The organism is Aerococcus sp. HMSC10H05 (assembly GCF_001806975.1).
Classification (GTDB): domain Bacteria; phylum Bacillota; class Bacilli; order Lactobacillales; family Aerococcaceae; genus Aerococcus; species Aerococcus viridans_B.
In genome coordinates this window covers 1-57,671 of sequence record NZ_KV786992.1, presented here as the reverse complement: position 1 = coordinate 57,671, position 57,671 = coordinate 1, and the positions used below count along the sequence as shown (strand labels likewise).

The 57,671-nt window shown below is 37.8% G+C and carries 49 protein-coding genes, 3 tRNA genes, 1 pseudogene and 1 other annotated feature (1 of these 54 running past the window's edge); of the genes and pseudogenes, 45 read left to right on the top strand and 8 right to left on the bottom strand.

Annotation, left to right across the window (positions count from 1 at the left end; genetic code table 11):
- The 23 genes from HMPREF3116_RS06435 to secE all read left to right on the top strand — a co-directional run.
- Nucleotides 1-867, top strand: partial view of an alpha-amylase gene (locus HMPREF3116_RS06435; RefSeq protein ID WP_371440307.1) — the 3' portion only. It extends 690 nt beyond the left edge of the window; 867 of the gene's 1,557 nt are visible here — the last part of the coding sequence; its start codon lies off the left edge, out of view; its stop codon occupies nt 865-867.
- Nucleotides 868-969: 102 nt separating this feature from the next.
- The gene (locus HMPREF3116_RS06430; protein WP_070468504.1) at nt 970-1,509 is read left to right on the top strand and encodes a dCTP deaminase/dUTPase family protein; all 540 of its coding nucleotides are present in this window, start codon (nt 970-972) and stop codon (nt 1,507-1,509) included.
- A 46-nt stretch (nt 1,510-1,555) separates the two neighbouring features.
- Nucleotides 1,556-2,938 (top strand): DNA repair protein RadA, encoded by a 1,383-nt coding sequence (radA, locus tag HMPREF3116_RS06425; RefSeq protein ID WP_070468502.1) that lies wholly within the window; start codon nt 1,556-1,558, stop codon nt 2,936-2,938.
- Between the two features lie 205 nt (nt 2,939-3,143).
- A complete protein-coding gene (locus HMPREF3116_RS06420) occupies nt 3,144-4,337 on the top strand; it encodes a PIN/TRAM domain-containing protein (RefSeq protein WP_070468500.1) in 1,194 nt (397 codons plus the stop codon).
- Nucleotides 4,338-4,424: 87 nt separating this feature from the next.
- Nucleotides 4,425-5,900, top strand: a complete 1,476-nt coding sequence (gene gltX / locus HMPREF3116_RS06415) for a glutamate--tRNA ligase (protein WP_070468499.1) — start codon at nt 4,425-4,427, stop codon at nt 5,898-5,900.
- 377 nt (nt 5,901-6,277) lie between these two features.
- Nucleotides 6,278-6,517, top strand: a complete 240-nt coding sequence (locus HMPREF3116_RS06410; protein ID WP_070468497.1) for a glutaredoxin domain-containing protein — start codon at nt 6,278-6,280, stop codon at nt 6,515-6,517.
- Nucleotides 6,505-6,909, top strand: a complete 405-nt coding sequence (locus HMPREF3116_RS06405) for a class Ib ribonucleoside-diphosphate reductase assembly flavoprotein NrdI (RefSeq protein ID WP_070468495.1) — start codon at nt 6,505-6,507, stop codon at nt 6,907-6,909. The genes HMPREF3116_RS06410 and HMPREF3116_RS06405 overlap by 13 nt, the downstream gene beginning before the upstream one ends.
- Nucleotides 6,881-9,079: a class 1b ribonucleoside-diphosphate reductase subunit alpha gene (gene nrdE, locus HMPREF3116_RS06400; protein ID WP_070468493.1), complete on the top strand. Its 2,199-nt coding sequence runs from the start codon at nt 6,881-6,883 to the stop codon at nt 9,077-9,079. The genes HMPREF3116_RS06405 and nrdE overlap by 29 nt, the downstream gene beginning before the upstream one ends.
- Nucleotides 9,080-9,104: 25 nt before the next feature.
- Nucleotides 9,105-10,121 (top strand): class 1b ribonucleoside-diphosphate reductase subunit beta, encoded by a 1,017-nt coding sequence (nrdF, locus tag HMPREF3116_RS06395; protein WP_070468491.1) that lies wholly within the window; start codon nt 9,105-9,107, stop codon nt 10,119-10,121.
- A gap of 175 nt (nt 10,122-10,296) precedes the next feature.
- On the top strand, nt 10,297-10,893 hold the full coding sequence (locus HMPREF3116_RS06390; protein WP_070468489.1) for a xanthine phosphoribosyltransferase: 597 nt from the start codon (nt 10,297-10,299) through the stop codon (nt 10,891-10,893).
- Between the two features lie 22 nt (nt 10,894-10,915).
- Entirely contained in the window at nt 10,916-12,190 is a 1,275-nt protein-coding gene (locus HMPREF3116_RS06385; protein ID WP_070468597.1) for a nucleobase:cation symporter-2 family protein, read from the top strand.
- A 220-nt stretch (nt 12,191-12,410) separates the two neighbouring features.
- Nucleotides 12,411-13,367, top strand: a complete 957-nt coding sequence (locus HMPREF3116_RS06380) for a 2-keto-3-deoxygluconate permease (protein ID WP_070468487.1) — start codon at nt 12,411-12,413, stop codon at nt 13,365-13,367.
- 260 nt (nt 13,368-13,627) lie between these two features.
- A complete protein-coding gene (locus HMPREF3116_RS06375; RefSeq protein WP_070468485.1) occupies nt 13,628-15,166 on the top strand; it encodes an ABC transporter permease/substrate-binding protein in 1,539 nt (512 codons plus the stop codon).
- Nucleotides 15,166-16,104, top strand: a complete 939-nt coding sequence (locus HMPREF3116_RS06370; protein WP_070468484.1) for an ABC transporter ATP-binding protein — start codon at nt 15,166-15,168, stop codon at nt 16,102-16,104. Before HMPREF3116_RS06375 ends, HMPREF3116_RS06370 begins: the two co-directional genes overlap by 1 nt.
- A 39-nt stretch (nt 16,105-16,143) precedes the next feature.
- Nucleotides 16,144-16,710 carry a GNAT family N-acetyltransferase gene (locus tag HMPREF3116_RS06365; RefSeq protein ID WP_070468482.1) on the top strand — a complete coding sequence of 189 codons (567 nt, stop codon included), beginning with the start codon at nt 16,144-16,146 and terminating at the stop codon, nt 16,708-16,710.
- Nucleotides 16,711-16,838: 128 nt separating this feature from the next.
- Nucleotides 16,839-17,672, top strand: a complete 834-nt coding sequence (locus HMPREF3116_RS06360) for a MetQ/NlpA family ABC transporter substrate-binding protein (protein ID WP_070468480.1) — start codon at nt 16,839-16,841, stop codon at nt 17,670-17,672.
- Between the two features lie 646 nt (nt 17,673-18,318).
- The gene (cysS, locus tag HMPREF3116_RS06355; RefSeq protein WP_070468479.1) at nt 18,319-19,734 is read left to right on the top strand and encodes a cysteine--tRNA ligase; all 1,416 of its coding nucleotides are present in this window, start codon (nt 18,319-18,321) and stop codon (nt 19,732-19,734) included.
- Between the two features lie 52 nt (nt 19,735-19,786).
- Nucleotides 19,787-20,212, top strand: a complete 426-nt coding sequence (locus tag HMPREF3116_RS06350) for a Mini-ribonuclease 3 (RefSeq protein WP_070468477.1) — start codon at nt 19,787-19,789, stop codon at nt 20,210-20,212.
- A gap of 4 nt (nt 20,213-20,216) precedes the next feature.
- Nucleotides 20,217-21,032 (top strand): 23S rRNA (guanosine(2251)-2'-O)-methyltransferase RlmB, encoded by an 816-nt coding sequence (gene rlmB, locus HMPREF3116_RS06345; RefSeq protein ID WP_070468476.1) that lies wholly within the window; start codon nt 20,217-20,219, stop codon nt 21,030-21,032.
- Between the two features lie 47 nt (nt 21,033-21,079).
- A complete protein-coding gene (locus tag HMPREF3116_RS06340) occupies nt 21,080-21,619 on the top strand; it encodes an NYN domain-containing protein (RefSeq protein WP_070468474.1) in 540 nt (179 codons plus the stop codon).
- Between the two features lie 63 nt (nt 21,620-21,682).
- The gene (locus HMPREF3116_RS06335) at nt 21,683-22,306 is read left to right on the top strand and encodes a sigma factor (protein WP_070468472.1); all 624 of its coding nucleotides are present in this window, start codon (nt 21,683-21,685) and stop codon (nt 22,304-22,306) included.
- 200 nt (nt 22,307-22,506) lie between these two features.
- Nucleotides 22,507-22,659 carry a 50S ribosomal protein L33 gene (gene rpmG / locus HMPREF3116_RS08780; RefSeq protein ID WP_083272790.1) on the top strand — a complete coding sequence of 51 codons (153 nt, stop codon included), beginning with the start codon at nt 22,507-22,509 and terminating at the stop codon, nt 22,657-22,659.
- A gap of 40 nt (nt 22,660-22,699) precedes the next feature.
- Nucleotides 22,700-22,873, top strand: coding sequence for a preprotein translocase subunit SecE (gene secE / locus HMPREF3116_RS06330; protein ID WP_070468471.1), 174 nt, complete (start codon nt 22,700-22,702; stop codon nt 22,871-22,873).
- Between the two features lie 135 nt (nt 22,874-23,008).
- Here secE and HMPREF3116_RS06325 read toward each other — a convergent pair whose 3' ends face one another.
- Genes HMPREF3116_RS06325 through HMPREF3116_RS06315 form a run of 3 tightly spaced genes read right to left on the bottom strand, consistent with a single transcriptional unit; the run spans nt 23,009 to nt 27,420 of the window.
- A complete protein-coding gene (locus HMPREF3116_RS06325; RefSeq protein ID WP_070468469.1) occupies nt 23,009-24,346 on the bottom strand; it encodes a GntP family permease in 1,338 nt (445 codons plus the stop codon).
- Nucleotides 24,347-24,358: 12 nt separating this feature from the next.
- Nucleotides 24,359-26,791 (bottom strand): flavocytochrome c, encoded by a 2,433-nt coding sequence (locus HMPREF3116_RS06320; protein ID WP_070468468.1) that lies wholly within the window; start codon nt 26,789-26,791, stop codon nt 24,359-24,361.
- A gap of 17 nt (nt 26,792-26,808) precedes the next feature.
- Nucleotides 26,809-27,420, bottom strand: a complete 612-nt coding sequence (locus HMPREF3116_RS06315; RefSeq protein WP_070468466.1) for an NADPH-dependent FMN reductase — start codon at nt 27,418-27,420, stop codon at nt 26,809-26,811.
- A 661-nt stretch (nt 27,421-28,081) separates the two neighbouring features.
- Between HMPREF3116_RS06315 and nusG the strand changes: the two genes are divergently transcribed.
- Nucleotides 28,082-28,636 carry a transcription termination/antitermination protein NusG gene (nusG, locus tag HMPREF3116_RS06310; RefSeq protein ID WP_070468464.1) on the top strand — a complete coding sequence of 185 codons (555 nt, stop codon included), beginning with the start codon at nt 28,082-28,084 and terminating at the stop codon, nt 28,634-28,636.
- Between the two features lie 135 nt (nt 28,637-28,771).
- On the opposite strand, the gene phoU is transcribed toward nusG, so the two are convergent.
- Nucleotides 28,772-29,440, bottom strand: a complete 669-nt coding sequence (gene phoU / locus HMPREF3116_RS06305; protein ID WP_070468462.1) for a phosphate signaling complex protein PhoU — start codon at nt 29,438-29,440, stop codon at nt 28,772-28,774.
- 266 nt (nt 29,441-29,706) lie between these two features.
- On the opposite strand from phoU, the gene rplK reads away from it, so the two are divergent.
- The 12 genes and pseudogenes from rplK (at nt 29,707) to HMPREF3116_RS06240 (ending at nt 40,914) form a co-directional block, all read left to right on the top strand.
- Nucleotides 29,707-30,132: a 50S ribosomal protein L11 gene (rplK, locus tag HMPREF3116_RS06300; protein ID WP_070468460.1), complete on the top strand. Its 426-nt coding sequence runs from the start codon at nt 29,707-29,709 to the stop codon at nt 30,130-30,132.
- 99 nt (nt 30,133-30,231) lie between these two features.
- Complete coding sequence (gene rplA, locus HMPREF3116_RS06295) at nt 30,232-30,921, top strand: 50S ribosomal protein L1 (protein ID WP_070468458.1); 690 nt, start codon at nt 30,232-30,234, stop codon at nt 30,919-30,921.
- Between the two features lie 54 nt (nt 30,922-30,975).
- Nucleotides 30,976-31,113, top strand: a sequence feature (ribosomal protein L10 leader region).
- Between the two features lie 31 nt (nt 31,114-31,144).
- Entirely contained in the window at nt 31,145-31,648 is a 504-nt protein-coding gene (gene rplJ / locus HMPREF3116_RS06290) for a 50S ribosomal protein L10 (RefSeq protein ID WP_070468456.1), read from the top strand.
- Nucleotides 31,649-31,704: 56 nt separating this feature from the next.
- On the top strand, nt 31,705-32,073 hold the full coding sequence (gene rplL / locus HMPREF3116_RS06285; protein WP_070468454.1) for a 50S ribosomal protein L7/L12: 369 nt from the start codon (nt 31,705-31,707) through the stop codon (nt 32,071-32,073).
- A 239-nt stretch (nt 32,074-32,312) separates the two neighbouring features.
- Nucleotides 32,313-33,248 carry a metal ABC transporter solute-binding protein, Zn/Mn family gene (locus tag HMPREF3116_RS06280; protein ID WP_070468452.1) on the top strand — a complete coding sequence of 312 codons (936 nt, stop codon included), beginning with the start codon at nt 32,313-32,315 and terminating at the stop codon, nt 33,246-33,248.
- 43 nt (nt 33,249-33,291) lie between these two features.
- Entirely contained in the window at nt 33,292-34,029 is a 738-nt protein-coding gene (locus HMPREF3116_RS06275; RefSeq protein WP_102199115.1) for a metal ABC transporter ATP-binding protein, read from the top strand.
- Nucleotides 33,965-34,927, top strand: a complete 963-nt coding sequence (locus HMPREF3116_RS06270; RefSeq protein WP_246819059.1) for a metal ABC transporter permease — start codon at nt 33,965-33,967, stop codon at nt 34,925-34,927. Before HMPREF3116_RS06275 ends, HMPREF3116_RS06270 begins: the two co-directional genes overlap by 65 nt.
- On the top strand, nt 34,927-35,784 hold the full coding sequence (locus HMPREF3116_RS06265) for a metal ABC transporter permease (RefSeq protein ID WP_070468446.1): 858 nt from the start codon (nt 34,927-34,929) through the stop codon (nt 35,782-35,784). The genes HMPREF3116_RS06270 and HMPREF3116_RS06265 overlap by 1 nt, the downstream gene beginning before the upstream one ends.
- Nucleotides 35,785-35,939: 155 nt before the next feature.
- Nucleotides 35,940-36,560 (top strand): class I SAM-dependent methyltransferase, encoded by a 621-nt coding sequence (locus HMPREF3116_RS06260; RefSeq protein ID WP_070468444.1) that lies wholly within the window; start codon nt 35,940-35,942, stop codon nt 36,558-36,560.
- A 286-nt stretch (nt 36,561-36,846) separates the two neighbouring features.
- Nucleotides 36,847-38,112, top strand: coding sequence for a quaternary amine ABC transporter ATP-binding protein (locus tag HMPREF3116_RS06255; protein ID WP_070468442.1), 1,266 nt, complete (start codon nt 36,847-36,849; stop codon nt 38,110-38,112).
- A pseudogene (locus HMPREF3116_RS09190) lies at nt 38,105-39,881 on the top strand (ABC transporter permease/substrate binding protein). Before HMPREF3116_RS06255 ends, HMPREF3116_RS09190 begins: the two are co-directional and overlap by 8 nt.
- Before the next feature lie 163 nt (nt 39,882-40,044).
- A complete protein-coding gene (locus tag HMPREF3116_RS06240) occupies nt 40,045-40,914 on the top strand; it encodes a glycine betaine ABC transporter substrate-binding protein (RefSeq protein ID WP_070468436.1) in 870 nt (289 codons plus the stop codon).
- 62 nt (nt 40,915-40,976) lie between these two features.
- On the opposite strand, the gene HMPREF3116_RS06235 is transcribed toward HMPREF3116_RS06240, so the two are convergent.
- Nucleotides 40,977-42,074, bottom strand: a complete 1,098-nt coding sequence (locus HMPREF3116_RS06235) for a PfkB family carbohydrate kinase (RefSeq protein WP_070468434.1) — start codon at nt 42,072-42,074, stop codon at nt 40,977-40,979.
- A gap of 184 nt (nt 42,075-42,258) precedes the next feature.
- On the opposite strand from HMPREF3116_RS06235, the gene HMPREF3116_RS06230 reads away from it, so the two are divergent.
- Genes HMPREF3116_RS06230 through HMPREF3116_RS06215 form a run of 4 tightly spaced genes read left to right on the top strand, consistent with a single transcriptional unit; the run spans nt 42,259 to nt 46,342 of the window.
- Entirely contained in the window at nt 42,259-43,209 is a 951-nt protein-coding gene (locus HMPREF3116_RS06230) for a PfkB family carbohydrate kinase (protein WP_070468432.1), read from the top strand.
- A gap of 19 nt (nt 43,210-43,228) precedes the next feature.
- Complete coding sequence (locus HMPREF3116_RS06225) at nt 43,229-43,921, top strand: phosphoribosylanthranilate isomerase (protein ID WP_070468430.1); 693 nt, start codon at nt 43,229-43,231, stop codon at nt 43,919-43,921.
- A gap of 16 nt (nt 43,922-43,937) precedes the next feature.
- On the top strand, nt 43,938-45,095 hold the full coding sequence (locus HMPREF3116_RS06220) for an iron-containing alcohol dehydrogenase (protein ID WP_070468428.1): 1,158 nt from the start codon (nt 43,938-43,940) through the stop codon (nt 45,093-45,095).
- A gap of 2 nt (nt 45,096-45,097) precedes the next feature.
- On the top strand, nt 45,098-46,342 hold the full coding sequence (locus HMPREF3116_RS06215; protein ID WP_070468426.1) for a NupC/NupG family nucleoside CNT transporter: 1,245 nt from the start codon (nt 45,098-45,100) through the stop codon (nt 46,340-46,342).
- Between the two features lie 107 nt (nt 46,343-46,449).
- Here the strand turns inward: HMPREF3116_RS06215 and HMPREF3116_RS06210 are convergent, their stop codons facing one another.
- A complete protein-coding gene (locus tag HMPREF3116_RS06210) occupies nt 46,450-47,814 on the bottom strand; it encodes an FAD-dependent oxidoreductase (RefSeq protein ID WP_070468424.1) in 1,365 nt (454 codons plus the stop codon).
- A gap of 446 nt (nt 47,815-48,260) precedes the next feature.
- Here HMPREF3116_RS06210 and rpoB point away from each other — a divergent pair, with 446 nt between their 5' ends.
- Both rpoB and rpoC read left to right on the top strand, forming a co-directional pair.
- On the top strand, nt 48,261-51,842 hold the full coding sequence (gene rpoB, locus HMPREF3116_RS06205) for a DNA-directed RNA polymerase subunit beta (protein ID WP_070468422.1): 3,582 nt from the start codon (nt 48,261-48,263) through the stop codon (nt 51,840-51,842).
- A 32-nt stretch (nt 51,843-51,874) separates the two neighbouring features.
- Nucleotides 51,875-55,531 (top strand): DNA-directed RNA polymerase subunit beta', encoded by a 3,657-nt coding sequence (gene rpoC / locus HMPREF3116_RS06200; protein ID WP_070468420.1) that lies wholly within the window; start codon nt 51,875-51,877, stop codon nt 55,529-55,531.
- 102 nt (nt 55,532-55,633) lie between these two features.
- Here rpoC and HMPREF3116_RS06195 read toward each other — a convergent pair whose 3' ends face one another.
- Nucleotides 55,634-56,425: a hypothetical protein gene (locus HMPREF3116_RS06195; RefSeq protein WP_070468418.1), complete on the bottom strand. Its 792-nt coding sequence runs from the start codon at nt 56,423-56,425 to the stop codon at nt 55,634-55,636.
- Between the two features lie 31 nt (nt 56,426-56,456).
- A complete protein-coding gene (locus HMPREF3116_RS06190) occupies nt 56,457-57,173 on the bottom strand; it encodes a prepilin peptidase (RefSeq protein WP_070468416.1) in 717 nt (238 codons plus the stop codon).
- 144 nt (nt 57,174-57,317) lie between these two features.
- On the opposite strand from HMPREF3116_RS06190, the gene HMPREF3116_RS06185 reads away from it, so the two are divergent.
- The 3 genes from HMPREF3116_RS06185 to HMPREF3116_RS06175 all read left to right on the top strand — a co-directional run bounded on the left by HMPREF3116_RS06185 (nt 57,318) and on the right by HMPREF3116_RS06175 (nt 57,566).
- Nucleotides 57,318-57,393 (top strand) — tRNA-Val (locus HMPREF3116_RS06185).
- Between the two features lies 1 nt (nt 57,394).
- Nucleotides 57,395-57,467 (top strand) — tRNA-Lys (locus tag HMPREF3116_RS06180).
- A gap of 26 nt (nt 57,468-57,493) precedes the next feature.
- Nucleotides 57,494-57,566, top strand: a tRNA-Thr gene (locus tag HMPREF3116_RS06175).
- Nucleotides 57,567-57,671: the final 105 nt, after the last annotated feature.

Here is a 57,671-nt window from a genome sequence, read left to right as displayed (position 1 = left end):
TTTAGAATGGATGCCTTAAAACATATCGATTTTGCCTTTATTGACCAGTTAATATCTGCTTTACGAGAAAGTAATCCAGATATTTATGTTATAGGAGAGTACTGGCAAAGTAATACTGGTGTGCTTTTCGATTATTTAGCGGAAACGGATTATCAAATCGATCTATTTGATGTGGCCTTACATCAACGCTTTAAACAAGCAGCTACTTCTTTGGATCAATTTGATATGGGTTCACTTCTTGAGGGTTCACTCTTGAAAGATCGACCGGATTTAGCTGTCTCCTTTGTTGATAATCATGACTCTCAGCCAGGGCAAGCCCTTGAGTCTTGGGTAGATGAATGGTTTAAACCGATTGCTTATGGCTTGATTCTCTTGCATCAATCAGGTTTACCGACTATTTTCTACGGCGATTATTATGGTATCGAAAGTATCCAGTATAAAGGCTTCCAAGAGACCTTAGATAAGCTTTTAGCTTTGAGGCGGGAAAATGCTTATGGTGATCAACATGATTATTTTGACCATAAAAATTGTATCGGTTATACCCGGACTGGCGATGATGAACATCCAAACGGACTCGCTTTTATCGCAACCAATGGTGACCAAGCGAAGAAGCGTATGTATGTAGGAGAACTCCACGCAGGAGAAGAGTGGATAGACGCAATGGGTGAAGTTGAAGGATCGGTAACCATTGAAGCGGATGGTACGGGTGTATTTAAAGTACATGCTGGGTCAATGTCCGTTTGGGTCAACAAGTGTGACGGTGATCATATTGACGGTGAAGCAGATGAAGATTTTGAAGATACAAGCGCTCTTGAAGAAATAGTTGAACCAGATGCTGAAGTGGGTGCCATTAACCAAAGTGAGTAAATTACACTGGGTCTCCAGGGTCTTACGTTTAGAAATTTGCTAATCAATGGTACAATAAGTCAGTAAAACTCAAGTATGCGTAGTAAAGGATGGAATTTGTTTATGACAGTAGAAAATACACGAGGATTTGAGAAAATATCGGCCTATGCCAATGATGAGGCAATTACATTGCCAAGACGTTCAACAACCCTATCGGCTGGCTATGATATCGCAGCGGCTGAAGATATCATTGTACCGGCAATGTGGAAGACTGGTGTAAAGCATGTCCTAAAAGACTTCGCGCATTTAAATGTGGCAGGCGAAGTGGACGAAAGTGCTATCAAACCAGTATTAGTGCCGACTGGTTTAAAAGCTTATATGGGCGAGAATGAATACTTACAATTAACTTGCCGGTCTTCAAATCCGCTTAAACGAGGTCTTTCCTTACCTAATGGTGTAGGTATTGTTGACGCAGATTACTATAATAATGAAAATAATGAAGGCCATTTATTTGTGCAATTAGTAAACTTTGGTTTGCGTGACGTTCAAATTAAAAAAGGTGAGCGTATTGCGCAAGGGATTTTCCTTTCTTTCTTAACGACTGCTGATGACCAGCCAAGTGACCAAGTGCGTGCAGGTGGTTTTGGCTCTTCTGGTCAATAATAGCAATTGATATTTTTCAAATTAATAGAAAGGAGTGAAGTCCAAGATGGCTAAGAAACCGACAACGAGATATGTATGTCAGGCTTGTGGTTATGAGAGTGTTCAGTTCTATGGCAAGTGTCCGAATTGTGGGGCATGGAACCAAATGGAAGAGGAGCGCTTGTATGGTAAGACTATTGCTCATCCTGAAACACGTGCTGGACAAGCCAGCTCAATCCGGATGAAACCAAAAAAATTAGCGACGGTTAAAGGTGAAGAAACGCCGCGCATCCAAACCCAATTAGGTGAATTAAACCGCGTCTTAGGTGGCGGTGTGGTGCAAGGTTCCTTGGTTTTAATTGGTGGTGACCCAGGGATTGGGAAATCCACTTTAATGCTACAGGTATCAGCTGAACTGCATCAGAGCGCTGGGCCAGTTTTATATGTGTCGGGAGAGGAATCGATGCATCAAATTAAACTACGAGCGGACCGATTAGGATTTGAAGGGGCAGATTTCTACGTTTATGCAGAAACTGATATGGCAGCTATTCAAGATGCTATTTATGACTTACAACCACGCTTTGTAGTGATTGACTCTATTCAAACGATGACCCACGAAGATGCGACATCAACGGCAGGATCAGTTGGACAAGTCCGTCAAACGACAGCAGAGCTAATGAAATTAGCGAAGTCACAAAATATTGGTATTTTCATCGTTGGACATGTGACGAAAGAAGGAAATATTGCTGGACCGCGTATTTTAGAACACATGGTGGATACTGTACTGTATTTTGAAGGTGAGAAGCATGATACTTTCAGGATTTTACGAGCAGTGAAGAACCGGTTTGGGTCAACCAATGAAATAGGTGTCTTTGATATGCAGCAAGATGGTTTACATGAAGTCGCTAATCCTTCCGAACTCTTCTTAGAAGAAAGGTTAGCGGGTGCTAATGGATCGGCGGTTGTTGCTTCGATGGAGGGCACACGACCGATTTTAACGGAGATTCAAGCGCTACTTACACCGACCTCATTTGGGAATGCCCGTAGAACGGCTTCTGGATTAGATTATTCACGGGTATCACTCATTATGGCTGTGCTTGAGAAGAGAGCTGGTTTAATGCTTCAAAATCAAGATGCCTACCTCAAATCAACTGGTGGGGTCCGTTTAGACGAACCGGCTATTGACCTGGCCATTGCAGTAGCTGTGGCTTCTTCATACCGAGAAAAAGAAACGAAACCAACTGATTGCTTCGTTGGAGAAATTGGGTTGACTGGTGAAATTAGACGGGTAACAAGAATTGCGGAACGTGTTCAAGAAGCTGAAAAATTAGGCTTTGAACGCATTTTTATCCCTAAAAATGCGTTATCCGGTTTAACTGGTAAACAAAAAATACAAGTAGTTGGTGTAACGACTGTAAGAGAAGTATTAAATATGATTTTTACAAAATAAATACTAGAGAGTTTGGATTGAATGGTAGCCAAGCTCTCTTTTTATCTCAAATAAGCGCTATATGTAAATTTCAGGTTAAGATTATGCATACTAGACTAAATTTTAAGTAAGTTTATTGTGTAAATGTAAACAAAAAGATATACTATAAAAGCGGTAGTATAATAAAGAAACCGCTTTAATTTTTATAGAAAAGGAGGTGAATAATATGAATGAAAGATTTTGGAAAATATTATCTCACGTGCTCATAGTAATATTAGGATCTTCAATAGGTTATTATGTATTACCTTTACTTTGGGACATGGTCAATATCAATATTAGCTTTTTCTATCATCCATTGTTTAACATCGTACTTGGTGCAATTATTCTTTTTCTTATTTACGGATTAACACAGCCTTTATTGATGCGTTTTATTCGCGATATCGAACGTGACATGCGTCAGTTATCGATCGAAAAGGTTTTAGTTTCTGCAGTAGGTGTTATTATTGGACTAGTTTTAGCTTGGTTAATCAACATTCCTTTAGTGGCGATTGGTTGGCCATTCATTTCAAATATCTTACCCATTGTCTTAACGATTGTTTTAGGGGTGTTAGGTTTTTATCTTTTCTCTAATAAGAGTGCTGAGATTATGGAGATGCTTACCCGTATTCCGCAAGTGAGACGTAGTGAAGCAACGGATACGACTATTACTGAAGACACACAGTCAGATAAGGAAGTATATGAAAGTGACTTATCCACTCACTCAGAAGGCCATGATATGTATACGGATGCCTTACTATCACTTAGACAAGCTGCGGATGAGGCTTACCAGCCCTATAAGATTTTAGATACATCAGTGATTATTGATGGGCGGATTTTAGATGTCCTAAAAGCAGGCTTTATCGAAGGTGTGATCGTAGTCCCCAGTTTTGTCTTGAAAGAATTACAATACATTGCGGACCAAGCAGATTCATTAAAACGGGTTCGTGGTCGTCGTGGTTTGGATATTTTAAATCAAATTCAAGACTTAGATGATGTGGTTGTAGATTTCTATGCCGGAGACTTCGATGATGAATCAGAAGTAGACTTAAAATTATTGCGTCTAGCTAAGTTAGTCGATGGTGTTGTGGTAACAAATGATTATAACTTGAATAAAGTGAGTCAATTTCACAAGATTAAAGTATTAAACATTAATGAGTTAGCGAATGCATTGAAATCTGTTGTGATTCCTGGGGAGACGATTTCCGTACATATCGTAAAAGCTGGTACAGAGCGTCAACAAGGCGTAGCCTACATGGACGACGGTACAATGATTGTCGTTGAAGAAGGCAAACATCATATTGATGAGACCCTTTCAGTAGAGATTACTTCAGCGATTCAAACCAATGCAGGACGCATGGTCTTTGCCAAAATAGCTGACTAGATATATAATTATACTGATGGAAAATTAGGTTGGTATGTTTACCAGCCTATTTTGATTGAAAAGCTTAAGATAAAAGGAGAAATCAACATGTCAGATAAAGTACGCGTACGCTATGCGCCAAGTCCAACTGGCCATTTACATATTGGGAATGCTCGTACCGCCTTGTTTAATTATTTATTCGCTCGTCACAACGACGGGGAATTTATTATTCGTATTGAAGATACTGATACTAAACGAAATCTTGAAGATGGAGAAAGATCTCAACTTGAAAACCTACATTGGTTGGGTATTGAGTGGGATGAAGGACCAGATAAGCCAGGTGAATTTGGCCCTTACCGTCAATCTGAACGTAAAGATATCTATGACCGTTACCTAACAGAATTATTAGACAAGGGTTTAGCTTACTATGCATTTGATACACCTGAGGAAATCGAAGCAGAACATGAAGCGCAAGTCGCAAATGGTGAAACACCGCGTTACATTGGTAAATGGCGCGACAAATCACAGGAAGAAATCGATGCAGCACGTGCAGAAGGCCGCCCAGAAACCATCCGTTTCCGTGTACCTGACAACACAACATATACCTTTGATGACATGGTAAAAGGGGAAATCTCTTTCGAATCAGCAGCTATTTCAGGTGACTTTGTTATCCGTAAACAAGATGGTATGCCTACATATAACTTCGCCGTTGTAGTGGATGACCATTTGATGGAAATTACACATGTATTGCGTGGGGATGACCATATTGCGAATACACCAAAACAATTAATGATTTATGATGCCTTAGGATTCGACCGCCCGACATTCGGTCACATGACTTTAATCGTAAATGCTGAAACAGGTAAAAAATTATCTAAACGTGATGGGTCAATTTTACAATTTATTGAACAATACCGTGACTTGGGGAACCTACCTGACGCAATGTTTAATTTTATCACTTTATTAGGTTGGTCTCCAAAAGGCGAAGAAGAAATCTTCTCACAGGATGAATTGATTGAGATCTTTGATACAGACCGTCTAAGTAAGTCACCAGCAGCCTTTGACAACAAAAAGCTAGAATGGATCAATAACCGTTACATGAAAGCAGCAGATGCTGAAGACGTAGCGAAATTAGCGATTGATCACCTACAAAGAGCAGGACGTGTATCTGAAACATCAACAGCAGAAGAACGTGAATGGACTGAAAAATTGGTTTCATTATATAAAGATGAAATGTCATATGCAGCTGAAATCGTTGAATTATCAGATATGTTCTTCCAAGATGAATTACATATTGCAGATGATGCGAAAGCAGTATTAGCTGGTGAAGGTGTAGCGGATGTATTAAAAGCCTTCCAAGCGAAATTAGCTGAAATTCCAGCTGATGACTTCAAAGAAGAAAATATTATGGCAGCAATTAAAGCTGTTCAAAAAGAAACTGGCGTAAAAGGTAAAAACTTATATATGCCAATCCGTGTAGCCACTTCAGGTGAACAACACGGACCTTCAATTGGTTTAACAATTGAAGTGTTGGGTAAAGAAAAAGTAGCCCACCACTTAGACCAAGCTCTAGCAAGTCTATAATCAAATATTTAATCTTTCCTATCTAAGCGTAAGCTTGGATAGTTTTTTTTATTTTAACGGTATAAAAAGATATGCATAACTTAATAGTTAACAAAACGTTATCAGTAAATACAAAATTCGCTTACCTTTCATCTAAATTTATCAATGTATTTTTGTGCAAAAAATATAAAACGTTTAAAAGCTACTAATCTAATCATCTTCTATAAAAATAGGAAGATACAATTTGTTATTTCTTTTATGAAACTTGTAAGTAACGATTGATAATAGTTCATCTCCACCCCTATACTATGACTAGATTTAACACAATATATAGAGTAAAAAAATAAATTAACCACAATTTATTGTGTTGTTTTAATAAAAAGCGAGGAGTAATAACCATGACAATCACAGTTTATGCAAAGAGTGGCTGCCCACAATGTGTATTTGCCAAGAAATACCTTGAAGCTAAAGAGATTCCATTTGAAGAGAAACGCGTAGATCTAGAGTCTGTGTATCTAGATGAAGTAAAAGAATTAGGTTATTTGTCTTTACCAGTAATTGCAGACTCAAGAGGAAACCATTTCAATGGTTATGTAACTGAAAAGATGGAAGCTTTGGTGGCAGCATGGCAAGCATAGTTTATTATTCATTAACGGGTCAAACTAGACGTTTTATTCATAAGGTTCAAGGATTTGATACTTATGAGATTTCATCCGCAATAGCACCAGTGACAATGACTGAGCCGTTTATTATGGTGATCCCATCATATGAAAGTCATGTGTATGGTGACGTGATTGAAACAGCTGAAGAATTTTTAGAATGGGCAGATAATGCTAGTTTATGCAAGGGCTTTTTTGGTGGGGGCAACCGCAATTTTGCCCAATTATTCTGTGTAACAGTAAAGGAATTATCTGCTGAGTTCGATATTCCTGTCTTACATGGATTTGAATTCCAAGGGTCTGCTTATGACGTGGCTAAGTTAACAGAGGAGTTAGAGAAAATTGACAGATACCAAGAAATTAGAAATTGAAAATACGAAAGACATTACTTACTTTAAGCTTAATAATATGGTAAATATCCCAACTGCTGACAAAAAAATCCAGTTAAATAAAGACCGTGAAGCGGTTAGGGCTTATTTCTTAGAATATGTGAACCCAAATACGGTTTTCTTCCATACATTAGAAGAAAAATTACAGTATTTAGTAGACAACGATTATATTGAAGAAGGTTTCTTAAATAAGTATTCTTTCGGTTTCATCCAATCCTTGTTTGATCATTTGTATAGCCATAAATTCCGTTTCAAGAGCTTTATGGGTGCTTATAAGTTTTACACGCAATATGCCTTAAAAACCAATGACAACAAACGATTTTTAGAAAGATATGAAGACCGAATTGCTTTTACTGCTTTGTATTTAGCAGATGGCGATGAAGATTTAGCTTGGCATATTGCTGAAGAGCACATTGAACACCGTCTACAAATGGCTACACCTACCTTCTTAAACGCAGGTAAGAAGCGTCGCGGTGAGATGGTTTCTTGTTTCTTAATTGATGTCCAAGATAATATGGAGTCAATTGGACGAGCAGTGAATTCCTCTCTACAACTCTCTAAACGTGGTGGTGGTGTAGGTGTAAATTTGAGTAACCTTCGTGAGGCCGGCGCCGCAATTAAGGGTATTGAAAATGCTGGTTCAGGTGTTGTGCCAGTAATGAAACTGTTAGAAGATGCCTTTTCTTATGCTAACCAATTGGGTCAACGAAATGGTGCTGGGGTTGTTTATTTAAATGCCTTTCACCCGGATGTCTATGAATTCCTATCTACCAAAAAAGAAAATGCAGATGAGAAAATTCGTGTGAAGACCCTGTCTTTAGGACTGGTTGTGCCGGATAAATATTACGAACTATTGAAAACAAATGAACCCATGTACTTGTTTAGTCCATATGACGTGGAAAGAATCTACGGCGAGCCATTTGGTTACGTGGATATCACTGAACACTACGAGGATATGGTCGCCAACAAAGAAATCAAGAAATATAAAATCAATGCCCGGGAACTAGAACAAGAGATTTCTCGTCTACAACAAGAATCTGGCTATCCATATATCATGAATGTGGATACAGCGAATAAGGAAAACCCGGTTAACGGGAGAATTACTATGTCTAACTTATGTTCTGAAATCATGCAAGTACAAAAGCCATCTATTCTAAATGAAGACTTAACTTATAAAGAAGTTGGTATGGATATTTCTTGTAACTTAGCTTCAACCAATATCACTGAAATGTTAAAAGCGCATAACTTTGAGCAAGCTGTGGATACCGCCGTACGTGCTTTAACTGCTGTTTCTGATATGACATCAATCAAAGCTGTACCAAGTGTTGAACGTGGTAACGCAGCCTATAACGCTATCGGATTGGGCGCGATGGGATTACATACAGCGCTTGCTACCAATCAAATTCATTATGGGTCAGCTGAAGCACTAGAGTTAACGGATGCTTACTTTATGGCATTACGTTATTACGCTTTGAAAACCTCAAACCAAATGGCAAAAGAGCGTGGAGAAAGCTTCTTTGAATTTGACCAATCAGCTTATGCCGATGGTTCTTACATTCGTGAGCGTTACATTGACAACCAAAAACCGTTCGTCTTCAAATCTGAGAAGGTAGCTAAATTATTCGAACATATCCACATCCCAACACCGGATGATTGGGCGGCATTAAACCAAGCAATCATGGCGGATGGACTATATAATGCTTACCTATTAACAGTTGCACCAACAGGGTCGATTTCATACATCAATGAAGCATCGTCATCCATTCATCCAATTGTGCATTTAATTGAAAACCGTCAAGAAACAAATATTGGTTCAATGTTCTATCCAGCACCATACTTGGATAATGATACGATCGAATATTACAAATCTGCTTACGAAACGGATATGCGTCAAGTCATCGATACGTATGCAACAGCACAAAAACATATTGATCAAGGGATGTCCTTGACCTTGTTTATGCAATCCACTATCCCACAAGGTTTATATGAATGGAAGAATGGGAATACGGACAAGATGACTACCCGTGACCTTAACCGCTTGCGTAATTATGCTTGGTCACAAGGCATTAAATCGATTTACTATGTGCGGACTTATACAAATGACTTCGATAAAGAAATTGGCGTAAACCAATGTGAATCATGTGTGATTTAACACGTAAACGAGAGGAAAATGAGTAATGACACAAAAAGATAAAAAATACTTTAACCAAATTTTGGGTGGAGAACCAACAAATGATCATGTTTTATACTATAAATCAATTGATTGGAACCGCGTAGAAGATGCGATTGATAAGTCAACTTGGGAAAAATTGACCTCGCAATTTTGGTTGGATACACGTATTCCGGTATCTAATGACCGTGATGATTGGCGGATCTTAACGGACGAAGAGCGTGATGTAGTTAACAAAGCCTTTGCTGGTTTAACAGCTTTAGATACTTTACAGTCTGAAGAAGGGGCAAACGTGATGCGTGATGCTGTTCGGACACAGCACGAAGAAGCTGTATTGAATAATATCCTATTTATGGAGTCAGTGCATGCTAAATCTTATTCAACAATTTTTATATCATTGAATACGACTCGTGAAATTGATGAGATTTTCGAATGGGCTAACAATAACGAATATCTTCAATACAAGGCGCGCCGCATCAACGAAATTTACCAAAACGGAACTGGACTACAACAGAAAATCGCTAGCGTATTCCTAGAAACTTACTTATTCTACTCTGGATTTTATGCGCCACTTTGGTATTTAGGTAATAATAAACTAGAGAATGTTGCTGAAATTATCAAGTTGATTATTCGTGACGAATCTGTTCACGGTACTTACCTAGGTTATAAATTCCAATTAGGCTACAACCAACTTTCAACAGATGAACAAAATGAATTAAAAGACTGGATGTACGCACTGCTATTTGACCTAATGGAAAATGAAGAGAAATATACCGAGGAAATCTATACACAAGTAGGTTGGACGAAAGATGTCAAGACCTTTGTGCACTATAATGCCAATAAAGCTTTACAAAATTTAGGATTTGAACCTTTCTATCCAGATGGTACAGCAGAAAATGTTAACCCAATTGTGATGAATGGGATCTCAACAGATTCAAGTAACCATGACTTCTTCTCCCAAGTAGGCAATTCATACTTAATGGGTGAATCAGAAGCGATGGAAGAGGACGACTACGATTTCTAATATCATTTTCACTAAAAAACTGGCGCACAAGCCAGTTTTTTTTGGTGAAATAAAGTATTTATTCAGACAAACCGGCATCCATTAGAAATTGGTCGTAGGTTCACCGAACAATGCCTTGCAATTGAAATATATTGTTCGTACAATGGAAGTAACAAAAATAAAGGGGCTATTTATTATGAACTACTTACAAAAGCGTATTTTAAAAGACGGTCAAGTCATCGATGAAAAGATTTTAAAAATTGACTCATTCCTAAACCATCAAATTGATCCAAAAGTTATGCATGAAATCCAAAGCGATTTCTTTGATTACTTTAAATCACGTGAAATCACAAAAGTATTAACAATCGAAGCAAGTGGTATTGCACCTGCAATCATGGTAGCTGCACACTTCCAAGTACCGATGTTATTTGCGAAAAAATCTGAACCATCAACACTTGCTGGACAAGATAAATTCTCAACATTAGTACATTCATTTACGAAGAATAAAACAAGCGAAATTATCATCTCAAAAGAATACTTAAATGAACATGATAAAGTATTAATCATTGACGACTTCTTAGCGAATGGTGAAGCGAGTCTAGGATTAATTGATTTAGTGAAACAAGCTGGTGCTGAAGTTGTTGGTGTGGGTATTTGTGTAGAGAAATCATTCCAACCAGGACGTCAACGCTTAATTGATGCGGGAGTAGATGTTCACTCAGTATGCCGTATTGCTTCATTAGCAGGCAATAAAGTAGCCTTTGTAGATGAAAAAGATGAAAAGTTAGCATAAGCGGGTGGCCAATTTGAAGAATATGAATTTTAAAGATGTCTTCTCTGCTAAAACTACATTTCTCTCACTACAACATTTACTAGCTATGTATGCCGGTGCCATTGTGGTACCGTTAATTATCTCAAGTTCTCTAAACTTCACAACCCAACAGACCTTATACATTGTATCGGCAGATATTGTTATCTCAGGAATCGCCACATTCCTACAACTCTACCGGGGTAAATTTATCGGTATGGGCTTACCAGTTGTAATGGCTTGTTCTTTTACAGCTATTGGGCCAATGGTTCAAGTGGGGGGTCAATATGGTTTAGGCACCATGTTCGGTTCAGTACTAGTAGCTGGCTTAGTTATCTTATTACTAGCGCCGATCTTTGCTAAACTATCCCACCTATTTCCGCCGCTAGTGACAGGGACTATTGTGACCCTAATTGGTGCGACCTTGATTCCTGTTGCAATTAATAATCTAGCAGGTGGTGAGGGTAGTGCAGACTATGGGGATATCGATAATTTAATCTTGGGATTAATGACGTTCTTAATCATCCTTTTACTGTACCGTTTTACTAAAGGCTTTCTGCAATCTATCTCTATTTTAATTGGGTTAGTTGCTGGTATGGTGATTGCCATCTTTATGGGCAAAATGGACATGCAGCCCATTTTAGAGGCGTCTTGGGTACAACTACCGATGCCTTTTGCCATTGCGTCACCATCATTTAATCCAGCGGCGATTTTATCGCTAACAGTGGTTGGGATTATATCTATGATTGAAGTAACAGGTATCAACTATGCGCTAGCTGGGATGTACGATAAAGACATCGATGAAGCAGATCTTCGTCGATCATACTTATCAGTGGGTATTGGCTATTTACTTGCGGGTATCTTCAATACATCACCACAAACAGCCTTCTCACAAAATGTCGGCGTAGTACAAATGTCAGGAGAAAAAAGGAAATCTATTTTCGTTAACTTGATTATCTTAATGCTACTATGTGGTTTGATTCCCAAAATTGGCGCTATTGCGACTTCTGTACCGTCAGCTGTATTAGGTGGTGCAATGATTTTCTTATTTGGTAATGTCTTATCATATGGTATCAGCGTATTAGGTGCTCAAGACTTAGCAGATAATCGTAACCAATTAATTATTGGTGCTGCAATTACAATTGGATTAGGTGTAGCTATTGCACCTGAAGCCTTTGCACAGTTACCAGAATGGATTTCTTGGCTAACTTCTTCAGGAATCGTAGCTGGTGGTGTAACAGTTGTCTTATTAAACGCCTTCTTCCATGGTATAAAGAAATAAATCACTTTAACAATATCTCGTTTAAATAAATGAATCCCCCTTGCATATAGTTATGCTAGCTAAATGCAGGGGGATTTTTATGGTTTTCATGTTTGCAATTTTAGTCATAAAGATTGAATTATTGCGTAGAAAACGGACTAATACTATTGACTAAGCATTAAAAGCCATATATGATAGCCTAATTGTAGTGGTTCATAAATGATATAAGAGAGGTTTATCTATGTTTAAGAAAATAAATAAAGTACCAGCGGGGATGTTTTTGATTCCGATGGTAGTGTCATTAATATTAGTGTCTATCTTTCCTAATATGTATGATGTAATCGGTGGTACATCGCAACAAACATTTCAAATGGGTACCAACGTTGTGATTGGGTTATTGGTCTTTTCAGCAGGGACAAGTTTGGATTTAAAACAAATTGTGCCCTTACTAAAACGTCATTTACCAATGATTCTATTTAAGTTAGTGATTTCAACAATCTATATTTTAGTTTTTTACTGGTTATTTGGTTTAGATGGCATTTTTGGCATTAACCTATTGGCTTTTGCTTGTGTGATCTATTCTTTAAACCCAGCCGTAGCACTAGCTATCCATTCAAGTTATGGGGATAAACAATTTGGTGCGGTATACGGTATCATGGGCTTAATAGGGATGCCATTTGCGCCATTAATTTTACTAAGTATTTTAACAGCTGATGGTGGGGCAGCTGGGATCGACTGGCAACCTATTATCTCAATTTTTATTCCTTTATTAGTTGGTATTATTTTAGGTAACCTAGACAAAGATTTTACCGACTTCTTCGTTCCAATGATTGGGCGCTTACTACCTTTCTTAGGTTGGAACTTGGGTGCAGCGATGAACATTCAATCAGCTATTGCATCAGGTTTGCCAGGTATTTTGATGGCTGTAATCTTTATGGTTTTATTATTACCATTAATTCCATTTGACCGCTACATTATGAAACAAAATGCAGGGGTAGATGGTGCAGCTATTTGGAACGTGGCAGGTATGTCAGTAGCCAATCCCGCTAGTATCGCATCAGCCTTACCATTAGTCTTCGCGGACCAATCAACAAGCGCTACAGCGATTGTAATGATGGTATGTATCATTACTTCAATCATTTCACCGATTGTGGCACAAAAACTATATGTAAAAGCATACGGTGTAGAATCCATATAATACTTGTGAATACCTGTAGAAGAGTCATGCTTGCATGGCTCTTTTTTTGGTTTGTTGAAAGCATAAAATGTAAAAAGTCAACTTTAGATAAAACAGTCAGTTAAAGACAGGCTTATTGCAATGTATTTATGGGTTTTTATGCGATAATATAACATACGAGTGATCATTTTGCTGAAATCATCTATACCTATGATGACACAATATGATCTTGCGTACTTTTAAATGATCTACCTACATCTCATAACTTGGAAGGAGTTATCATGAACGATTTTTTATTAACGTTAATGGAACGTAAAGACCAATTATTCACTGCTACTTATGAACATATGGCTATTTCCTTACTTGCCTTGTTCATCGCCTGTGTGATTGCCATTCCTCTAGCTATTTGGTTGAATGACCACCGCAAATATGCAGAACCCGTATTACAGTTTGCTAGTATCTTACAAACGATTCCCTCATTGGCCTTGTTAGGTTTGTTAATTCCCTTAGTAGGGATAGGTTCAATACCAGCACTCATTGCCTTAGTTGTTTATGCCATTTTGCCTATCTTACAAAATACTTATACAGGTTTTGTAGAAATTGATCCAACTATTGAAGAAGCTGCGATTGCCTTTGGAATGCCTAGACGCCGTCGTCTCTTTAAGGTGGAATTACCGATTGCCATGCCGGTGGTGATATCAGGTATTCGGACCTCATTAGTATTAACTATCGGAACAGCGACCTTAGCGACTTTAATCGGTGCTGGTAGGCTTGGGTCTTTGATTATGTTAGGGATCGACCGAAATGATAGTAATTTAACGCTAATTGGTGCCATCGCATCATCTTTATTAGCGATTATCTTTGGGGCATTCATTAAATGGTTAGAAAATAAAAACATGAAAACCATTCTGATTAGCTTGTTGGTGCTATTTGTAGGGATTGGTGGACCTATCTTGGCAGAACGGTTGACTAGTCAAGTAACAAATGTCACCATCGCCGGTAAATTAGGGTCAGAACCAGAAATCCTCATTCATATGTATAAAGAAATCATTGAAGCAGATAATGACGATGTCAATGTGGATGTCAAAGCCAATTTTGGAAAAACAACCTTTCTCTTTTCTGCCTTAGATAATAATGAAATCGACATTTATCCAGAATTTTCAGGTACTGTTCTTGAAAGTCTAGTTGATGTAGATGAAGCTACTGATACAAGCGACTTTGACCAAGCAGACACCTATCAATTAGCGCGTGACTTATTAAAAGACCAGTATGATATGACTTTTCTAGAACCATTTTCATTTGAAAATACTTACGCATTAGCCGTGAAACGTGATTTTGCAGAGGAGAATGATCTAGAAACGATTTCAGATTTATTGAAAGTTGAAGATGATATCACAGCTGGCTTTACCTTAGAATTTATTGACCGTCAAGACGGCTATGCTGGTATTCAAGAATTATACGGGTTGACCTTCCCGTCAGTGAAAAGTCTTGAACCAGCGCTTAGATACAATGCAATCAATAACAATGAAGTCAATGTGATTGATGCCTATTCAACTGATAGCCAAATTTTAGAGTATGATTTGGTGACGCTTGAAGATGATTTAGGGCTATTCCCTGATTATCAAGGAGGTCCATTGATGAAAGCGGACTTTGCTGAAGACCATCCAGAAATTGTGGCATCATTAAACAAATTAAGTGGGTTAGTGACAGAAGATGAGATGATTCAAATGAACTATGCTGTAAACGTTGAAGGCAAAGAGCCTAGCCAAGTAGCCCATGATTTCTTAGTCGACAAAGGCTTAATAGGGGAGGATGCATAATGACCAGTATAATCGAATTTAAACATGTAGAGAAAGTTTATGGGGATAAACGCGTCATTGATGACTTGAACCTTACTATTCATGAAGGAGAATTTTTTGTCTTAGTGGGTCCTTCAGGTAGTGGGAAAACGACATCACTTAAAATGGTGAATGGCTTAACTAAACCAACAGGTGGAGATGTTTACTTTAAAGGACAAAAGATTAAAGATCATGATATTGAGAAAATGCGCTGGAATATGGGGTATGTCTTACAAAAGATTGCCCTTTTCCCAACAATGAATGTGAGTGAGAATATTGATGTTATTCCAGAAATGATTGGTTGGCCTAAAGAGAAACGTGCAGCTAGAATTGACGAACTACTTGATTTAGTTGGTTTAGATCCCGAAATTTACCGGAACCGACCAGTTGATGCTTTATCTGGTGGAGAGCAACAGCGGATTGGCATTCTACGTGCGATTGCTGCTGAACCAGATATTATTTTGATGGACGAACCCTTTTCAGCCTTAGATCCAATTTCCCGTAACCAGCTACAAGACCTTGTAGTCGATATTCATCAACGGTTGAAGACAACCATCTTATTTGTCACACATGATATGAATGAAGCCATTAAATTAGCTGACCGAATTGGGATTATGAACCAGGGTCGCTTAGTTCAAGTGGATACGGCTCAAGAAATTCTGACAAATCCAGAAAATCAGGTAGTGGCCTCCTTATTTAACCAAGAGAAAGAAGATGTCTTTGGCTTAAATATCTTCCGACCAGATATTCAACCACTTTTAGGAGACCATCCAGACTATCCTAAAATTGATATCGCCAGTCACCAAAAGGATTTATACGCCTTACTAGCAACTGATGAGGTGGTTGAAATCACGGAAAATGATAAGCGTTTAGGAACGCTGGATAGACAGGCTGTATTCGCTCGGCTAAAAAATCTATAAGGTGTTATGATATAAAGAAAATCAGAAAGGTGTGGTGGCATGTTTCAAACTCCAATTGATGACAAATTATCAATTAAAATTTTAGAAGAGCGTGATGCAGCAGCTTTGTACCAGTTAATTGACCATTCACGTGATTACCTAGGTGAATACTTACCTTGGGTGAAATTTATGAAAGCTGCGGAAGATGAATTACCTTTTATTAAAGAGGGGCTACAACAATTTGCCAATAAAGATGGTTTTCAATGTGGGATTTGGTATGAAGGCCAACTAGCTGGTGTACTTGGTTTGCATTATATTAAACACTTAAACAAGTCGACCTCAATAGGCTATTATTTAGGAGAAGAATTCCAAGGCTTAGGGATTATGACCAAGTCTGTAGCTTTTCTACTTGATTATCTCTTTAATGATTTAGCCTTAAACCGTGTAGAAATTCGAGCAGCGGTAACCAACCATAAAAGCCAAGCCATTCCAAAACGTCTAGGCTTTACTGAAGAAGGGATTCTTAGACAAGATGAACAACTAGATAGTGGACCATCAGACTCAGTGGTATTTTCTTTACTGAGAGATGAATACCTAGCGCAAAAAGAACCATCAATTAAATCATAAAAATACATAGCGATTGATAGTAATAACCTATCAAGGTTTATGGTAATCTAGTATCTCGATGAAATTGCAATTATGATTGGTTTTCCCTAAAATAAGTGAATGAGAATAATCATTTTGGAGGAATAACCATGAAGAAAATTTTACGTGCATTGAGCTTGGCACTAGTAGTTTTTGTATTAGCTGCTTGTGGTCAAAGTGAAGAAACAACAAAAGTGAAACTAGGTGTGGTTGGAGATAAAAACGACCAATGGGAATACCTACAAGAAGAATTGTTAGAAAAAGAAAATATTGAAATTGAATTGGTGAAATTTACCGACTACCGTCAACCAATCGTATCTCTAGATGATGGTTCGATTGATATGCACTCCGCTTTAACAGAAATCTATATGGATTCCATCAATGAAGAAGGTGGTTATTCAAATACCACGTTAGGTTATACCACTTTAAATCCAATGGGTGTCTTTTCTGAGAAAATCGATTCTCTAGATGAATTAAAAGACGGTGCTTTAGTGGCTATTCCGGATGATGTATCAAACGGATCACGTGCTTTATTACTACTACAAACAGCAGGTTTAATCGAACTAGATGAATCAAAAGGATTATTACCATCAACAAGTGACATTACTTCAAATCCCAAAAACTTACAATTTGAAGAAATGGCAGCCAACCAAACAGCGCGTGCTTTAACTGACGTGGATATCTCATTAATCAACAATGACATGGCAACAGACGCAGGTTATGTACCAACACAAGACGCTATTTACCTAGAACCAGTCGCAGAATCATCTAAACCATACTACAACGTCATCGCAGTCCAAGAAGACCAAACTGATAATGAAGTATACAAGACAATCCTTGAATACTATCAAACAGACGAAGTCGCAGCCATCATCGACGAAATGTCAGCAGGTTCATCCATTCCGGTATGGGAAGGCGCACCAGAACCAGGTAGTGCAAATTAATCTTGAAATAAAAAATAATTATTAAAATTAAAAACGTCTCCTAGGATAACTAGGAGGCGTTTTTCCATGTTTTAATATCGTCTGATAAAAACAACTATTGTATTATACTTACTTTTAGTGAAGTAAAAAGATCTTTTTTTACAAATAAGTTATGCATTATAATAAGAATTTGGACGAATTATAGTAGTATAAAATCATTTTTTTACTGATTTTTATTTATTTTTAAAAAGACAAAAAATAGGAATGTTATAATAGCAAGGTTTATAAAATTTTTTCATTAAAATATGATTAGATAAAAATGGCTTAATTTCCAATTAATAAACTTATAGGATATAAAAAGAACAAATTTGAAATGCAGCTAATAATTATTCAGGGTAAATATACATTATAAAGTATAATAAATTCTCATTTATTTCTATAATATTGTCAAATATGTTAGAATGATAAGGATTGAAGAGGAATAATTTCTCTCATTAAAATGCCATAATTCAAAAAATGGCGATTTGTATTTTTGAGCAAAATGTTTCTATAATGAGCCTATACGAAATAACTCGTGACTTGCATGCAAACGACTTATTCGTATCGCCTCGAATAGACCGTTTGCTTTATCGCTAAACAAACCAACGGACATAGGAAGGGCAAAATTATGTTAAAAATTTATAATACATTAACCAATCAGAAGGAAGAGTTTAAACCACTAGTGCCAGGAAATATTTCAATGTATGTATGTGGTCCTACTGTTTATAACTACATTCATATTGGGAATGCCCGGTCTACTGTTGCTTTTGATACGGTACGCCGCTATTTTGAGTATCGTGGCTTTGATGTGAAGTATGTGTCTAACTTTACAGATGTGGATGATAAGATTATTAACCGTGCGAATGAAGAAGGGTTAACCCCTGAACAAATTGCGGATAAGTATATTGAAGCATTCTATGAAGATACGGATGCTTTAAATGTGAAACGTGCTACTAAAAACCCACGTGTTGTGGAGAATATGGATGATATCATTCAATTTGTGGCGGATTTAGTGGATAAAGACTTTGCGTATGTAGTAGACGGTGATGTCTACTATAGAACGCGTAAATTTGAGAAATATGGTCAGCTATCTGATCAAAGTATCGATGATTTACGGGCAGGGGCATCTGAGCGATTGGAAGCAGATAGTCAATCGAAGAAAGAAGATGTTGTAGACTTTGCCTTATGGAAGGCGGCTAAACCTGGTGAGATCTCTTGGACTTCTCCTTGGGGTGAAGGTCGTCCGGGCTGGCATATTGAATGTTCTGTGATGGCAACGAAACTGTTAGGCGATACTTTAGATATCCATGCAGGTGGCCATGACTTAACTTTCCCGCACCATGAGAATGAGATTGCCCAATCTGAAGCACACACAGGTCATACCTTTGCTAATTATTGGATGCATAATGGGTTTGTGACAATGGGTGATGATGATGAGAAGATGTCTAAATCTTTAGGTAACTTTGTCTTAGCCCATGACTTAATCCAACAAGTCGATCCACAAGTGGTTCGCTTCTTCTTGGCATCAGCACATTACCGGTCGCCGTTAAGATTTAACGAAGAAAATATTCAAGATGCCACCAAAAACTTAAACAACTTGAAGACAGCTTATGCGAACTTAAACTACCGCTTTAAAGACGCTAAAGATAGCTTAGATAATGATGCGGACATCTTAGCGCAAATTAAGCATATAGAGAATGCATTTATTGAAGCGATGGATGATGATATTAATACGCCTAATGGTTTAACTGTGGTTTATCGTTTAATGCGTGATATGAATGTATATACAAACCAAAAAGAAGTATCAGTGCCAGTTCTTGAAGCTTTCAAAGAAACTTTTACAGCCCTGTTAACGATTTTTGGGGTCACTTTATCCGATGAACAAGAGTTGTTGGCGGATGATATTCAAGCTTTAATTGATGAACGTAATCAAGCGCGTGCTGATAAAAACTTTGCCCATGCGGATGAAATTCGTGATCAATTAAAAGCTGAGGGTATTATTCTTGATGATACTGCTCAAGGTACGCGCTGGAAGCGTGCGTAAGTTTAAGTGCAAACGAAAGTAATGAGAATCAATACAGAAATGAGTCAACTAAATGTCTGAAAAAGAGTCTTTATCAAAAAATGAAATCAAGCAACTAAGCGGCCTAACCTTGGCTTATTTGGGAGATGCTTCTTGGGAGGTTGTCGTGCGTGATCACTTGGTCAAAAGTGGCCTAACGAAACCAAAGGATTTACATAAAGCAGCTACTGAATTTGTCTCCGCAAGAGGACAAGCGCTATTAATAGAGGCGATGCAAGCTGAGGAAGGATTCCTTACTGAAGATGAAATCACCATCTTTAAACGAGGGCGTAACGCGAAAAGTCACTCAAGCGCTAAAAACGCAGATATTCATACTTATAGACTGGCAACTGGATTTGAAGCGTTGATGGGTTTTGCTTATTTAAATGATCAAGACCGCTTTAAAGACATTGCAACCTTCTGTATTCAACACATTCAACACGCACAAAAAGAGGAGTAAGCACATGGCTAGAAATAATCAAAGACAAAAAAACAGAGATAGACAACCCCGTAAAACCAATAATAAGGAAGCTTTAGAGCAATCTCCTGATTTTGTCTATGGCTTTCATGCCGCAATGGAAGTGCTAGAAAGCGATCATGACGTCAACAAAATCTTCTTACAAAATGGCTTAAATGAAAAGAATGCGCAAGCGATTTTAAAAGCTGCGAACAAACGAAATATCTTAGTGTCTAATGTACCAAAAGAAAAATTAGATACGCTTTCTGATGGCGGTAACCACCAAGGTGTTGTATTGGCTATTGCAGCATACAAATATGCAACATTAGAGGATATCTTTAAAAAAGCCGAAGCCGCTAACGAAGACCCTATTATTATGGTCCTAGATGGCATTGAAGATCCACATAACTTAGGTTCTATTTTAAGAACAGCTGATGCTTCAGGAGTTCATGGTGTCATTATTCAAAATCGCCGCGCTGTCGGGTTAACGCAAGTGGTTGCCAAGACTTCAACTGGTGCGATTGAACATGTGCCGGTTGTACGTGTAACCAATATTTCTAAAACCATTGATACTTTAAAAGAACGTGGCGTATGGGTATTTGGTACAGATATGAAAGGTCAATCCATGTGGCAAATGGATGCGACACTTCCAATTGCTGTTGTGATTGGTAATGAAGGGAAAGGCGTTTCACCAGGTGTGAAAAAACACCTTGACGGCATGATTACCATTCCAATGCGTGGTCACGTTCAAAGTTTAAATGCTAGTGTAGCAGCAGGATTATTAATGTATCAAATTTATCAAAGTCGTATGGGTAATAGCTAATTAGGGAATTGTTATCATAGTCAGTTAACGAAGAAAGGAGGGATGACATGGCACTAAAAAAAGAACGCTTAATCGTTGATGGGTACAACATGATTGGTTCATGGCCTTTACTTGTGAAATTGAAAAATCGAGATGAAATTGAGGCTGCAAGAGACTTATTGTTAGAGACCCTTTCTAACTATGTAGGCTATCACGATATCGAAACATGGGTAATTTTTGATGCCATGTTTGTTCCGGGTATTTCTAAAACTTATGATCAATTTAACCTACATGTCGTCTTTACTAGTGAAGGGCAAACTGCTGATTCATATATCGAAGAGATGATAGTAGATTTGGTGAGCCCCTTACATAATGTAACGGTTGCGACGAGTGATTTAGCTGAGCAGCGAATTGTTTTCCAAAAAGGTGCTTTAAGACAATCAGCACAAGAGTTATATAGAGATGTACAGAAAACCAATGTGGAAATTGCACATGGTAGTAATGATTATGAATACAATAAATATCAAAGATCCATACCATGGTCAGTCCATCAGCTAGATAAACTAAATGATTTTTATAAGCGTTTAATTGATAAGAAAAGTGAATAGCATGATTTGGTGTGTTTGGTCTTTTGGACTGCGCTTGGTTGATCTATATGGAGAGGATAAACTATGGCAAAGCGTAAACAAAGTAAAGACCAATCACAGGTATTGGACTTAGTGTTACAAGGCAAAAATAACCTTACTGAAGAAGTATTTGATGCATTATATCAAGAAGTTTTACCTACTTTATTTGCTAATCGTTGGCGTGTTCCAAAGTATATCTTGGAGAATGATGATTACTATCAAGAAGCTAGAATTTGTTTAGTTCAGGCGATTGAAACGTATCGATTAAATAGTAAAGCTACATTTACAACTTACTTTGCAAATGTTTTTAAGAATAGGTTATTGGATATTCGCCGGATGCATATGACAGATAAACGTATTGCGAATTTTAAGGTGGAACGTTCGCTGGACTTATTTGCAAATGAAGGTGAAGAAAATAGTATTGAAAACCGGTTACGGACGAAAGAGTTTCCACCCGAATATGTATATCTCTTCAATGAGACTATTACCAAGTATGAGGATAGTTTGTCTGCTATGGAGAAAACTGCCTATGATTATTTTAAACTAGGATTTTCTTATGAAGAGATGGAAAACTACACTGGTTATACTAGGAAACAGGTACATTCGTTAATTGCCAAGTGTAAGCGAAAATACCGCCAAATTTTATCTGAATATTTTGACGATTTATAATGTAGACGGTTCTTCTGCTTTTGAAAACCATGTATATTTTGATGATCAGGAAATGAATTGTTTTGAGGAGTTGGCTGATGACAGTGCAACTCCTTTTTGTTATTTATGGTATAATTAAAAGTGCAGGAAAAATAAATTGACATTGACCATCGACGTAAGTACTATGTACAATGAATCATAAATCGAGGAGCTTGTGAATTATGGCAACAAAGAAAGTAGCACTTGCTTGTACAGTATGTGGCTCTAGAAATTACACAACAAATAGTAATGCCAATAACCGTACAAAGCGTTTAGAAGTGAAGAAATTCTGTAGACACTGTAACCAACATACAATGCATAAAGAGACGAAATAGTCATACCTGACTAAAAGATGATAGAGGGCGAGGGAAGTAGATGCAATTTTTAAAAGATGTATGGCATGAAATGCGATTGACTACATGGCCAACTGGTGGCGAATTAGTACGTTACACTGGTATCGTACTATCAACAATTATCATGGTGGCCATTTTCCTGGGGATTATTGATACCTTATCGCAATGGGCCTTTGCGTGGTTTATCAACTTATAATAAAGCCATTAGAGCTATTAAAAAACTGCCGTTATAGTTAGGCAGTTTTTTGTTTGGATCAATTGAATGTGTGGATAAAAAAATAGGATTGATCACTTGAATTAAAAGGATCAATCCTATTGATTAAAATCAACATTAATATAGTAGTTGTGCTGCTAATATTACGGTAATTAAGCTGATGATAAAGCCTACGTTACTTAAAATGCAGGCATGAATAAAGCCGTGTTTGAAGTTCAAACCACTAACGGCATTAAAGGTAATCACAGCTCCTGATTGTGGGATAAAGGTTAAAGCACCACCGGCAATTACAGCGACTCTGTGCACAACCTCTGCTGGAATCCCCATTGAAACATAGGTTTCACCTAATTGTGTGATCACAGTACTAATAGCCCCAGTAGCCCCCATTACAGGTGATAATAATGCAGTAATAACCCCAAGACTCACAAGGGCTGGACCAGGCATACGTAGTAAAAAGTTTTTAACACTTTCAAACGCAGGCGCAGTTGTTAATACAGCACCGAAAGCTACAGCACTAGCGGCACCGAATGCTGAACCAACAGCCCCAGTAGCACCATCATTCAATACCCCAGTATGATCATCAATATAGCCATTAAATAACACGGCACATAGACAGATTGTCAGTGCTAGTGCAATTAAGATAATATTTTCCACTTTACTAAAGATGAAGATCACAGCAATTAGAATCACTAATGGCATGATGCTCAATGTAAAACCTGGTAGCTTTTTATGATCAGTCATTTCTTCTTCTTTAGCGGCTTGAATCTTAGATTCATCATTTTCAAGGTAAGAATAGAAGTTTTCATTTCGCTGAATACTACGATTAAGTACGAAGTGCATATACCAAGTACCGAAAATAAACATGGTTGCAAATCCTATGATACCTAATAAAGGCGCTGCCATTAGATTTGTTCCTAGAACAGTTGTTGGCACAGCGTTTTGTATAGAAGGTGTCCCAGGAAGCATAGACATGGTAAATGTACCAGCACCAAAGAATAGTGGTAAGGATACTAATGACCAGTTGATATCTAATTCTTTGAAGATAGGGCGTGCTAGTGGGATGAGTGTAAAGAAAACAACGAATAAACTAATACCACCGTAAGTTAGGATAGCACCAATAAGTGTTAACGCCATTAATACTTTAAAAGGGTTTTCAGTCCCAACACGCTTGAGTAAAGAGGCAGCAATTGATTTGGTTGCGCCACTTCGGTCCATATACTGTCCAAGGATAGCCCCAAGTAAAAAGATACCGAAATTTTTAATTAAGAAATTGGCTAGACCACTCATATATGAATTCTCGGGGCCAACTAAAGCCCCAAAGATATTCATTTGATTGGCTAAAATAATGATTAACGCACTCAGTGGTGCGGCAATAATCATCTTTAAACCTCTAAAGGATAAAGTAATCACTGCAATAATCGCAAGTAATAAACCTATTAAACCTAAAATATACATGCTTTCACCTCATTAATTTGCAGTTTCTGTAGCTGCTTGATGACCAGCTAAGCGTCCAAAAATAAAGATGTCAGCAAGTGCATTTCCGCCTAAACGATTTCCAGCGTGAATACCACCAGCCACTTCACCAGCAGCATATAACCCTTTTATCGTATGACCTTTAGTATCCATTACTTGGGTCTTACTGTTAATTTTTAATCCACCCATAGTGTGGTGAGTAGCAGGGCTACGTGGTGTAGCGTAGAATGGTGCAACCTCCACCTTATGGTTAAAGGATGATTTATGGAATTCTGGATCATAGCCTTCTTCAACGTATGAGTTGTATTTTTCAATAGTATCAACAAAAATTTCTGGATCGATATCTATTTGTTTCGCTAAATCTTCTAATGTATCTGCCTTAAAGCACGCTTTATTTTTAATATCATTTTCTAGTTTTTCATCTGTAGAATTGAAACGTGTTTTAGCAATTTCTGCATCAGAAATATTATAAATAACGCCACCTTGTTCAAATAAGGCATTCGCAAGTACGTCACGAGATGCGTATTCATCAACAAACCGTTTTCCTTCCTTGTTTACAAAAACAAAATCTGTTGGTGGGCAGTCGATACCGCTAAAGATATTTCCGGTGATTGGGTCTGCACTTGGCATTAATTGAACAAATTCCATACCTACTACGTCTGCATCAACCGATTGTCCCATTAAGATACCATCCCCAGTTAAGGCAGGAGAGTTTGTGGTTGGGATATTATCTGGTAGGCTTTTCCAGTAGTTGTCGTATTGTTTGATGAGTTTGATATTTGCACCGTAACCACCTGTTGCTAGTACAACACCTTTCTTCACACGAATACGAATAGGTTGTTTATCTTTACCCGTAGCATTGATGCCAATGATCTGACCATCTTCTATCATGAAAGAATCCGCCTTAGTTTCTGTGAGAACTTGACCATTATTCGCTTCTATATATTGTAGTAATGGATTAATAAATCCAAATCCTTCAGCTTCTTTCGGTTCACGTGCCCGTCGCCAAGTAGCTCCAACTGGTTCGGTTACATAAGATTCATCGAATTCGACACCTTTCTCTTTCAACCAGTTGATTGTTTCTACAGCGTGTTCGGCTAAATAATGAACAAGTTTAGCGTCTCCATAGATCTTGTTGCCATCTTTATCTTGGCGATAACCACCGAAGTAGGTTTGGATGGTATGCAAGTTTACAGAGTCAAATAAGTAGTTTTCACCTTTGTTCTCAATATCATCAAAGTATTGGTCAAGCTCAGCTTTCAATTCATTGAAATAACCCCGATACTCCTCAGGTAAATCGTTACTATCATATGCATATAGTTTTTTTAATGACTCTAATTCCCCTTTAATAGCTGGGAATTGTCGTTGCCATTCAGGGTCGGCTGCATTTATTTGTCCACCAGTACGGGTTGTATTACCACCAATAACTGGGAATTTTTCAAGTACTGCAACAGAAGCACCCTCATCTAAAGCTGCTGCTGCAGCTGCTAGACCAGCACCACCGGAACCAATAACAACTACATCCATATCCATCTCAATAGGTGATTTAGACTGATTTACTTGTGCGTTTTTAGGTCTTTTACGTAATAGGTTAGAATCAAAACCAGCTTGGTCAGCAGCATCTGCCACACCATCAATCACACCGTTAGATGTTAGGGATGCACCAGAGATAGTATCAACATTTAGTGTTTGTCCTTCGATAATTTCTTCTGGAATACGTTTAAACACTAAATCAGCAATACCTTCTGTTTCGCCACTTGAATCAATATCAATAGATTCAATTCTATTCTCTGAGAAACGAACAACCATTGGTAAATCACCGTTGTGTCCAACAGCAGTTACATGATATTCACCAGGCTTAAAGTTTAATTCTTCGGGAATACTTAAAATTGTGGCCACTTGTGTAAACCGCTTGAATTTTTTGAAGCAACTCTCTAAGAATTTAACAGTTCGTTCATCCTTAAGGTTATTATCTTCATCAAAAGCAGTGTGTGCTTGTCCTAATAAAAACTCACTACCAGGCATAACGATTGCATTTACACCGGGTGCATCAAGAATTTGACGTAGGTGCAGTTGTGAACGAGATGAACCTTGAACAGAATAAGATGCGCCCACAATCATGACGGGTTTATCTTCAAGTGGATGAATTTTAAAAGATAACCATTCGATAACACTTTTTAGTGCTGAAGGGATAGAGTGGTTATGTTCAGGTGTTCCAATAATGACCCCATCTGCATCTTGAATCTTTTGTGCTATATCTTGAATCGCAGGGTGATTTGTTTGGTCATCCGTTTCATTAAACATAGGTACTGTATCAATTTCGATTATTTCAATTTCATCTTCTGTAAAATGCTTTGCCATAAAATTTAAAAGTAAGCGATTGTAAGAAGTTTTAGCATTAGTACCAACAATACCGACAAATTTCATATATATAATTTCCTTTCTTAATCTATAATGTCCTTCCATGAAAATTCATGACGACGTAAAGTTTGATGGTCATGGGAAGCGATGAGTTGCTGATTAATTTTGACGAATTGTAAGAATTCAGTAAATAGTTCTTCTAATTCTGTCACTTTGTCTTCGTAAACGAGCTGTCCCTCTTCGTTGAAGGCATCACCAGAATGACTTAATAAGTACTCAGAACTTGGCATAATACGCGCTTTAATTTCTGGAGAGTCTAAAATTTGACGTAGATGTATTTGGGCTCTGGAAGAACCTAAGCTTCCTAATGAAGCACCAGTAATCATTACAGGCTTATTGATAAAAGGTTGGTATGAATAAGACATCCACTCTAATACAGATTTTAACTGTGCTGGAATAGAGTGGTCATATTCAGGCGTACTAATAATGACCCCATCAGATTCTTCAATCTTTTTAGCGAGTTGCGTTACAGCTTGCGGAGCCGGTGTATCTTTAGGCTCATTGAAAGCTGGTATATCAGCAATTTCTACTACTTCGATATTTGCTTGATCTGCAAAGTGTTTTGCTATAAATTGCAATAGTTTTCTATTTGTAGAACGGCTTGAATTGGTGCCTACAATAGCAATAAAATTCATCTAAATATGCCCCTTTATATTGATATAAATATTTTTTTTAGCTGCTAATATGCTGAAATATTAGGCGGGTCACTTTTATAAGCATCGCCAATCAATATCCATCATCTTAACAATAGTTTCATTATGTTCATCTAACTAATGAGAAATACAAAAGACCGTATCCCCCCTCAAGATAAAAACGTTTCCAACGAACGATTATAGGATAACGCTAAGTGACTTCATTCACAATATCAGTTTTTTGTTTAAAAAACATATTTATGAAATTAAATTTTATTAGGTAAAATTTGTATGCTTTATGATTGTTATATTGTAGGTAAAACGGCTATGTAATCGTGATAAATATTTTTTTAGACGTCATAGGAATTTGAAGTTTTATCATTTTTACTCATGTGATTTTAATCACTAAAACAAAATGTTAAGGATGGTTTAGGATAAAGAGGATCTTAAATTATGATTTTGCAATAAGAAAACTAGCGGATTATTATATATATGGATGGGTGGCTTATCTATTTTTAATGAAAAGTCGTTATGGCAGACGCTTACTTGTTGTGTTATAATGGGCCTCGAATAAAGCGAAGAGAAAACCTTTCATACGAGGAAGGTTTTTTAATTTGCCTTGAAGTTGATCAGTTATCAATGTATTAAGAAAAGGAGTATATCGATGGTACAAGAAATCGAAATTGGTAAAGAGTGGTATGTAATCCATACTTACGCAGGATATGAAAATAAAGTTAAACAAAACTTGGAAATGCGTATTACTTCAATGAACATGGAAGATTATATTTATCGCGTAATCGTACCTGAAGAAGAGCATGTGGAAAAAACCAAATCAGGTAAAGAGAAGATTGTTAAAGTTAAAAATTTCCCTGGCTATGTATTAGTTGAAATGATCATGTCAGATGAAGCATGGTTTGTTGTTCGTAATACGCCAGGTGTTACTGGTTTCTTAGGTTCTCATGGTCAAGGTTCAAAACCAACCCCTTTATTACCGGATGAAGTTCGTAACATCTTAGCTAGCCTTGGTGAAGGTGGCCGTAACCGTGATATTTCATTTGAAATTGATGAAGTAGTTAAGGTTATTGATGGTGCTTTTGATGGTATGGAAGGCCGCGTTCAAGAAATCGACGCAGAACACGGCAAGTTGAAACTTACTGTAGAAATGTTTGGACGTGAAACATTAGCAGAAGTAGACTACGACCAAGTAGATAAATTCTAAAACATTTAAAAAAGATGCGGATGACCATAGAAAATGATCAACCGCATCTTTTTATCTTGTATTCAATTCAAAATGATTCCTAGAGTCAAGAAGACGCATTTCTATTGTTGACTCTTTTCTATCATAACATACACATTAATCGTTTAAGTTTACTATGTTAGCATCTTCAGTATAGATAACACGTTCGCATAAGTTTGTGGCATAATCTGCGATACGTTCGATATCATGTAAGATTGCGATGATAGCTGAACCTGTTTTAACTGTTTCTGGTTGTTTCTCCATAATAACGAGCGCTTGGTCTACAAGTTCTCTAAAAGCTGAATCTACTTCGTCATCAATGTCAGCAATTTCTTTAGCGCGCTCAACGTTGTGTTGGCTAAAGGCGTCGATTGCTTGACCTAGCATATTTTTCGCTAGTTCACCGACCGCGAATAGGTCATCCATGATTGGATCGAATGGTGCTAGATTATCAATTTGTAGGATACCTTTAGCGATTGAAGTCGCATGGTCAGCGACGCGCTCTAGGTCGGAACTTGAAGCAAATACAGACAGAATCATTCGCAAGTCGGTCCCAATGGGTTGTTGACGAGCGATTATACGCATGACATAGCGTTCGATTTCTTTTTCTAGGTGGTTGATTTCAATATCGCTATCGATCACAGATTGTGCTTCAACGTGATTATTAGTCTTTAGCGCTTGATAAGCGCGTTCTAACATAGCTGCTGTACCAAATCCGAGCTTAGCGTGCATACCCTCCAAAGTCTTTAGCTGGTCATCGTAAAATTTTCTTACTGGACGTTCCATCATCATCACTCCTTTGCGATGTACTTTTCTTTACTAAGGAGTCAGTTTACCATATTTTACCAATCTTGTCATCTAGTAAATATTGTAAAATAGGCGATGTAACCCTTTACAAAGTGTTTGTATAATATATAACATATTTTCCAAAAAAACTCTTGCAATGATGAAGGATATATGGTTTAATAGATTACTGTGTGTAGACACATGTAGTGGGAGGAGAAATCTTAACTCCATTAAACCACAACGCGAAAAACAAGGAGGAATGTTTCGTGGCTAAAAAAGTACAACAAATCGTTAAATTACAAATTGAAGCTGGTAAAGCAAGTCCAGCTCCGCCAGTAGGTCCTGCATTAGGTCAAGCTGGTGTGAACATCATGGGATTCACTAAAGAATTCAATGCACGTACACAAGATCAAATGGGTATGATTATCCCTGTAGTGATCACTGTATTCGAAGATCGTTCATTTACATTTATTACTAAAACACCACCAGCTGCAGTATTATTGAAAAAAGCTGCCGGCGTTGATAAAGGTTCTGGCGAACCTAACAAAAATAAAGTCGCTACCGTAACTCGCGACCAAGTTCGTGAAATTGCAGAAACAAAAATGGAAGACTTGAACGCTGCAGATGTAGAAGCTGCTATGCGTATGGTTGAAGGTACTGCACGTTCAATGGGCTTTAAAGTAGAAGGCTAATTGTCAGGCTGTATTACAAGAAACTCATACGCCACAAATCACTAGTGATTTGTGAGTGGGAGGATTATCCGCTAAAACCACATAGGAGGAATATATATAATGGCTAAACAAACTAAAAACCAAAAAGCTATTTTCGAAAAAATTGAAAAAAATAAAAAATATGCTTTAACAGAAGCAATTGAATTATTAAAAGAAGTAGACTACGCTAAATTTGATGGATCAGTTGAAGTTGCATACCGTTTAGGTATCGATACTAAGAAAAATGACCAACAAATCCGTGGTGCTATGGTATTACCTAACGGTACTGGTAAAGACCAAACTGTATTGGTATTTGCTAAAGGTGAAAAAGCACAAGAAGCTAAAGATGCTGGTGCTGACTACGTTGGTGACGACGAGTTCATCCAAAAAATCCAAGGTGGCTGGTTTGACTTCGACGTGATCGTGGCAACTCCAGATATGATGGGTCAAATTGGTCGTTTAGGTCGTGTATTAGGTCCTAAAGGCTTAATGCCAAACCCTAAAACTGGTACTGTAACACAAGATGTTACTAAAGCAGTTCAAGACATCAAAGCTGGTCAAGTAGCTTACCGTGCTGATAGCGCTGGTAACTTACACTTACCTGTTGGTAAAGTATCATTTACTACAGATGCATTAGCTGAAAACGTAAAAGCTGTTCAAGAAATGGTTTTACGTGTTAAACCTGCATCTTCTAAAGGTACTTATATCAAGAACTTAGTGATTACATCTACAATGGGTCCTGGTATCCAAATTGATGTTTCATCAATCTAAGATTAAATAAAAATAATACTTGACCCACTTATACTATTTTGGTAGTATGAGTGAGGTTATTTATATAGCTTACCGAAGACAGTTGGTGGCCTTGCCTTAATTTTACCAACCGAGGAAGATACGTCGTTCACTACTAGATAGTGAGCTTTATCCTCTATGTCTTCAGTGACATAGAGTTTTTTTATTAAAAAACTCTAAGAAAATCAGTGGAGGTGAAATATAAGTGAGTGAACAAGCAATTGCTAAAAAACAACAAGAAGTAAACGAAGTCGTTGAGAAAATGAACGCTGCGAATTCTTTAGTTGTGGTTGACTACTTAGGATTATCAGTAGGAGAAGTGACTGAATTACGTAAACAATTACGTGAAGCAGGCGTTGAGTTTAAAGTTATCAAAAACACAATCATGCGTCGTGCTTTAGATTCTCAAGACTTTGACTATCATGAAGAAGTTTTCCAAGGCCCTACAGCTGTTGCGTTTGGTATGGAAGACGCAGTTGCCCCAGCTAAGATTCTTTCAGATTTTGCTAAAAAAGCAGAAGCATTAGAACTTAAAGGTGGTATCTTAGAAGGTAAAATACTTTCTAAAGAAGAAATTCAACAAATTGCGAAATTGCCAAACCGCGAAGGTCTACTTTCAATGCTATTATCAGTATTGCAAGCTCCTGTCCGCAACGTGGCATATGCTGTCAAAGCTGTTGCAGATGCAAAAGAAGAAGACGCAGCGTAATTTATTATCAATTTAATCATACAAAACAAACTATTTAAAAACGGAGGAATTTTATAATGGCTTTAAACATTGAACAAATTATTGCTGATTTAAAAGAATCAACAATTTTAGAATTAGCTGACTTAGTATCAGCAATTGAAGAAGAATTTGGCGTATCTGCTGCTGCTCCTGTAGCTGCTGCTGGTGCTGCTGCTGGTGAAGCTGCTGAAGAGAAAACTGAATTTGACGTAGAATTAACTTCTGCTGGTTCAGCTAAGATCAAAGTAATCAAGGCTGTACGTGAAGCTACTGGTTTAGGCTTGAAAGAAGCTAAAGCATTAGTAGACGGCGCTCCAGCGGTTGTTAAAGAAGCATTACCTGCTGAAGAAGCAGAAGCTTTAAAAGCTGCTATCGAAGAAGCTGGCGGTACTGCAGAAGTAAAATAATCTTTAATAGATTATCTTATAATGAAGATAGAGAAGTTCGGATATTCCGAACTTCTCTTTTTTTATATTTTTAGCCATATTCTAGTTTAGAGTATGGCTTTTTATTTTTACAGAAATAATGACATAAATTAGACTGGACTTTTTCTTAGTTTTAGGTTAAACTAAAAATATAATTATATTAAGCCAAGGGGAGAACGGCAAGATACCCCTTAAATCTAAAAAAGGAGTGAGCAAATTAAATGAAGAAAATTTGGCAAATATTAAGTGTAATGGCTGTGGCACTTGTTTTAGGCGCTTGTGCAGGCAAGGGAGAGTCAGCAACTGATGTAAGTGATACTACTGATGATAAACCTGTGGTAACAGTATCTACTTCTTTTTTACGGGATATGGTTGAAGAATTGGCTGGCGACCAAGTGACGATTGAAACGATTATTCCAGCTGGAGAGGATCCCCATGGTTATCTTGCACGTCCTGAGGATTTGAAGAAAATTCAGGAGGCTGATTTAGTTTTATACCATGGTTTGCATTTGGAGGCACAAATGGTTAAGGCCTTGGAAACAACTGGAGTTGCGGTAACTAAAGATTTTACCGATGAAGATTTAATGATGGTTGATCAAGATGGGGAAAGTGAAGTCGATCCGCACTTCTGGTTTGATATATCACTATATCAAAAGGCCGTTGATACAGTAGCTGATGAGTTGGTGAAGCTAACTGATGATGAATCTATTAGTGATAAGGCATCTGCTTATAAGGATGAATTAACAGCGTTAGATACATGGGCTCAAGCTGAGATTGAATCGATTCCTGAAGAACAACGTTACCTGATCACCCCGCATGATGCCTTTAACTATTTCTCAAACCGTTATGGTATAGATGTAGTGGCACCACAAGGGATTTCAACACAATCTGAGGCTTCCAATGCAGATATTTCAGCCATTGCGAACTTTATTGTAGAAAATCAAGTACCTGCAATTTTTGCAGAATCAACTACAGACCCAGCGCGTATGCAACGTATCCAAGAGGCGGTAAGTGCTAAAGGAAGTGAAGTAGCGGTTGTTTCAGGTGATGGACAAGAGTTGTTCTCTGACTCACTTGCGAGTGAAGGTCAAGAAGGCGATAACTATATTGATATGTTTAAACATAATGTGAACTTGATTGTGTCTAACCTTAAATAAGATAGCGTGTGTTGAATGAAGTGATGAGAGGATGATAGATGAGATGTCAGCAATGATTAATGTAGAGGATTTGGCCATGTCTTATGATGACCAATTAGTATTAGAAGATATCAACTTAGCAATTCCAGCTAATTCAAAGACGGCAATTATTGGGCCCAATGGTGCTGGTAAGTCTACTTTGTTAAATTGTATGCTTGATTTTTTGAAGCCACTAAAAGGAAAGGTAACCTTTAACGGTAAAATATATAAAGACTATTATAAGATGATAGCCTATGTGCCGCAATCATCTTCAGTAAATTGGGATTTTCCAACTACTGTTTTAGATGTGGTTTTAATGGGGCGATATGTATATCAAGGTTTCTTCAAAAAGGCTAGCCAATCAGATAAAGATAGGGCGCTTGAAGCTTTAGCTAGCGTGAATATGACCGACTATGCAGATCGTCAAATTGCGCAACTTTCTGGGGGACAAAGGCAACGGGTTTTCTTAGCCCGTGCTATCTGTCAAGATGCAGATATTTACTTTTTAGATGAACCAATGAAGGGTATTGATATCAAAACAGAAAAACTATTCAAAGAAATTATTAACCAATTTCAACGTGATGGTAAAACCATTGTCATCGTCCATCATGATTTGGCTACTGTTCGCGAATATTTTGACCATGTGATTTTGTTGAATAGGACGATTATTGGCCAAGGCCCGGTAGAAGAGACCTTTAATGAAAGCAATATTAGCATGGCTTACGATCAAAGGATTGGTGAAATTTATGGACATATTCACTGATTTCTCCTTTCAAATTGTTTTACTTGGAACGGTTGTCCTAGCAATGGCTTCTGGAGTTGTGGGTACCGTCACTGTGTTAAGAGGACAAAGTTTAATTGGAGACGCGATTGGCCATGCTACTTTTTCTGGTATAGTGATCGCTTTTATGCTCTTTCAGTCAAAGAATACCCTAATCCTTACACTAGGGGCTTTAATCGCAGGGATGGTAGCTTTTTATTTTATTGAGTTGATTCATAAGCATTCCTTTATAAGCTTGAACTCAGCCCTAGCTTTAGTCTTATCTTCCTTCTTTGGATTAGGTATGACTTTGAAGTCGTATATCCAGGGAAACCCACAGTTTACTGACGCATCGCAAGCGGGACTGCAACACTATATATTTGGTCAGGCAGCCTTTTTATTGAAATCAGATGTGTGGTTAATTATCTTTGCTTCTTTAATTGCTTTAACCATCTTGATCATCTGTTATCAACAAATTAAAATTTTTGTTTTTGATCCAAATTATGCTCAGGCAATTGGTATTCGGGCGAATATCTTGAATTGGTTCATTCTATTAATGGCGATTGTGATGATTGTTGTAGGTCTTAAAGCGGTTGGTGCCATATTGATCTCTAATATGTTGATAACGCCTGCTATTACTGGCTTACAATGGTCAAAACGATTCCCGGTGGTCTTGCTGGTAGCTGCACTATCAGGCGGTATATCAGCTGGTATAGGCACTTACTTGTCCTCCATAATTCCTAATCTGCCTACTGGTCCGGTGATTATTGTTGTGATGTCTATTGTATCCTTACTGTCTGTTATTTTAGGACCGAGAGGGTATGTGATGACCTACTTCAGAAAGAGACGGTATCTATCTGGTCATCGAGGCGATGGAATAGATGCAGAGGAGGTGGCATAATGGGCGCTTTATCAATTGTAATGGTCACCGCTGTTTCCTGTGCTTTACTTGGTGTGTTCCTTATTTTGAAGGATATGGCAATGGTTGCCGATGCCTTGTCTCATACAGTTTTACTAGGAATTGTACTTGGTTATTTTATCGCTGGTGATTTAGATTCACCTATTCTATTTGTGGGGGCCTCCCTCTTTGGGGTCGTGACCGTCTATGCCATTGAATATGTCGTCAATAAGTTCGCCATTCAAAATGATGCAGCGACTGGATTGGTCTTTACTTTACTTTTTGCTATTGGTATTATCTTGATTTCTAAGGATGCACGAGATGTTCATTTAGATGTTGATGTGGTCTTGAGCGGGGAGGTTATATTTGCTGCTTTAAATACAAGGAATATTTTGGGTTTTGAAGTGCCAATTTCCTTTGTTGATATGTTTGTGCTGTTGTTAATCAACATTACCTTTGTAGCAATGACTTATCAACAACTAAAAGTGAGTATTTTTGACCCCGTATATGCGAAATCAATCGGTGTAGCAGTAGGCTTGCTGAACCTAGCCCTTATGACTTTAGTATCTATTACTACGGTTGTGGCTTTTGATACAGTCGGTGCGATCTTGGTGATTTCATTAATGGTCGCCCCTGCCTTGAGTGCGCATTTATTATCAAAACGATTAATGACGATGTTGTTAGTTGCTGTTTTGTATGGCGTGATCAATAGTTTAATTGGTTATTATGTGGCGATTTGCTTTAATGTATCGATTTCTGGTACTATCGCATTTACCGCCTTTGTGACCTTCCTATTAACCTTTTTATTTGCACCGAATGGTCTAATAGGTAAACGAATGAAATATCATGCACACAGGTGAATAATGAATGTATCTATCTATCAAACGTCTTATGTGCCTTTAGGATTAGCATAAGGCGTTTTTGTATCTATACTAGATTTCCTTAAACTTAGCTACTTGTTCTAGGGACAGTCAACCTATAAAATGAAGGTAACGATATAGAACGGAGGGTGTTCATGAAAGAGAGTCATCAGTACTTCGAGAATAATGAAGATCTTGGACACGATTTTAAGCAATACGATACCGTAATTTTTGAGCGAGATTTTACCTTCAAAACAGACTCAGGTGTTTTTTCTAGGGATAATTTAGATTTTGGGACACGTGTCATGTTGGAGGCGTTAGATCTAGATCATTTAGCACCGGGCGACTTACTTGATTTAGGGGCGGGCTATGGTCCTGTTGGTGTAATTATGGGAACGATGTTACCGGATCGGACTATTTATGGGGTAGATATCTCAGAGCGGGCAATTGGTCTAGCTAAAGAGAATGCAGCTTATAACAAGGTAGCGAATGTTGCTTTTTCAGTATCGAATGCTTATGAAGCGATTGAAAAAAGAGATTTCGGGGTTATCCTGACCAATCCACCTGTCCGCGCTGGTAAAGAAGTAGTACATCATTTTATGAGTGAAGCCATACATTATCTAAAGCCAGGTGGCGAACTTTACGTTGTTTTACAGAAGAAACAAGGGGCACCTTCAGCTATGAAAAAAATGGCAGAGGTATTTGGCAATGTAGAGGAAATTGAGCGACGTAAAGGTTACTGGATTTTAAAGAGCGTAAAAGAAAAGGAATCATAATTTAAGATAAGCGTTACATCCTCTGGGTGTAATGCTTTTTTATACCTAAAAATAATATTTTAGATAGAACAATGATTGTACTTTTTTGAGTTTGTGAATTAAAGCCCTTCCATATTTAGTCTAAAGGAGGTATAGGAATTTAATATAAAATGATTTATTCTCTAAAAACCTGTCAAATCAACCTTTTTAGGAAGCCTTTTTTGAAAACTTTGTCTGTAAATGGTACGGTAAAATGGTGAGTTTCGTTGTATTTTGTAATAAAGTGTCAAAATAAAGGAGGATTATGATGACAACCGCAGTAAAAATTGAAAATTTAACAAAAATTTACGGGAGTCGCTCTCAGACAGAAAAAGCGAAAAAATTATTAAATGAAGGAAAGTCTAAAGAGGAAATCGTACAACAAACAGGTGCAACAGTTGGGGTTGACAATGCCAGTCTAGATATCAAACAAGGTGAAACATTTGTGATCATGGGATTATCTGGTTCAGGTAAATCAACTATGCTACGCATGATCAATCGTTTGATCGAACCAACAGCGGGTAACATCACTATCTTAGGTGATGACGTGACAGGTGCTAATAAAGAAGAACTACGTGAAATCAGACGTAAAAAGGTAAGTATGGTATTCCAAAGCTTCGCCTTATTCCCACATAAAACAATTCTTGAAAATACAGAATTCGGGTTGGAGATTCAAGGCGTCGGCAAAGAAGAACGCCAAAAAGCTGCTGAAAAAGCACTTGAAAACTCAGGGTTATTAACATTCAAAGACCAGTATCCAAATCAATTATCAGGTGGTATGCAACAACGTGTAGGTCTTGCGCGTGCCTTAGCAAATGATCCAGAAATTTTACTAATGGATGAAGCCTTCTCAGCGCTTGACCCATTAATTCGTCGCGACATGCAAGATGAATTGGTTGATTTACAAGAACGCGTAAATAAAACCATCGTATTCATTACCCATGACTTGGATGAAGCCTTAAGAATTGGTGACCGTATTGCTTTAATGAAAGACGGAGAAGTTGTTCAAGTAGGTACTGGTGAAGAAATTTTAACTAACCCAGCCAATGACTATGTTGAACGTTTCGTAGAAAGTGTTGATCGTTCTAAAGTCCTTACAGCTGAACACGCAATGACGCGCCCTAAAGTCTTACTAAATGTTGAGCGCCACGGTGCTAGAATGGCCTTACACCGTATGGAAGAAGAGGACTACACTTTCCTAATGGTGGTAAACAACAAACGTGAATTATTAGGTTATGTTCGTGATACGGATGTTGCGAAAATGATCAAAAACAATCAAAACAAAGAATACTTATCTGTTGAATCTATTATTCGTACAGACCACCCAACAGTTCACCCAGAAACATCTATTAATGAAATTTATGATGTAATGGGGAATGCGTTTATGCCAATTTCAGTAGTAGATGAAGAAAACCATTTGTTGGGTCTAATTAGCTCTAAGATGGTCATCAATAGTTTAGCGCATGATACTGACAATGGTGATAACGGAGAAGATACAACAAAAGTAGAAGAGGAGGAAGAATTGAATGTTTAATTTAGCGATGTATCCAATTCCACAACTGCCAGTTGCGGATTGGGTTGAAGCAGCAACAAACTGGTTAACCATCACATTATCAGGTCTTTTTGGTGCCATCCAAAACGGTGGTACGGCCTTTATGAACGGTATTACCAACTTACTATTATTAATTCCGCCATTTGCTTTCATTTTAATAGTAGCAGTGATTGCTTACTTTGCTAGTAAGAAACAATTATCACTATCAGCCTTTGCATTAGTTGGTTTAGGGTATATCTTAAACCAAGGTTTATGGTCAGAATTAATGAATACAGTAACATTGGTACTTGTATCTAGTGTGATTTCAATTATTATTGGTGTACCTTTAGGAATTTGGTCAGCGAAAAATAAAACTGTCCACAATATCTTGAAACCTATTCTAGATTTCATGCAGACAATGCCAGCCTTTGTATACTTGATTCCAGCCGTTGCTTTCTTTGGTATTGGTATCGTACCAGGTACCTTTGCGTCAGTTATCTTTGCGTTACCACCAACAGTACGATTCACTGAACTAGGTATTAAACAAATTTCTACTGAGTTAGTAGAAGCAGCAGATGCCTTTGGTTCAACTGGTAAACAAAAATTATTCAAAGTGGAATTACCTTTAGCTAAATCTACTATCATGGCTGGTGTAAACCAAACAGTTATGCTTGCGTTATCTATGGTTGTTACAGCGTCAATGATTGGTGCGCCTGGTCTAGGTCGTCAAGTCTTAACCGCTCTACAACGTGCATCAGTAGGTTCAGGATTTGTGTCAGGTCTAGCAATTGTTATCTTAGCAATCTTGATTGACCGCTTAACAAACCGTTTAACATCTGATAAAAATAGCTAGTTTAAAGAAAGGAGAATCCATTTTGAAGAAAAAACTTAAGGGTATCTGGATTGCAGTCGTTGCAATCTTAGGATTAATTCTTACTTTCGGAAGCGCTGATGCTTACAAAACCAACGTCTTTAATCTTGTTTCTGGTGAAAGCAAAGGCAATATTACCTTGTCTTACGTAACTTGGGATACTGAAATTGCTTCTACAAATGTAATCGCAGAGGTTTTACGTCAAGCAGGCTATACGGTAGAAACGACGCCATTAGATAATGCCATTATGTGGTCATCAGTTGCAACAAATGAAGCAGATGCGATGGTTGGTGCTTGGTTACCAAATACACATGCACCACAGTATGAACAATACGGTGACCAAATGGAAGATTTAGGTCCTAACTTAGAAGGTGCAATCACAGGGTTAACAGTACCAACTTATATGGAAGATGTGAATTCAATTGAAGACCTTAGTGATGAAGCGAACCAAACGATTACAGGAATTGAGCCTGGTGCTGGTGTAGTGGCAGCTGCTGAAGATGCAGTTGGTACTTATAGTAACTTACAAGGTTGGACTGTTCAAACATCATCTTCAGGTGCCATGACAACTGAACTAGGTACATCTATTGCCAGCGAAGACGACATCGTTATTACTGGTTGGTCTCCACACTGGATGTTCCAAGAGTATGACTTGAAGTACTTAGAAGATCCAAAAGGTGTCTTTGGTGAAGGAGAAACAATCAACACAATGGTTCGTCAAGGTCTACAAGATGATATGCCAGAAGCTTACCAAATTTTAGATAATTTCTATTGGGAAGTCGCAGATATGGAATCTGTAATGGCAGAAATCAATAAAGGAGCAGATCCACAAACTGCAGCCCAAGCTTGGATTGAAGAGAACCAAGAAACAGTTGATCAATGGTTAGCTGTTGAAGAATAATTGAATAAAAGCTTTGACACAATACTGTTCATAACCTTTAATGAACAATAACGTCTCAACAAGCTTATAACAGGAGTGAGGCACTATTAGCCCCTCCTGTTTTTTTATAAAAGTAAGTCGTCGAATATTGCCACTAAAGAAGATTATTTTCGGGAGTGTAAAAATGTTTAAGAAAATTAGTTTAGGCGTAGCAATTATTGTTGGGTTATTATTTACCTTTGGCAGTGAAGATTCGTATAAAACAACTGTAGGCTCAAGTGCTGGGGGTCAAACAGTGAATCTAGCAACTGTGAATTGGGAATCTGAAATAGCCTCAACAACTGTTTTAGCGCAAGTGCTTGAAGAAGCAGGATTTAATGTACAAATCACAACAGTAGACCCAGCCGTTATGTGGAGTTCCGTTGCTGAAGGGCAAGCAGATGCTATGGTTGGTGGTTGGGTGCCAGTTACGCATCAAGCCTATGCGGATGAATATGGTGATTCAATGGTTGATTTAGGAGCTAACTTAGATGGTGCTATGTCTTCATTAACCGTTCCAGCCCATATGGAAGATGTCAATTCAATTGAAGATCTTACGGATGAAGATGGCGCCACTATAACAGCGATAGAGCCAGGCGCAGGTGTTTCAGTTAATGCCCAAAATGCTGTTAAAGAGTATGATAACCTATCTGGTTGGAATGTTTCTGTTAGTTCAACAGGTGCCATGATTGCTGAATTAGAACAAGCAATTAATAATGAAGAGGAAATAGTTGTTACCGGATGGAAACCACACTGGATGTTTATGGATTATGACCTTAAAATGCTTGAAGATCCAAATAATGTCTTTGGTGGTTCTGAGGAAATTCATTCATATGTACGAGAAGGTTTCAAGGAAGATAATCCAGAGGCTTATAAAATTATTGATAACTTCTACTGGGAAGTTGAAGATATGTCTTCTGTTATGGAAGAATTAGCAACAGATGTAGAACCAGAAGAAGCAGCAGATAATTGGATTGAAGCTAATCGTGAAACAGTTGATGGTTGGTTAGAATAAAATTTCTTCTATATATATAGAAAACAGGCAGGTAGATTAATTGGATCCACCTGCCTGTTTTTTTATCCAAAAAGAGTTCTTTTCAATTTATATAGTTCGATAGGACTCAGTTTCTCGTTTACATTATTAGGAGACGATAGGTTTAAGATAGAGCTTGTATATGCGAGTAGTAAAGCATCTTTTAGTGCCCATTTTTTCATTTTAGCCCAAACATAGGTGCTGGTGAAAGCTGCGTGTGAGCCGTTGACGGTTTCTATATGGTTTATTTTAATAGGTTTTTGTCGGATAAATTGGCCTTCTGAGTGTACATAGCATAGTATGCCTTTGAGATAATCATATAAAATAATTGTTTCGATGCCCTTAGCTCCTAGAAATTTCATTCCTTCTTTTATAGTTAAGGGTTGATTAGTGGAATCATTTAGTAAAACAACAAATTCTTCCTCCGTTGTAACTAGAGTATCGATCTTCATTTGCGAACTAAGAATTGTTGAATTTTTTAGGTTAGTAGTTGTTTTAACAACTAAAGGGATAGATAGGTGGTTATATAACCACTTAAAACAATCTTTTGAAAGGTTGGTGTCAACCAGGCAATGGTCAGAATGATTAATGATTTCATATCTAGCGTCGAGAAAATCACTGGTGATATATTGATATATTTCCATATCATCTACACCTAACAATCGTCTGCCTTCATAATCTTCTATATACATGTAAGAACTAGTGCTTATATCCTCTATTTTTTGGGAATAAGACATATCAATGTCGTGCTCTTTTGAGTCTACAATAACTTGATTACCATCTGCATCATTTCCATAAACTGTGATGAAATAGTTATCTGCATGTAATTTTGTTAAATTAGCAGCCATGTTATGGCCTGCGCCTCCGATAGCTGTATGAATTTTTCCAGGGTTAGAATTTTTATCGGTTATTTTTTGATGTGATCGTCCTATGTAATCTACATTCACTCCTCCTATGATAGAAACATATCCAGGTTTGGATATGAAATACCCTCTACCTTCTATATGACCCTCGCTAATTAATTTACGAATGATGGAAGCTACGCCAGAACGAGATAAACCAATTTCCTTTGCGATCTCTTCCTGACTGATAAAAGGATTAATAGCAATTAATGATAGTACTTCTTCTTCATTACGTGTCATGTTGACCTCCTTAGATGTAATTGAGAGAGAATTTCAACAAAAGTTTGTTAACAATAACTTTTTAGATAGTTTGTGAGTGTTTTCTCTTATATTATAAACAAATGTTGTCAGAAAATGAAACCGTTAACAAAAATAAAACTTATCATAGTATATTTAGATCACAGAAAGATAGGAGGAGTAAAAAATGGGACTTGAAAAATACGTAGTTGTAATTGGCGGATTAAATATGGACATCGCAGGGATCTCTGGACCAGTTTATCATGAACGTGACTCAAATATTGGTAAAGTGTTTCTTAGTCCGGGTGGCGTAGGGCGAAATATTGCACATAATTTAGTGAACCTTGAAGTTCCTATCTATTTAATTACATCATATGGTGATGATGACTTTGGATTATTACTTGAAAAAAGTTGTAATGAATTAAACATTAAATTAGATTATGCAGAAAAATTAGACCACGCAAATAGTTCAACGTATCTCTACGTTACAGATGATGAAGGAGATATGGTAACAGGTGTGAATGATATGGGAATCGTTGATTGTATCACACCGGCATTCTTACAAGATAAATTAGATGTGATTAATGAAGCGGAAGTTGTTGTATTTGATGCTAACTTATCTAAAGAAACACTAGAGTGGCTAGGAGACAATGTTACTGCGCCAATCTTTGTTGATCCAGTTTCAGTTTCCAAAGCAGATAGAGTTCAAAGTATTCTGGATAAGATCGATACGATTAAACCAAATGAACATGAGATTGAATTATATACAGGCGTTAAAGTGTTTGATTTAGAGAAAGCTAAAGAGGCTGCGTGCAAATTAATTGATTTAGGCCCTAAGCATGTCTATTTATCACTGGGTTCTAAAGGTATGGTCGTAGCAGATAAAACGCAAAAACCAACTTTTGTACCAGTGATTCCGACAGAGGTTGTTAGTGCTAATGGTGCGGGAGATTGCTCTATGGCTACATTAGTATGGGCCCGGTTCCACTATGGCGATATTCTATCTGTAGAAGAGGTTTCCCAATTAGCCCAAGCAGCATCTAGCATCACACTACAAACTGAAAGTTCAGTTTCAGATGAATTATCTATTCGTTCAGTTGTCCGTCACGCACAATCATACGAAACTATTTCGTATTAATACAAAAGGAGATTATACAATGTTAAAACAATTATATTCAATTATTACTTATGAAGAAGCAGTTCAAACAATCGATGCAGGCGCAGACCATATTGGTTTAGTACCTATGCAAGATGGTGGCGTACCTGCTCACCGTGTAGAACATGATTTAGTGGATAAGATTTTTGATAAGTGTAGAGAACGAGGCGTAAAAACAGTTGCGATTATGTTGAACCGTGATGGTCAAGAAATTATCGATGTTTGTCAACGAGTGAAACCTGATATTGTACATTTTGCAGGTATGGATTTTACATGTGACGAAGATTTTGCAGCGAAAGTCCGTGAAGCATGTCCTGGTATCGAAATTATGCAAGCTGTTTTAGTGGATGGGCCTGGCGCTTTAGAGAGAGCAATTGAGTATAGTAAATTTGCTGACTGGATCCTTACAGATACTGGATTAGCACCGGATACTGGAATTGGTGCATCAGGTGAAACGCATGACTGGGATATTGATAAGGCGATTGTTGAAGCTGTTGATATACCGGTAATTATGGCAGGTGGTTTAGGACCAGATAATGTTGAGGAAGCCATTCGTCACGTTAGACCTGCTGGCGTAGATTCACTATCTAAAACATCAATCAAATATGATGGCGGACATATGGAAAAAGATATTGAGAAAGTTCGTTTATTCTGTGAAAGAGCAGATAAAGCAGCAGCTGAATTGGGACTATAAAAAGGAGCGGTTTTATATGAATTATAAAATGATTCAAAGTGTAAATATTCTAACTACAGACAACTTTGTAGAAGATGCTGTTGGTGTGCTTCAGGAAGGGGGCTATTCAAAGCCGTTAATTGTTACCGATGAATTTATGGCGGGAACTGATTTAATGAAAGCATTTCTGAACAAAATCACTGATGCGGGATTGCAATACTATATTTTTGATTCAGTAAAACCGGACCCTGTTATATCAACAGTTGATAATGGATACGAAGTTTACGCTGGAGAAAGTTGCGATGCAGTCTTTGCTATTGGTGGCGGTAGTGTATTAGATGTTGCTCGTGGGATTAACATCTTAGCACATAATGGTGGAAAAATTATTTCTTATATAGAAGGAAAAGCAGTAAAACATTCCCCAGGGCTAATCTCAGTACCTACCACATCTGGAACAGGTAGTGAGTTGTCTAATGCGGTGGTCTTAACTGATCCAGAAACTGATTCAAAACATACAATTTTAGCTGATGGTGCCAAGAGTGAAGTGGCGATATTAGCGCCAGAGTGGGTACTTACACTACCATTGGGTCAAACGATAGCAACAGGACTAGATGCATTTTCACATGCAGCTGAAGCTTATACATCCAAACTAGCAACACCAGTTAATGATGCGATTTGTGAAAAAGTAATGTTTATCATTGTCAACTACTTACCTAAAATTATTGAAAATCCAACTGATAAATTAGCAAGATCGAAGATGCAAGTTGCAGCAGCTTTAGGTGGATGGGCTATCAATAATGGGGGTACTCACATTGGGCATTCAATTGCACATATTACCGGTGCAGAATTCCATGTACCTCATGGTATGATGTGTGCTTATGCGTTGCCTGCGGCATTAAAATATGTTTCGGGTGTCCAAACTCGGAAAGTGAAAGAAATTGGACAAATTTTGAGACTAACATTTAATGGTGATGAAGATGCTAATCAAATTGGGGATTTAGTGTCGAAAGCTTATATTCATTTCAGAGATGTAACTTTAGGAATGCAGCCAATTTCTAAATTCAATATTGATAAAGAAGTATTTATTAATCTTTCGTCAGAAGTTGTTAAAGAACGTTTTGCATCAAATACGCCGTTACCCTTAGATGAAGAAGTTGTAAGAAGGTTAATGACAGAGATTATTGAGGGTGAATAATTATGGGAATTATCAGAAACATCATTGGTGTTATATTGATTTTGGCAATTGCTTATTTTGCATCTTGGGATAGAAAAGAAATCAAAAATCGCTTAGTAAATATTGGCGTAATGTTTGTTTTGATGTTTATTGTGGCATTCGTATCTTTACGTACAACATTTGGTATTTCCTTATTGAAAGGAATTTCAAATGCCTTTGCATGGTTGAATGTACAAGCACAAGGAGGCATTAATTTCGTTTTTGGTGGCATTATGTTTGAAGAAGGCGCTAGCGTATTCTTCTTTAACGTATTATTACCAATTGTATTCTTCTCTGCTTTAATTGGTATTTTAGATTATTTAAAAATCTTACCTTTTATTATGAAATGGGTAGGTTGGGCAATTAATAAAATTACTGGTGTTGGAGAGTTAGAAAGCCAGTATTCTATTATGACTACAATGATTGGACAACCGACTGCATATATGACTATTAAAGACCAGATTTTAGCAATGAGTGGGAAGAGATTATTTACATTTCTAATGACCTCTACCTCAACAGTTGCAGCATCTACCCTGGCTGCATATATGGAGATGATTCCTGGTGAATATGTTGTAGTTGCAGTATTTCTAAATATTTTTGCAACATTCATTATTTCTAGTTTCATTAATCCGTACGACACGGAAATAGAAAATAAACATATGGAAGAAAAAATGAATGAAAATAAACCTATTGAGATTGAGAGTATTTCAGAGGTTGAAGAAGAAAAAGAAATGAAGCCTAACTTTATTTCTGTAATTAGTGATTATATTTCTAATGGTTGGGGATTAGCAATCGCTGTAGCAGCTACCTTAGTAGGGTTTGTAGCGATTATTACATTCTTGAATAATGGACTAGATGCATTAATAGGTGTTACATTTACAGAGATTGTTGGCTACATTTTCTCACCAATTGCATTTGCTATTGGCGTACCAAGCGTAGATATTGTAGAAGTTGGTTCTATAATGGCACAAAAACTATTTACCAATGAGTTTGTGGCCTTAGCTGAGGTAGGTAACTTAACTGGTGTTATCTCAGAAAAATCTTTAGCGATGATTTCAGTATATTGTATGAGCTTTGCTAACTTGGGTACTTTAGGTATTGTTACTGGTGGTATCAAGGCTATTAGTGAAGAAAAGGCAGAAATTGTTGGTGGTTATTTGGGTAAACTATTGCTAGGTGCAACGTTATCATCATTACTTGTAGCGGCGATAGTAGGTATGTTCTTTTAACTTTGATAAAATAGGATAGAAACAGTAACAGGCAGGTAGATTAATTGGATCCACCTGCCTGTTTATTTATTATAAAGGATGTTATATCTCTTTAGTGAAATGTTCGATTAGAAAATCATTGTGTCTGCACCGTATGGTTGACCTTGTGCTTCTTGTGCTAAGACATTTAAGAAGTTCCAAGGACGGTTGAATTCTGGTTGGAAGAAGAAATCAGCTTGTGCTAATTGGTCAACAGTCCATTCCGCTTCAATTGCTACAGAAACTGCGTTAATCGCTTGAAGAATGTCGTAAGTTGACATTAGCTGTGCCCCTAAGATGCGACCGTTATCAGCGTCATAATGAAGTTTCATTAATACTTTTTCTTCATCATGCATAAATGAAGGACGGATTAAGTCTTCTTTATATACAGATTTTACGTTTCCTTGGTAAGTGTTTGCGTTAGCGTCCTTGATACCAGTAGTAGCGAATTTGTAGTCAAATACTGCAAGACCTGAGGTACCGTTTACGCGGCCAATTTTAGCTTCTGTATCACCACTTGCATGACGAGCCATGATAACACCTTGGCGACGAGCGTTAGTTGCTAAAGCAATGTAAGCTTTGTCGTTTGTTGGTGCGAAAGGAATCGCAGTAGCATCCCCAGCAGCATAAACATCTTTAACTGATGTTTCCATATGGTCATTTACTTCTATGAATCCACGGCTATCAAGTGCTAGCGTATTTTCTAACCACTTAGTGTTTGGTCTAACACCTACACTAATCACAACTGTATCAGCTTCGTAAGTTCCTTTGTCTGTAACAACAGCAGTTACTTCGTTGTTTTCGTTAACTTTAAATTCTTTGACACCTTCACCAGTTTTAATCTTCATACCTTTGTCTTCCATATGTTTTGTTAGAAGATCAGTGAATTCACTATCAAGGTAAGTTGGTAAGATTGAATCAACGAAGTCAACAACTGTAACATCAATACCAGCTTGTGCATAAGCAGTCGCTACTTCGATACCGATGTAGCCGGCACCAACGACAACGGCTTTTTTAGCTGAAGCCATACGTTTTTTCACTTTATCTGCCCAGTCTCTACCACGTAAGTAGAAGATGTTTTCGTGTTGGTCATCTACATTAGGGATGGTTCCTGGTACGCCACCTGGAGAAAGCAATAGTTTATCGTAACTTTCTGTGGCTTCTTCACCATTAGCGTTACGTGTTGTAATTTCCTTAGTCTCAGGGTTGATTGCAATCACACTTGTATTCATGCGGATATCAACGCCTTGTTCTTTGTATGATGCTTCATTTGCATAATGTAATTCATCTAAAGATTTTGAAATGTCTTCTAGATAGGATTGAATACCACATGATAAGAATGAAGCGGTAGAACCAGCTTCGAACACAACGATCTCTGCATTTGTGTCTGCTTTTAATAGTGTTTGTACAGCTTCGAAACCTGCATGTGAAGTTCCTACTATAACGTATTTCATTCGTATTACCTCCAAAGGACTATATTTGTTGTAAGCATCATTTGCTTACGGGCTTCATTATACGCCTAATTGTGAAAAAAATCTAAAATTTGCATATTTGACAATTTTTTCTTACTTTTAGAAACAATTATGTACAAAATAGTACATATAGTGTTTTTTAGTTTGATTTTTATAAAATCTGGGCAACGAATCTTTAACTAACATAAATGATTGACAATCTAAGGGAAAGGTGTATAATAGAGACTGTATATTATTAATTGGATTGGAACGTTCCGAAATATTGTCCGGGCGCGTTTCTAGGCGACAACAAAAGATACTGGCAGGGAAGTCAAATCATCTTTTGTTATTTTTTTGCCCATTTTTAGGGTAAAAAGGCCTTAATGAGTAATTTCTTACCAAATTCTCATTAAATTCTAACAGTTTAAATTTCGGAGAGGTGGCTTTTAATGACTGGGCATAATGTCAATTTCGGTAAACATCGCGTTCGCCGCAGTTACTCACGTATTAATGAAGTGCTAGAATTGCCAAATTTGATTGAAATCCAAACGGACTCATATAAATGGTTCTTGGATCAAGGGATGAAAGAAATGTTTGAAGACATTTCTCCTATTGAAGATCATGCTGGTAAATTAGCCTTAGAATTTGTTGATTATTCATTTAAAGAAGCTAAATATACCTTAGCTGAAGCACGTGCGCAGGACACAAACTACTCAGCGCCAATTTATGTTAAATTGCGTCTAATGAATAAAGAAACTGGAGAAATCAAGGATCAAGAAGTTTTCTTTGGTGATTTCCCACTAATGACTGACGGTGGTACGTTTATCATCAACGGTGCGGAACGTGTAATTGTTTCTCAATTAGTGCGTTCTCCAGGTGTCTACTATCATGACAAATTAGACAAAAATGGACGACAATCATTCGGAACTACTGTAATCCCTAACCGTGGTGCATGGTTAGAGATGGAAACAGATGCGAAAAATATCTCATATGTACGTATTGACCGTACACGTAAAGTGCCAATGTCAGTATTGGTACGCGCTTTAGGTTTCTCTTCTGATGACCAAATTCGCGAAATCTTTGGAGAAAGCGAAACTTTAGAACTAACCTTAGAGAAAGATGTACATAAAGACCTATCTGATTCTCGTACAGAAGAAGCTTTAAAAGAAATTTACGAACGTCTACGTCCAGGTGAACCAAAGACAGCAGAATCTTCTCGTAACTTACTAACTGCTCGTTTCTTTGACCCACGTCGCTATGACTTAGCAGCAGTTGGTCGTTATAAAGTAAATAAAAAATTAGATATAAAAAACCGCTTATTCAACCAAATCTTGGCTGAAACTTTAGTTGACCCAGAAACTGGTGAAATCTTAGCGGATAAAGGTACTGAATTAAACCGTGAGGTAATGGACAAATTAGCACCATATTTTGACAATGGTTTAAATGTGACGACGTTGTATCCAAATGATGATGCTGTACTGACAGAACCTGTAGACGTACAAATCATTAAAATCCAAGCACCAAAAGATGCTGACCGTACCATCAATGTCATCGGTAACGCTAGCCCAGGTAAAGAAGCTCGCGCTTTAACGATTGCTGATGTATTGGCTTCATTAAACTACTTCTTAGGTTTATATGAAGGTATTGGTAAGACGGATGACATCGACCACTTAGGTAACCGTCGTATCCGTTCAGTTGGTGAATTGTTACAAAACCAATTCCGTATCGGTTTATCTCGTATGGAACGTGTGGTTCGTGAACGTATGTCTATTCAAGATATTGAAAAAGTAACACCACAACAATTAATCAACATTCGTCCTGTTGTAGCATCAATTAAAGAATTCTTTGGCTCTTCTCAATTGTCGCAATTCATGGACCAAACAAACCCATTAGGTGAGTTGACACACAAACGTCGTCTATCAGCCTTAGGACCTGGTGGTTTGACACGTGACCGTGCTGGATATGAAGTTCGTGACGTTCACTACTCTCACTATGGCCGTATGTGTCCGATTGAAACACCTGAGGGACCAAATATCGGGTTGATCAACAACTTGGCATCATATGCGAAAATTAATGAATTTGGTTTTATTGAAACACCATATCGCCGTGTAGATTGGAATACACATAAAGTAACAGACCGTATCGACTACTTAACAGCTGATGAAGAAGATAATTTTGTTATCGCTCAAGGGAACTCTATCTTGAACGAAGACGGTTCATTTGCTGAAGACGTGGTAATGGCGCGTTATGTTGAAGAGAATATCGAAGTGAAACCTGAGCGTGTAGATTACATGGACGTTTCACCTAAGCAAGTAGTGTCTGTTGCAACAGCATCCATTCCTTTCTTGGAAAACGATGACTCTAACCGTGCCTTAATGGGTGCTAACATGCAACGTCAAGCTGTACCATTGTTACAACCACATGCACCACTAGTTGGTACTGGTATGGAACATAAAGCAGCAGCTGACTCAGGCGCTGCAGTCGTTGCTGAGTACGATGGTGTTGTAGAATACGTTGATGCACGTGAAATCCGTGTACGTCGTGAAGATGGTGCTTTAGACAAGTACCCATTAATCAAATACCACCGTTCAAATGCCTCAGCATCATATAACCAAACACCTAACGTGATTCTTGGAGAAAACGTAACTGCGGGAGAAATCCTAGCAAACGGTCCTTCAATGGAGAAAGGGGAAATGGCTTTAGGTCAAAACCCGCTAATCGCCTTCATGACTTGGGATGGTTATAACTATGAGGATGCGGTTATCATGTCTGAGCGTTTAGTTAAAGACGATGTCTACACTTCTATTCATATTGATGAATTAGAATCCGAAGCGCGAGATACTAAATTAGGACCTGAAGAAATTACTCGTGAGATTCCTAACGTTGGTGAAGACGCATTGCGTAATCTTGATGAACGTGGAATCATCCGTATCGGGGCAGAAGTTAAAGATGGAGATATCTTAGTTGGTAAAGTAACGCCTAAAGGTGTAACTGAATTATCAGCAGAAGAGCACTTATTACACGCGATTTTCGGTGAAAAAGCACGTGAAGTTCGAGATACATCATTACGCGTACCGCACGGTGGTGGTGGTATCGTTAACGATGTGAAAGTCTTCTACCGTGAAAACGGCGACGAATTATCACCAGGTGTTTCTATGTTAGTTCGTGTATATATTATCCAAAAACGTAAGATTCAAGTTGGGGATAAAATGGCTGGACGTCATGGTAACAAAGGGGTTGTGTCTCGTATCTTACCTCAAGAAGACATGCCTTACATGCCTGACGGTACACCAGTTGATATTATGTTAAACCCTCTAGGGGTACCTTCTCGTATGAATATCGGACAAGTATTAGAATTGCACTTAGGTATGGCAGCTCGTGAAATGGGCATTCATATTGCAACACCAGTATTTGATGGTGCAAACGAAGAAGACGTATGGGAAACAATCAAAGAAGCGGGTATGGCAAGTGATGCTAAAACTGTTCTTTATGATGGTCGTACAGGTGAACCGTTCGACAACCGTGTTTCTGTAGGGGTTATGTACTACTTAAAACTGTCTCATATGGTCGACGACAAATTACATGCACGTTCTACAGGACCTTATTCACTTGTTACACAACAACCATTGGGTGGTAAAGCTCAATTCGGTGGTCAAAGATTTGGTGAGATGGAGGTTTGGGCACTAGAAGCATACGGTGCGGCATATACATTACAAGAAATTCTGACTTACAAGTCAGATGACGTTGTAGGACGTGTACAAACATACGAAGCTATCGTTAAAGGTGAACCAATTCCAAAACCAGGTGTACCAGAATCATTCCGTGTATTGGTTAAAGAATTGCAATCATTAGGTCTAGACATTGAAGTACTAGACTCTGATAAGAAAGCAGTAGATTTACGTGACATGGATGAAATAACACCAGGATTCCCTAAAAAAGATCAAGAAAACACAGAGAACACAGTTGGTGCAGATGCAACTGTTGAATCACAAGTAAGTGAAATTACTGCACAAAAACAAGTAAATGAATAGTTTGGGCGAATTAGATAAGGGAGGTTGGCCCCTTGGTAGATGTAAATAGATTTGAAAGCATGCGTATCGGGTTGGCTTCACCAGATAAGATCAGATCTTGGTCTTATGGTGAGGTTAAGAAACCCGAAACCATCAACTACCGTACACTTAAATCAGAAAAAGAAGGTCTATTCGATGAAAGAATTTTTGGACCTTCTAAAGATTGGGAATGTTCTTGTGGTAAATACAAGGGTGTTCGCTATGCTGGTGTTGTTTGTGACCGTTGTGGCGTTGAAGTTACACGTTCTAAAGTACGTCGTGAACGTATGGGTCACATTGAATTAGCAACACCTGTAACACATATTTGGTACTTCAAAGGTATCCCATCTCGTATGGGCTTGATGTTAGACATGAGCCCACGTTCTCTTGAAGAAGTAATTTACTTTGCTTCATATGTTGTAACTGATGCAGGTGATACACCATTAGATTACAAACAATTGCTATCTGAAAAAGAATACCGCGATAATAAACGTGAGTATGGTGAAGGCTTCAAAGCAGCAATGGGTGCTGATGCAATCAAGACCTTGTTATCACAAGTTCAAATTGATAGCGAAGTTGCTGAATTAAAAGAAGAATTGAAAACAGCCAAAGGTCAAAAGCGTACACGTGCAATCCGTCGTTTAGACGTTTTAGATGCTTTCCGTAAATCTGGTAACGACCCATCTTGGATGGTTATGGATGTTATTCCAGTTATCCCACCAGAACTACGTCCGATGGTTCAGTTAGATGGTGGCCGTTTCGCTACTTCTGACTTGAATGATTTATACCGCCGTGTAATTAATCGTAACAACCGTTTGAAACGTCTATTAGACTTAAATGCACCAAATATTATCGTGCAAAACGAAAAACGTATGTTACAAGAAGCAGTGGATGCCTTATTTGATAACGGTCGCCGTGGCCGTCCAGTTACTGGTCCAGGTAATCGTCCGTTGAAATCATTGTCACACATGCTTAAAGGTAAACAAGGACGTTTCCGTCAAAACTTACTTGGTAAACGTGTAGACTACTCTGGTCGTTCTGTAATTGTTGTGGGTCCATCATTGAAGATGTATCAAGCTGGTTTACCAAAAGAAATGGCCCTTGAATTATTCAAACCATTCTTAATGCGTGAATTGGTAGCCCGTGATATGGCGATTAATGTGAAACATGCTAAACGTAAGATTGAGCACCAGGATGAAGATGTATGGGACGTTTTAGGTGAAATTATTCGTGAACACCCAGTTCTATTAAACCGTGCACCTACCTTACACCGTTTAGGTATCCAAGCCTTTGAGCCAGTATTGGTTGAAGGTAAAGCGATTCGTCTTCACCCACTTGTGTGTGAAGCTTATAATGCCGACTTCGATGGTGACCAAATGGCCGTCCATTTACCGTTAGGTGAAGAAGCGCAAGCAGAAGCACGCTTATTAATGCTAGCTGCTACGCATATTTTGAACCCTAAAGATGGACAACCGGTTGTTACACCATCTCAAGATATGGTTTTAGGTAACTACTACCTTACAATGGAAGAACCTGAAGTAATAGGTGAAGGTATGTTAATATCTTCAATTAATGAAGCACATATTGCTTATACTAACGGTTATGTACAATTACATACACGTGTTGCTTTCCCAACAGATGCTTTACCTAAAAAACCTTGGACTGAAAACCAAAAAGGTAAATTGATGGTGACAACAATTGGTAAATTATTCTTTAACGAAATTATGCCAGAAGAGTTCCCATACATTAATGAACCAACAACTGAAAACTTAGAATCATCTCTATCAGATAAGTTTATTATGGAACCAGGTACAGATGTGAAAGAGTTTATCAGTCGTCAAGATATGGTTTCACCATTCAAGAAAAAATACTTAGCACGTATCATCGCACAAGTATTTAAAGTATCTAAGATTACTGAAACTTCAATTATCTTAGATAAAATGAAAGATTTAGGTTTCAAATTCTCTACACGTTCTGGTATTACTGTAGGAGTGGCAGATATTACAAACCTTGAATCTAAAGCGGAAATAATCCAAAAAGGACATGACCGAGTAGACAAGATTACAAAACAATATCGTCGTGGTTTGATTACAGATGACGAACGTTATGATCAAGTTATCGATACTTGGAATAAAGTAAAAGATGACATCCAAGTAGCCTTAATGCAATCACTTGATCAAGATAACCCATTCTTCATCATGTCCGATTCAGGTGCTCGTGGTAACATCTCTAACTTTACGCAACTTGCGGGTATGCGTGGTTTGATGGCCGGACCTAATGGTAAGATCATTGAGTTACCTATCTTGTCTAACTTCCGTGAAGGTCTAACCGTGCAAGAAATGTTTATCTCAACTCACGGTGCTCGTAAAGGTATGACCGATACGGCCCTTAAGACAGCCGACTCAGGTTACTTGACTCGTCGTCTTGTAGACGTTGCACAAGATGTCATCATTCGTGAAGCAGATTGTGGTACTGACCGTGGTTTAGCGATTGAAGCAATTAAGAATGGTAACGAAGTAATTGAATCACTTGAAGAACGTGTGACTGGTCGTTACTTACAAAAAGAAGTACGTCATCCAGAAACAGGCGAAATTATTGCACACCACAACGAATTAGTTGATGAACAAACTGCTCGTCGTATCGTTGAAGCTGGTGTTGAGCAAGTAACAATTCGTTCAGCGTTTACATGTAATACTCGCCATGGTGTATGTAAACATTGTTATGGACGCGACCTATCTACTAACCAAGAGGTAGAAGTAGGGGAAGCAGTCGGAACAATTGCAGCGCAATCTATTGGTGAACCAGGTACACAGTTAACAATGCGTACGTTCCATACTGGTGGAGTTGCCGGTGATGATATCACTCAAGGTTTACCTCGTATTCAAGAGATTGTTGAAGCACGTCATCCAAAAGGTCGTGCGGTCATTACAGAAGTTGCTGGTGAAATTGAAGCAATTGAAGAAGATGAAGCAAGCCGTACGAAAACAGTATTTGTTAAGGGTATGACGGACTCTCGTGAGTATAAAGTGCCTTACACAGCGCGTATGAGTGTAGCTGAGGGCGATACTGTTTATCGTGGTCAACAATTGACAGAAGGTTCAATCGATCCTAAAGATTTACTACGTGTAACGAACACACTAACTGTTGAAACGTACATGTTAGATGAAGTTCAACGTGTATACCGCTCTCAAGGGGTAGACATCAACGATAAACACGTGGAAGTTATGGTTCGTCAAATGTTACGTAAAGTACGTGTTCTTGACCCAGGTTCAACAGACTTGTTACCAGGTAAATTAATGGATACAGCCGACTTTACAGATGCCAACGCTGAAGCAATCCGTTCAGGTGAACTACCTGCAACTGCTCGCCCAGTATTATTAGGTATTACTAAAGCTGCCTTAGAAACAAACAGTTTCCTATCTGCAGCTTCATTCCAAGAAACAACTAAAGTCTTAACTGACGCAGCAATTCGTGGTAAAGAAGACCACTTACTTGGATTAAAAGAAAATGTTATTATCGGTAAGATCATCCCTGCAGGTACAGGTATGTCTCGCTACCGTGATATGGAACCGAAAAAAATTGGTGATACACAACAATTAATCTACGGAGAAGAAGCAGACGTAGATACTGAAATTACGCCAATTGACTACTCAAGAATTCAAGAAAACTAATTTTCTATTAAACTGATCACATCCGAATATTCAGACGAGAAAGAACCCCAGACTTATGTTGAGTCTGGGGTTTTGTTCTATCGTAAATGAAAATATTACTGATTATTCAACAATAAATTCAACATATGCGCGGTCATCGAAGCTAATTTGACCAGGATTAACACCTTTAGAAGAAATAAACTGGTCTATTAAGTCGGGATCCTGTTGAATGATTTCCTGTAAATAATCTTCTGTTTCTTCAAAGGTTGGCAAGATTTCAGGGTAACCATCCGAGGTTAAAATAATGTTATCCCCAGTTTGAACGGGAATTACTGTGATTAAATCGAAGGGGATTTCTTGGCCATTTAGAATAGAATAGCCAAAACGGGTATCATTCCTGTTAGCGAAAGTATTAGCCGAAATTAAGTATGGCATAATGGCTTCTCGAGCTTCTCGGTGATGATTTGGGTGTATATGTAGGATAAGGGAACGGAAGTTACTCAAAATATCGTCAGAGACCTTAGGTTGGGTATATAGTTGGTCATTGACGCGAGCTTGGCAGTCGCCAATTAAATAAATTTGTTTGTAGAAATCTGAATATAAGACCATGGTAGCTTGTGGACCATGTTCAATTCGATTTAGTGGGAAATCCACATGTGCATAAAATTCATTTTCAAATGCTTGATTTACATCTTTAATGATGTCTTCGATAGATGTTTCACGATCTAGCGTAGCGAATAGATCCTTGATAATATTAGAAGCTATTTTTCCAGTTTTCATTCCTTTATATGTGAAATTTGTTTTGGAGGTTACGCCATCAATGACAGCGATGAAGTGATCATTGATAAATAGTGCATCCTCACATAAAGCTGGTTGATCAAATTTCCCTTGAATAAAAGTATGTTGAATCTGCATGACATCACCCTCATATGCTAAAGTTTGTTATCTACAGTATATAGAAAATGATGGGATAGGCAAAAAATAAATAAGGTAGGAAAGGAAGACCACTAGGAAGGTTATTATACTTTAGTTTTAAGTAAAAGATATGACAAATGGCCAAACCGCATGCACACATGAGTAAATACGGAAATGATAGTGGACCATGAAATAAGGCAAGGATTGTGAGTGTCTTAATATCTCCACCTCCTATACCTTGAGGAAGGAGGTAATTACACGTAATGAGCGTGGTGAATATTAATAAGGCGAAAATGCTATGTGTTAGAATCTCTAAATGCATATTTTGATAATGATAAATAATGACTAAGATGCATAAAATAATCTGGAAACGATCCGGTATGATTTGTAGTGCTAGGTCAGTGCTTGTCATCATGAGCAGAATAATGAAGGCTATAAAAATATAAATACTGTTTATATTAGAATGACCGCGAAAGAGTAGTAATGAAGATATGGCAAAGTAACCTTCACATAAGGGATAAGCGAATGGGATTGGTTGTTTGCAATGTGTGCATTTACCACCTATGATGATATAACCTAATAAAGGGATCAAAGCGATTGGTGAAATAGCTACTTGGCAATGGTCACATTTAGACCGCCCGAGTGTAAATGATTGTTGATAGACAGTTCTTGATCCGACCACCATAAAAAATGAAGCAAGGCTAGCAAAAAGGACCAATAAAATGGTATAATAGATGAACAATATCATTTTAAACCTCCTTACAATTTATATACGTATTTTTTCTAAAAATACGACAAAAAATAAATTTTTATAGAAATTGTATTGACAGTGTTTAAATCTGATGGTATTATTTAGTAGTTGTCTTTGATAGATAACAAAACAACAATTTATGGAGAATTAGCTCAGCTGGGAGAGCGTCTGCCTTACAAGCAGGATGTCGGGGGTTCGAACCCCTCATTCTCCACCATGACTCGTTAGCTCAGTCGGTAGAGCAACTGACTTTTAATCAGTGGGTCGTAGGTTCGATTCCTACACGGGTCATATTCATTTTTTGAATAAATATATACGCCGGCTTAGCTCAGTTGGTAGAGCATCTGATTTGTAATCAGAGGGTCGAGGGTTCAAGTCCTTTAGCCGGCATATATTAAAGAAACTCCTTCATCGAGAGATAGAGGAGTTTTTTTGGTGTCCACTGCTATTTTTCCTATAAAACGGCTCTTCGTCAAATCGGACTGATGAGAATAA

What these genes read in the sequence shown, in the direction of transcription:
- HMPREF3116_RS06265 (WP_070468446.1), top strand. Translation starts at nt 34,927, where the DNA reads ATGGGCGCTTTATCAATTGTAATGGTCACCGCTGTTTCCTGTGCTTTA.
- HMPREF3116_RS06215 (WP_070468426.1), top strand. Translation starts at nt 45,098, where the DNA reads ATGGGAATTATCAGAAACATCATTGGTGTTATATTGATTTTGGCAATT.
- nrdF (WP_070468491.1), top strand. Translation starts at nt 9,105, where the DNA reads ATGACACAAAAAGATAAAAAATACTTTAACCAAATTTTGGGTGGAGAA.
- rplL (WP_070468454.1), top strand. Translation starts at nt 31,705, where the DNA reads ATGGCTTTAAACATTGAACAAATTATTGCTGATTTAAAAGAATCAACA.
- HMPREF3116_RS06340 (WP_070468474.1), top strand. Translation starts at nt 21,080, where the DNA reads ATGGCACTAAAAAAAGAACGCTTAATCGTTGATGGGTACAACATGATT.
- HMPREF3116_RS06230 (WP_070468432.1), top strand. Translation starts at nt 42,259, where the DNA reads ATGGGACTTGAAAAATACGTAGTTGTAATTGGCGGATTAAATATGGAC.
- HMPREF3116_RS06365 (WP_070468482.1), top strand. Translation starts at nt 16,144, where the DNA reads ATGTTTCAAACTCCAATTGATGACAAATTATCAATTAAAATTTTAGAA.
- HMPREF3116_RS06420 (WP_070468500.1), top strand. Translation starts at nt 3,144, where the DNA reads ATGAATGAAAGATTTTGGAAAATATTATCTCACGTGCTCATAGTAATA.
- HMPREF3116_RS06320 (WP_070468468.1), bottom strand. Translation starts at nt 26,791, where the DNA reads ATGAAATTTGTCGGTATTGTTGGTACTAATGCTAAAACTTCTTACAAT.
- radA (WP_070468502.1), top strand. Translation starts at nt 1,556, where the DNA reads ATGGCTAAGAAACCGACAACGAGATATGTATGTCAGGCTTGTGGTTAT.
- HMPREF3116_RS06380 (WP_070468487.1), top strand. Translation starts at nt 12,411, where the DNA reads ATGTTTAAGAAAATAAATAAAGTACCAGCGGGGATGTTTTTGATTCCG.
- HMPREF3116_RS06195 (WP_070468418.1), bottom strand. Translation starts at nt 56,425, where the DNA reads ATGCAGATTCAACATACTTTTATTCAAGGGAAATTTGATCAACCAGCT.
- HMPREF3116_RS06220 (WP_070468428.1), top strand. Translation starts at nt 43,938, where the DNA reads ATGAATTATAAAATGATTCAAAGTGTAAATATTCTAACTACAGACAAC.
- HMPREF3116_RS06255 (WP_070468442.1), top strand. Translation starts at nt 36,847, where the DNA reads ATGACAACCGCAGTAAAAATTGAAAATTTAACAAAAATTTACGGGAGT.
- HMPREF3116_RS06370 (WP_070468484.1), top strand. Translation starts at nt 15,166, where the DNA reads ATGACCAGTATAATCGAATTTAAACATGTAGAGAAAGTTTATGGGGAT.
- cysS (WP_070468479.1), top strand. Translation starts at nt 18,319, where the DNA reads ATGTTAAAAATTTATAATACATTAACCAATCAGAAGGAAGAGTTTAAA.
- HMPREF3116_RS06190 (WP_070468416.1), bottom strand. Translation starts at nt 57,173, where the DNA reads ATGATATTGTTCATCTATTATACCATTTTATTGGTCCTTTTTGCTAGC.
- HMPREF3116_RS06325 (WP_070468469.1), bottom strand. Translation starts at nt 24,346, where the DNA reads ATGTATATTTTAGGTTTAATAGGTTTATTACTTGCGATTATTGCAGTG.
- HMPREF3116_RS06405 (WP_070468495.1), top strand. Translation starts at nt 6,505, where the DNA reads ATGGCAAGCATAGTTTATTATTCATTAACGGGTCAAACTAGACGTTTT.
- HMPREF3116_RS06210 (WP_070468424.1), bottom strand. Translation starts at nt 47,814, where the DNA reads ATGAAATACGTTATAGTAGGAACTTCACATGCAGGTTTCGAAGCTGTA.
- rplA (WP_070468458.1), top strand. Translation starts at nt 30,232, where the DNA reads ATGGCTAAACAAACTAAAAACCAAAAAGCTATTTTCGAAAAAATTGAA.
- HMPREF3116_RS06280 (WP_070468452.1), top strand. Translation starts at nt 32,313, where the DNA reads ATGAAGAAAATTTGGCAAATATTAAGTGTAATGGCTGTGGCACTTGTT.
- HMPREF3116_RS06375 (WP_070468485.1), top strand. Translation starts at nt 13,628, where the DNA reads ATGAACGATTTTTTATTAACGTTAATGGAACGTAAAGACCAATTATTC.
- HMPREF3116_RS06315 (WP_070468466.1), bottom strand. Translation starts at nt 27,420, where the DNA reads ATGAATTTTATTGCTATTGTAGGCACCAATTCAAGCCGTTCTACAAAT.
- HMPREF3116_RS06225 (WP_070468430.1), top strand. Translation starts at nt 43,229, where the DNA reads ATGTTAAAACAATTATATTCAATTATTACTTATGAAGAAGCAGTTCAA.
- rpmG (WP_083272790.1), top strand. Translation starts at nt 22,507, where the DNA reads ATGGCAACAAAGAAAGTAGCACTTGCTTGTACAGTATGTGGCTCTAGA.
- HMPREF3116_RS06335 (WP_070468472.1), top strand. Translation starts at nt 21,683, where the DNA reads ATGGCAAAGCGTAAACAAAGTAAAGACCAATCACAGGTATTGGACTTA.
- rpoB (WP_070468422.1), top strand. Translation starts at nt 48,261, where the DNA reads ATGACTGGGCATAATGTCAATTTCGGTAAACATCGCGTTCGCCGCAGT.
- HMPREF3116_RS06360 (WP_070468480.1), top strand. Translation starts at nt 16,839, where the DNA reads ATGAAGAAAATTTTACGTGCATTGAGCTTGGCACTAGTAGTTTTTGTA.
- rlmB (WP_070468476.1), top strand. Translation starts at nt 20,217, where the DNA reads ATGGCTAGAAATAATCAAAGACAAAAAAACAGAGATAGACAACCCCGT.
- HMPREF3116_RS06270 (WP_246819059.1), top strand. Translation starts at nt 33,965, where the DNA reads ATGAAAGCAATATTAGCATGGCTTACGATCAAAGGATTGGTGAAATTT.
- HMPREF3116_RS06235 (WP_070468434.1), bottom strand. Translation starts at nt 42,074, where the DNA reads ATGACACGTAATGAAGAAGAAGTACTATCATTAATTGCTATTAATCCT.
- secE (WP_070468471.1), top strand. Translation starts at nt 22,700, where the DNA reads ATGCAATTTTTAAAAGATGTATGGCATGAAATGCGATTGACTACATGG.
- HMPREF3116_RS06430 (WP_070468504.1), top strand. Translation starts at nt 970, where the DNA reads ATGACAGTAGAAAATACACGAGGATTTGAGAAAATATCGGCCTATGCC.
- HMPREF3116_RS06385 (WP_070468597.1), top strand. Translation starts at nt 10,916, where the DNA reads ATGAATTTTAAAGATGTCTTCTCTGCTAAAACTACATTTCTCTCACTA.
- HMPREF3116_RS06240 (WP_070468436.1), top strand. Translation starts at nt 40,045, where the DNA reads ATGTTTAAGAAAATTAGTTTAGGCGTAGCAATTATTGTTGGGTTATTA.
- HMPREF3116_RS06260 (WP_070468444.1), top strand. Translation starts at nt 35,940, where the DNA reads ATGAAAGAGAGTCATCAGTACTTCGAGAATAATGAAGATCTTGGACAC.
- nusG (WP_070468464.1), top strand. Translation starts at nt 28,082, where the DNA reads ATGGTACAAGAAATCGAAATTGGTAAAGAGTGGTATGTAATCCATACT.
- HMPREF3116_RS06275 (WP_102199115.1), top strand. Translation starts at nt 33,292, where the DNA reads ATGTCAGCAATGATTAATGTAGAGGATTTGGCCATGTCTTATGATGAC.
- gltX (WP_070468499.1), top strand. Translation starts at nt 4,425, where the DNA reads ATGTCAGATAAAGTACGCGTACGCTATGCGCCAAGTCCAACTGGCCAT.
- HMPREF3116_RS06390 (WP_070468489.1), top strand. Translation starts at nt 10,297, where the DNA reads ATGAACTACTTACAAAAGCGTATTTTAAAAGACGGTCAAGTCATCGAT.
- phoU (WP_070468462.1), bottom strand. Translation starts at nt 29,440, where the DNA reads ATGGAACGTCCAGTAAGAAAATTTTACGATGACCAGCTAAAGACTTTG.
- HMPREF3116_RS06350 (WP_070468477.1), top strand. Translation starts at nt 19,787, where the DNA reads ATGTCTGAAAAAGAGTCTTTATCAAAAAATGAAATCAAGCAACTAAGC.
- HMPREF3116_RS06410 (WP_070468497.1), top strand. Translation starts at nt 6,278, where the DNA reads ATGACAATCACAGTTTATGCAAAGAGTGGCTGCCCACAATGTGTATTT.